Origin of the sequence: Nocardioides panzhihuensis, assembly GCF_013408335.1 — a bacterium.
GTDB classification, from domain to species: domain Bacteria; phylum Actinomycetota; class Actinomycetes; order Propionibacteriales; family Nocardioidaceae; genus Nocardioides; species Nocardioides panzhihuensis.
In genome coordinates this window covers 3,727,094-3,784,764 of sequence record NZ_JACBZR010000001.1, presented here as the reverse complement: position 1 = coordinate 3,784,764, position 57,671 = coordinate 3,727,094, and the positions used below count along the sequence as shown (strand labels likewise).

Genomic DNA, 57,671 nt, shown 5'->3' with positions numbered 1-57,671 from the left:
CGGGGGAGCGCCCGAGCCAGGTCTGGAAGGCCTGCCCGGCAAGCGCCGTGTCGGGGTGATGGGCGGCACCTTCGATCCCATCCATCACGGCCACCTGGTGGCCGCCTCCGAGGTGCAGTCGTTCTTCGACCTCGACGAGGTCGTCTTCGTGCCCACCGGCGACCCGTGGCAGAAGGCCGACCGGGACGTCTCCCCGGCCGAGCACCGCTACCTGATGACGGTCATCGCGACCGCCGCCAACCCGCGCTTCACCGTCAGCCGGGTCGACATCGAACGCGCCGGTCGGACCTTCACCATCGACACGCTGCGCGATCTCGCCAAGGTGCTGCCCGAGGCCGATCTCTACTTCATCACCGGGGCCGACGCGCTCGCCGAGATCTTCACCTGGCGCGACACCGACGAGCTCTTCGAGCTCGCTCAGTTCGTGGGGTGCACACGCCCTGGCTACACGATGGATCCCGAGGTCATCTCGAAGATCCCCGCGGACCGCATCACCATGCTCGAGATCCCGGCACTGGCGATCTCCTCGTCCGACTGCCGCGAGCGGCGTCACCGGGGCGAGCCGGTCTGGTATCTCGTCCCCGACGGCGTGGTGCAGTACATCGGCAAGCACGACCTCTACCGACCCAAGACACCCCACCTCAAGACTTCCCATTACAAGGATGGCCCATGACCGCGACCGAGCACGCTCTCGAGCTCACCATCACGGCCGCCCGCGCGGCCTCGGAGAAGAAGGCCGGACACATCCTCGCCTTCGACGTCAGCGACCAGCTGGCGATCACCGACACCTTCCTGCTGGCCTCCGCCCCCAACGAGCGGCAGGTGCAGTCGATCGTCGACGAGGTCGAGCTCAAGCTTCGCGACCTCGGCTCGAAGCCGCTGCGGCGCGAGGGTCACAAGGAGGGGCGCTGGGTGCTGCTCGACTACGGCGAGATCGTCGTGCACGTCCAGCACGAGGAAGAGCGCCAGTTCTACGCCCTCGAGCGACTCTGGCGCGACTGCCCCGCCATCTCGCTGCCCGCCGACGTCCTCTCCGAGGACTGAGGGTCCGGTGAGCGGGGCCACTTCGTTCAGACCCGCCGGGCATCTGGAGCCCCGTCGTCTCATCCTGCTCCGCCACGGCGTCACCGGCTGGAACGCCGACGGTCGCTACCAGGGCCAGACCGACATCGAGCTGGCCGAGACCGGCCATCAGCAGGCCAAGGCCGCCGCTCGTACGCTCGCGACGACGTACGCCGTGACCCGACTCGTCTCCTCCGACCTGATGCGGGCGCGCCAGACCGCGGGCTACGTCGCCGAGGAGACCGGTCGGGAGGCTGCGTACGACCCTCGTTTGCGTGAGGTCTGCGCGGGGGAGGCCGAGGGGATGAACCGGGCCCAGATCCACGAGCGCTTCGGTGAGATGCCGGCCAGCTGGGAGCCCTACGGCGGGGAGTCGTGGCCCACCGTGGCGGCGCGCTTCAGTGCCGCGCTCCACGACGTGGCCGAGACCGTCGAGCCCGGCGAGACCGTCGTGGTCGTCGCCCACGGCGGCGCCATCCGCCAGGGTCTGGCCGCGTTCCTCGGCTGGGATCCGTCCGTCGTCACCACCCTCGCCCCGCTGACGAACTGCGCCTGGATCGAGCTCACCGCCCGAGAGTCCACTCATGGACTCATCCCGTCAGCGCCATGGCGACTCGCGACGTACGGAATGGGGACCCCGATTTCGTGATCGAGAAGCGATTCCGCTAATGTTCTTCTCGTTGCCCGGGGTGATCGACCGGGACAACGCCACGGGGGTGTGGCGCAGCTGGTAGCGCATCTGCATGGCATGCAGAGGGTCAGGGGTTCGAGTCCCCTCACCTCCACCAAAACACCTGGTCACAGGCCATGTTCGAGTCCTAGCAATAGGAGCCGAACATGGCCTGTAGCCATTTAGTGGCCATAAAGTCGGGAGCGTACGCTGCCCGCGGATCGAGTCTCAGCGCGTGTCTCGACACGTCTCGATCCGCTCTGGTTGGGCTCGCGCACCTGACTGGCATGAACACTCACGCCAACACCACCTCCATCGCTGCCGCGACCGTCCAGACGAGCCCGGTCGAGACGACGACCGGCTCGATCGAGCCGGTCCTGACGCTGACCCAGATCGCCGAGCACCTCGGCGTCTCCGTCCAGGCGCTCTACGACCTGCGCAACAAGGGCCGCGGCCCGCGCGGGTTCAAGGTCGGCCGATGCCTGCACTTCCGGGTCAGCGAGGTCGACGCCTGGCTGCGGCAGCTGGAGTCCGAGGACTCCAACCCGGCCGCCGCCGACTCTGCGTCAGCATCCGCCGCTGCACCGCCGGCACTCTCGCCCGTCCTGCGGGCGGTTGAGGTGCCGCCCGAGTCTGCTGGCGGCGCGACGTCGCGGCGGGGACCAGCGGACGATCCGGTCCCGGGCTCGTCGACGGATGACCAGCCGAGCCAAGAGCTCGCCGGCGATCAGTGGGCGCTGCTGCTCGACCTGCCCTATCCCGAGGGGCGCGGTGGGTCGGGGAGGCGGTCGTGATGGGCTTCGGGCGTCCGCGGACACCGATCGGAACGTTCGGGCGGATCCACACCAAGCCGATGGGCACGGGCCGATTCCGCGCCCGCACCCGGGTCCGCGATCTCGACGGCCAGCTGCGCCGCGTGGTCGCTACCGGTGACTCCACTCGCGCGGCCGAGGCCGAGCTCAAGCTCCGTATCGCCAACCGGACCGGCTATGGGGCCGGCGGACTGCTGTCGGCCTCCAGCCCGTTCCCGGATCTGTGCGAGCTGTGGCTGGCCGACCTGGAGCTGCGCGACATCGTGGACAACACCAAGGACAACTACCGCGACGACCTGCGCCTGCATGTGCGCCCGTTCTTCGAGAACTACACCCTCGGAGAGATCACCACCGGCCGAGTCGAGTTCTTCCTCAAGTCCGAACGGACGGTCTCCTACTCCCGCGCCAAGCACTCCCGTACGTTGCTCAATCAGCTCTTCGGGTTCGCGCTGCGCCATGACGCGATCAGCCGCAACCCGGTCGACGGCACTTCACCGTTGACCAAGCCGAAGAGCCAGATCCAGGCGCTGACCCTGGAGCAGGTCCAGGCGCTGCGCGCGGCCGCGGCCCGGTGGCGTACCGGCCCTGAGGTGAAGGGGCCCAAGCCTGACGACCAGGTCAAGGATCTCCTCGAGGTGCTGCTCGGCACCTCGATGCGCCCTGGCGAGGCGCTCGCGCTGCGGCCGGTCGACATCACCGAGACGAGACGCGGCATGGTCGCCCACGTCTGCGGCACGATCACCACGGTGAAGGGCAAGGGCACCTTCCGGCAGGACCACCCCAAGACCCATGCGTCATTCCGGGACCTGCCGGTGCCCGACTTCGCAGCCGAGGTGCTCCGGAACCGGCTGATGTACATGACTCCCGCCCAGGCCGAGGTCACGATCTTCCGTACGCGCACCAACAAGCCGCTGCGGCTGCACAATGTGCGGCGTACCTTCCGCGAGTTCAAGATCCTCGCCGGTCTGGAGGACACCGAGATCTCGCCGCGCTGGTATCGCCGCACCGGCGCCACCGTCCTCGCCCGCGGTCTCGGGGTCGACGTCGCCGCGACCCACCTCGGCCACACCTCCAAGGCGATCACCGAGGGCTACTACATCGAGCCCGACCAGAGCATCGACTTCGGCACCGCCAGCCTCCTCGAGCGCTCGCTGCGTCCGCAGGATCCCGACGGCACCCTGCTGGCTCAGCCCGGATCGGCCTACGAGGACGACATCCTCGACGAGATCGACGGCCCCGACGACGAGGACGAAGCCGCTGCCGGCGGCAGCGACGCAGCCTGACCAGGTCTCGGGCTGCCCTGGCGCCGTGCCGACGCCCGGGCTGGGGTGACGGTTGTCGACGAACGCTGACGGTCATGAACGGGCCTGGATCTGATCGTTGACAAACCTGTCGAGGAGGCGCATCGTCGAAGGTATGTTCGATCTCCGCGTGGCTCCGGTCCGTGGGTCACGCACGTCTGTGTGGGCCTCGACGGCAACGGTGAAGCGGGATCCGGTGGTGTTGATTCAACACGACCGCACGGTGACGGGAACTGACCTGCACCGTGGCGATGTCGGGCGAAGCTTCGATGCTGATGATTCATCAGCACCGGGGGAGACCCTGGCGGTGATGAATCATCCCCACCGCAGGCGCCGCCGCATTCCGGAGGCGGAGACGGTTCCGGTGACTCAACGGAACCTTGGAGGAAATGCACGGTGCCGATGAGTCATCGGCACCGTGAGCGAATTTTCTGAGGAGATGGCGGTTCCGATGGTCCATCGGAACCGCCACCGCGCTCGACGCGGGTCAGTGACGTGACCTGCCCGCCAGCCGCTGGGCCCGCATGAACCGGCGTACGTCGCCGACCGTGCTCATCACCCGCCGCCCCATCCGGAACGTCTTCGGCCCGGTGTGCTGCTGACGCCACCAGCGCAGCGTGTTCGGCGAGACCTTCAAGATCTCCGCGACCTCGATGAGTGTCAGCAACTCGTCCTCGTCGCGCTCGGAGAACCCAACCTGGTCGATCCTCATGACTTCCTCCTGCCCGTCGGTATCGGCCGCTCGCCACGGCAAGGTTCGTCTTGGCTCGTTGACGGCAACCGTTGGTTTCAACAGGTAGGTGTGCGGGTGGCGCCAAACGGGCTCGGCTCGGCGACGACATGTACATCCTGCGTGGCGCCGGCCACGACGCCGCCTGACCGCCAGCCCTCGCACAGTCACAGGCCGAGACCCCGATCCGGCTCGGACGACGGCGCGGTCCTTGCGATCAGCGGGTCAGGCAGACTGTGTACCGATACGCGGCGGCGTTCCTGTCGCGGCTCCCGGCGGATGCCGATATAGCGCGGGGCGCCGTTCGGACCGTACCGATCGATGTCCTCGGCCGCGCGCAAGGCAGCGTGCCCCGGGCCGAGGTCAGCCCGGTCGCGGCTGAAGATCTCGACCCACTGGTGCCGGGCATCGTCGAGGTCGTCGGCGACCAGATGCGCGATGTTGCGGCGTCGTCCACGGGTCATCCCGACATACGCCGCCGCGGCGTTGATGCGCTCGCCGATGAGGAGGTGGGCTTCGTCGACGGTCTCGCCTTGGGCGCCGTGGATGGTACTGGCGTAGGCGAGTTCGACGTGCTCGGCCACGTAGCTGGAGGGGAGACGTCGCCTCCCGGGAGTGCCTTTGACTCGGAGCCCGCCGTCGATGCTGACCTGAGTGACGGTCCAGGTGTCGCGGTTGACCACATCCAGGTCCGGGTCGTTGCGGCGGGTGGTGATCCGGTCCCCGACGCCGATCCGATCCCCGGCGTCGGTCACCACCGACCGCATGACGGTTGCCTCTGGTGCCGTGTGTGTCGTGGCCCGATGGTGTCGTACCTCGGCGTTCAGCGCGGTGACCTGGTCGCGGGTGTCCGCGGTGATCAGCGGCGGCCGATCCGCGGCCCCGAGCGAGGCCAGTGCCTGGAGACGTTCGGCCTCGCTGGGATGGATGATGATCTCGCCTCGGGCGAGGAGCCGGTCGAAGACGTCCTCGGTGTCGCGACCCTCGCGTAGTTTCAGGGTCAGGTCGGCGTAGTCGGGATCGGTGAAGCGGTGCAGCACGTCGAGGGTCAGGTGAGTGCCTTCGTCGGTCCAACGGGTGGCCAGGTCGAGGACGCCACCGCGGCCGACGGCGGGGAGCTGGTGTCGGTCACCGACGAACGCGACCCGGGCGCCCGCCTCGTCGGCGATGATCAAGAGCGCGAGGGCGAGGTCTTGGTCGAGCATCCCGGCCTCGTCGACGACCAGCAGGTCACCGGGCCGCAGCCGAGCTCGTCGGTTCACCGGGCCGGCGTCCTGGGGCTGGTTGGGTCGGATGCGTCCCCACTGGCCGTCGTGGTCCCAGCGGAACCCGTGCTGGTAGGCCAGCCACGCGGCGGAGGATGCGGCGCCGCCGACTTCGCGGGCGGCGACCTTGGCTGCCTTCTTGGTCGGGGTTACCACGATCATCCGCGTACGTTGGCGCAGCAGCGCGGCTGCCGCGGTGGCGAGGGTCTTGGTCTTGCCCGCCCCAGCGGCGCCCTCGATCACCAGCAGCCGGGCCTCTCCAAGCATCGCTTTGACCACCTTCCGTTGCGCTCGATCAAGGTCTGGGACCTTGCCGAGAAGACCCGGGACGGGATCAGCCTCGGCACGGAGGGCGAGGCGGGCGTTGAGGTCGGCCTCGACCTCGAGGACCCGCTGGGAGGTGAGCGCACGTACGTGCTCGGGCACATCGTTGCGGTCCAGCAGCGGCACGCACTGACGGATCGCCCGGGCGGTTAGGTCCTCGGCGACCTCGCGGTGGATCGCTGATTCGGTGACGATGCCAGTCTCGGCAATCAGTTGCTCGGCGCCGCCACGAATATCTGCGGAGTTCCACGCCGATGCCTTCATCCCGAGACGGTCCAGGATGAGACCAGCGGCGAGATCCCGGTCGAGCCGCCCGATCGCGGTCACCGGCAGCCGCGCCGGCCCCTCGGGAGCCCGGTGGCCAAGCGCGTGGAGTTCTTCGATCCAATGCCGGGCAATCTCAGCCCCGTCGGTCGGCGGGACCTTGTCGGGCCGGGCATCCGCCCATGCCCGTCGATCCCAGACTTGCCGGAGTCGGGGTCCGGGTTCCTCGCCCGGGTGCTCCCGGCGCCATCGCGCCGCGTACCGGTCCATGTTGGAGCGGATCTGCTCGGCTCGTGCGGAGAACTCACCAACGTATTCGCGGAGTTCGGTGATCTCTCCGGAGACTAGGTCCATCGTGTACCCGTGCGCAGCCAGCACGCGACGGAACTCGAGGTCGGCCATCACGGCTGCGTGCCCGATCCCGTTGATCGCTGCAATAGCGTCCCGTGTCCCGACGGTGTGCAGGCCCCGCCACCGGCCCTGCGCGTAGACGCGGGCGTTGATCTGCAGATGCAGATGCCGGTGCGGGTCACCGGCCCGGGAGGTGTAGTGCCGGATCACCGCCGCCTCGATCTCCTCGACCGGCACCTGGACCTGCCGGTCCCGTGGCCCCACCCGGGTGGTGGAGTGCTGGGCGACCCAGCCGATGATCTCCCGGGCGGCCCGGTCTTGAGCGTGGTCATAGGCGGCGCCGATCTCGGGATGGAGAGCGGCGGCCAGTGACCAAGTCTTGGGGCCGTTGACGATGACCTCGACGAACCGGACCGGTGGCCGTTTCCCGCCGTCCTTGAGCAGCCGGCCCTTCGCCAGCCCGGTGTCGACGTCGTAGCCGGCGACCCACCGCTCATAGGTATTGCCGTCCATCGGCCCGCGAGCAACGACACCACTCGAGGTGCCGGCGAAGCGCTCGGCCAGGCAGGCGCCGTCGGTCAGGTAGTAGTCATCTGCACGGGAGTGGTCCTTCTCCAAGTAGCTCCTGGCAGCTCCCGCCGCACTGCTGTAGAACTTCACCCCGCCATGCACCACGTACCCCCTTGCTCCCCTGCATGGGGTACTCAAGAAGGCGGCCGTCGATGTCCGTCGACAACCGTCACGTACCCTCAAAATGCAGGTCGGCCGCCCGAAGGCGGCCGTGTTGCTCCCTACCTTCGTAGCATGCGTGTCAGTGAATGATGGCGGTGCCGCACCTAGCGGTGGTTGGATCCATCAACGTTCGTCACCTGGCTCCTAGCATGCGTGTCCCCGTGGCTTTGTTCGGGTGGCTTTGTTCGGGTTCTGCCGGTGGCGGATGTTGATGGACCGGTCGGCATGACTTGATAGGAGCGTGGCGTCGCCCCAACTGAGAAGTGTCTACCGACCGGCCCAGCCGTCAGTCACTCTCTTGGTGAAGGAGGCAGCCTCCATGGTTGTCATTGGTGCCGATGTCCACAAGTGGAACCACACGTTTGTCGCCGTCGATGAAGTCGGCCGCGAGCTCGGGAGCAAGACCGTTGCCGCAACCACAGCGGGCCACCAGGCCGCGATCGCGTGGGCTCGGGAGCAGTTCAGCCAGGATCGGCGGTGGGCGATCGAGGACTGCCGCCACCTGTCGACTCGGTTGGAACGAGACTTGCTGGGGGCGGGCCAGGCAGTGGTGCGTGTGCCGCCCTACATGATGGCCGAGCAGCGTCGTACGGCACGAACGGTCGGCAAGTCGGACCCCATCGACGCGCTTGCGGTTGCTCGTGCCGCGATGCGTGACCCCGATCTTCCCGTCGCGACCCACGATGAGACCTCCCGCGAGCTGAAGCTGCTCACCGATCGTCGCGATGACCTGCTGCAACAGCGCATCGCGACCAGCAACCGTCTGCTGTGGAGACTGCACGAGATCGACCCAGACCTCGCGCCCCCGAAAGCGTCGCTGGACCGTCAGGTCAAGCAACGTGAGCTCGCCGCACGCCTGGCCGACATCCCTGGGATCGTTGCCGAGCTGGCCCGCGAGGAGCTGGCCGACATCGTGGAACTCACCCGCAAGATCAACGAGCTCAAGCGGCGCATCAGCCCGCTCGTCGAGGCGGTCGCGCCCTCGTTGTTGGCTCTGCCCGGAGTTGGCCCGTTGAGCGCTGCCAAGATCGTCGGGGAGACTGCCGGCATCGCCCGGTTCAAGTCCGAGGCCGCCTTTGCCCGACATGGCGGCATCGCCCCGATCCCGGTCTGGTCGGGCAACAGCGCCGGCCGGGTCCGGCTGACCAGATCCGGGAACCGGCAGCTCAACGCCGCCATCCATCGCGTCGCGATCACCCAGCTGCGGATCCCGGGACCGGGCAAGACCTACTACGCGAAGAAGAAGGCCGAAGGGAAGTCGAATCCCGAGGCTCTGCGCTGTCTGAAACGCCAGCTAGCCCGCATCGTCTACAGGAGACTCCTCGCCGACCAGACAACCATGAAAGACACCCAAACCGCCTGCACGCATGCTACCGAGGTCCGTGCCGCGGCCTAGTTGACATAGGAGCCAAGCCGACGGTTGGGATGTGTGTCGTGGGTGGTCAAGGTGGGTTTCTGGGAAGCCGTTGCCAGCCGTCGACAGCCGTCGAGGCCATAGAGCTGGCATCTCGACTGCTGTCGTCAGCCGGAGCTCTCAAGCCCTTCGAGAGTTCCATGGTGCGGGTTCTGGACGTTGTGACCGATGACCGCGCCCTACGTGGATCGTGCCACCGTCTTCTCCTTCAACGGGCTGGCTGAAGGGCTTGCCGTACTGGCGGCTTGACGGCTTCCGCACGGTAACGCGCGTCGCCGTGCGTCCCTACAGCGAAGTCGCCTGTTGGGCGGCGGGGTTGCCCGTGGCGGGTCGGTGAGGGCACAGGCCGGTCATCGCCCCATTCGGGCCGCTGCGCCCAGCCTTTCGGTGGACGGCGGCGTCGACGCCTGACCCTTGACTTTCGGCCGACGTCGCGCGGCGTCGGTCCAACAGAGTCTCGTGAGGGTCGCGAGCGATATAGGTCGAGAAGACGATCCCGGACCACATGAACGCCCGAGCGGCGACGGCGAGCGGCCAGGGCGCGGGTTTGATGTCGTGTGCCCTGCGCACGTGTGGCGAGAGGAACGTCGTGATGAGTGCCCTGCCGAACGGTCGAAGAGGACGCGGGAACCATGTGCAGGCGAAGTTCTCGATGGCCGAGATGGTCGACTCGTGCCCCGCCGCGTGGACGGGCCATGGGCGTTCCTGGTAGCTCTCGACCAGCTCGACCATGGCGTCGAAGTCTGTTGGGAATCCGCTGAGGTCGCTGGCCTTCTCGCCGGTGGTGCCGAGGGTGAAGTGGTCGGCCAGTTGGGACCAGAATATCCAGGCCGCGCGTTTCTGCTTGGCCGTGAAGCCCGGGAGCCGCAGTTGCAGTGCAGCGGTGTGGAAGAGGGTCGCGTTGAGGCAGAGGATGTAGATGTAGTCGTCGGACTGGGCGAACCCCTCGGGATAGGTACGCGCGAAGTGGGCGTGGTACTTGTTGACTGTGTCGACCGACGCAATGGTCACGGCATCGCTGGGCCCGTGTTCGAACCACATCATGAGGTGGTCGACGGAGTCGTCGCGGCGGCGATTCGGCTCTGTGTTGTAGGTCCCTTTGCCTTCGCGCCACACGGAGTCGATGACCGCTGGCGCGATGCCCGCGGCGGGAGTGCCTACCGCGTAGAACCAGGCCAGCTGGAGGTCGTTGACCCGATAGAGGGTGCTGAGGCGGACGATCTCCGCGTAGTCGGTCTCGGGGTTCAGTTCGCTCATCCGATGGTCGATCCACTTGCGTCGGCGGCGATTCGCACCACGGCTGGCGGCTGGCTTCGTCATCTGTCGTCCCTTCCTGAGGCAGACGAGGTCTGGATGTGTTGGCGGTGTCGGAGGTGATGGTGAGTCCGAGGTGACAACGGGTCTGGGGCTTCGGGCCCAGGATGGGTTGAGCGCCTGAACGTTGCGATGGTCTGTCCGGGGCACAGCTGCGAGCGACCGAGCTCTGCCCCGGACGTTTGGGGCCACCGTCAGTCGAAGCGGTAGACCGACTTCAGTGCCTGGTACGCGGCGAGGCCCTCTGGTCCGAACTCCCTGCCGATACCACTGGCCTTGACGCCACCGAACGGCCCCTGGGGGTCGGGAAGGTAGCCGTTGATGCCGATGGTGCCGGTCTGGACGGCGTTCGCGACGGTTGTCGCCCGCTCCGGATCGGTGGACCACACGCTGCCGCCCAGGCCGTAGTCGGAGTCGTTGGCGATCGCGATGGCCTCCGCGTCGTTGCCGTAGGGGATGACCGAGAGCACGGGTCCGAAGATCTCCTCCCGGGCGACCGCGGCGTTGTTGTCGAGGTCGGCGAACAGGGTCGGGCGGACGAACCATCCGCGGTCCAGACCGTCGGGCCGCCCGGTGCCACCGACGACCACGCGGGCGCCGTCGGCAGCTCCGCGCTCGATGTAGCCGTGTACCCGGTCGCGCTGAACGCTGCTGGCCATCGGGCCGATGAGCGTGGACTCGTCGAGGCTGTCGCCGACTAGGGCTCCGCTCATGAGAGCAGCGAACGCGTCGACGACCTCCTCGTACCGGTTTCGGGGTGCCAGCACGCGGGTGCCGAGGAAGCACACCTGTCCGTTGTTGGCCAAGGTCGCGGCGAACAGCGACTGCCCGACCTTCGCCAGATCGAGGTCGGCGTCGTCGAGGACGATCGCTGCGGACTTGCCGCCGAGCTCGAGGGAAACCGGCCGGAGCAGGCTTGCGCATGCCTGAGCGACGGCGCGGCCGCCGGCGGTCGAGCCGGTGAAGGCGACCTTGTCGATGCCGGGGTGGGAGACCAGGTAGGCCCCCAGTTCACGTCCGCCGGGAATGATGCTGATGACGCCCTCGGGAACGCCCGCCGCGACAGCGGCGTCCGCGAGCAGGTAGGCGTCCAGGACCGTTTCCGGGGACGGCTTGATCACGATGGTGCAGCCAGCCGCGAGGCCTGGGCCTACCTTGGTGGCGGTCAAGGTCTGGGGCACGTTCCACGGGATGATCGCGGCGACGACACCGATGGGGCTGCGGCGGACGGTGACGGTGCTGGCCAGGATCCCGTCGCGCACTTCTTCGACCTGCTGCTTGCGGATCAGGTCGGCGTAATAGCGGAAGAGCAGCGGGGGGAAGCTCTCGAGCTGACGTGCGATGGCGATCGGCATGCCGTTCTGGGCCGAGACGGCGGCGTAGATCTGTTCGGCGCGCTTCTCGTACTCCTCCGCGAGGCGGTCTAGGACCTCAGCACGCCGTGCCGGGTCCCAGGTCGACCAGCCGTTGGGGTCATCGAAAGCGCGGCGAGCCGAGGCCACGGCAGCGTCCACATCGGTCGTCGAGGCCTCCGGGACCGACCCGATGATCTCTTCGGTCGATGCAGACCGGACGGTGATGCGGTTGTTGGTGGCCGGGGCGGTCCAGCCGCCGCCGATGAGGAGCTGAGTGTGATCTGTGGTCATGTCGGTCTTCCTTGGCAGTGGTGTGTGGTGATGTTGGCGAGGTTGAGCGGTTGGTGTGACCTGAGAGCCTGCGTCCGGTTGAGTGCCGTGCCTGCAGCGGGAGATGCGCCGGTCGGCGCTAGGAGGCGCCTACCTCTCTCAGGGTGCGGTCCGCCTCGTCCACCGCTGTGGTGGCGGAGGTCTCGCCCTGAGCAGATGCCGAGGTGTCGACGGCATGGACAGGGCACGCGGAGATATCGGCGTGAGCGCGCGTCTTCTTCTCCCGCCACGTGAGCGGGCGCACGCGGCCCGTCTCCTCTTTGCGCTGCCGGTGGATCTCCGGGAGGGAGAGCTCAGGGTCCGGCGCGATCTTCTCGCTCATGACGAGGCCGAACTTGAACCCGGCTCGGACCAGGCGTTGGATGATCGGGTTCGGTCGCTTGATTCCGTGAGCAGCGAACACGAAGTCCGGGTAGAGCGAGGTGACCATCTGCTTGGCGAGCGGGTGCAGGAGTGTTGGGAAGTACCGCTCCGCGAAGGGACGCAGGACGACGTCGGCGACCTGTGCCCCCATCGGGTTGGATGGCCAGTTCTCGTTCTCGTACCAGTCCATGTAGGCATTGATGCCGGCGAAGTCAGCCGGAAAGCCCTCCAGGGGCTTGTTCTCTTCGCCGCCGGCGTTCTCGAACAGAGCCGCCATTCGGGACCAGAACTCCCAGGACGCGACCTGCAGGCGCTCATCGAATCCTTTCATCCCGATGCTGAGCCGGAGGCGATGCATCATCGCGGCCTCGTAGCACAGGGTGTAGACGTAGTCCTCGTTGAACGTGAAGCGCCCCGGGTACTGCCGCGCCCAGTAGCTGTGGAGGTTGTTGAGCGACTTCACCGAGCGCTGGGTCGCTGGGTCATCGGGGCCCTTCTCCCACCACACGAGCATGTGACGCGAGGTGTCGTCCATGCGCTTGTTCGGGTCGGTGTAGATCTTGCCCGTCCCGTCGCGGAGAACCGCCTGTGCCCCGCGCAGCGGAGCGATGAACCGGGGGAAGGTGATGGCGTATACCCAGTCCAGCAGGAAGTCGTTGACGTAGTAGATACTCGACAACGCCCAGATCCTGGCGTAGTCGGTACGCGGATCGAGGCTCGCCATCTCGTCGGCGATCCACTTGCGCGGCTTGGTTCTCTTCCCCATCGCGGACTCCTTGCATGCTTGGGCTTAGGTTTGCGAACGTTCTTCGAGCGACCCATCACGGGTCGACGACGGTGCTTCGAGGTCGTTCAGCGCTGCCGGACGGCGGTGACCTCGGCGGGTGGCTTCGGACCCCGGTTTGCCCCGAGGGTGGGGCACTTGACGGCGTCCTGGGCGCTCACCGTGGCCTCGAGGCGGCCGATGCTGGTGATCTCAACGGCGATGCTGTCGCCGTCACCGACTTGGCCGACCCCTGCCGGAGTTCCGGTCGTGACGATGTCGCCGGCGTTCAGGGTCATGACAGAGCTGACGTACTCGAGGAGAGCCGGGACTCCCCAGATCAGGTCCGAGATGTCGGCATCCTGACGCAGCTCGCCGTTGACCCAGGTCTGCAGACGGAGGTCGGAAAGGGAGCCGACCTCGTCCGGGGTGACCAGGTAGGGGCCGACGGGGCTGAACGTGTCGAAGGACTTGCGGGTGGAACGGTCCTCGCCGCCACGCATGGTCATGTCGAGAAGGCAGGTGTATCCGGCGATGTAGGAGGCGGCGTCGTCAGCGGAGATGTTGCGGGCCGTTCTTCCGATGACGAATGCGAGCTCACCTTCTTGGTCGAAACGTCGGTCGACGTACGGCAGTTTGACCGTCTGACCTGTCGCGATCACCGAAGACGGCGCCTTGAGGAACACCCCGAGCGCATCGATGTGGGCGTCCTCGTTCATCTCGGCCTTGTGGTCGAAGTAGTTGACCGGAGCAGCGACGACCTTGGTCGGATCGGTGACGACCGGCAGCAGCTCGACTTCACTCACAGGGAACCCCGGCAGGCCGAGGAGGTCGTCGGCTGCTCCCGGCAGGTTCCCGTCGTGCTCGAGCAGGAGTCGACGGAGGGCGCTCAGGCCCGAGGTATCGCCCGGCAGGCGGGTGCCGAGGTCCATGACACGGTCACCGACAAGGGCGCCGACGGACTCGTTGCCGGCTCGGGTGCGGAAGCTGAGGTACTTCATGTTCGTCCTTCTGGGTCGATCGGTGGAGGGCGGTTCGTCGTGTTTGGGATCGCCGGGCGCTAGGAGGCCGCGACCGCTGCCGCGCGACTTGGAGGGCTCTCCAGCAGGGTGGAGTCGCGTTCGGCGTAGAGCCAGTCGAGGTCGTCGTAGTCGTCGGCGTCGCGCATGCGGAACACTCGATTGCGCAGCGCGAGAAGGGTGGGGTCCTCGGTGTGCCAGAGGGCGCCCCACGGCCGGGCCACGGTCTGGCACTGGGATGCCACGGGCCGGCGGACCTGTTCGTAACTCTTGAACGCGAGCGTGTGGTCGTGGGGGTGCTGCTGGAGGGCAGCGCCGAGCTCGAGGGCGTCTTCGAGGGCTTGGCAGGCGCCTTGGCCGAGGTATTGAAGCATCGCGTGAGCGGCGTCGCCGATCAGGACTGAGCGATCTGTGCTCCAGTTCGCTAGCGGAGCTCGGTCGCATACGGGCCAGCCGCGGGAGGTGTCGATGAGGGCCACGGACCTCTTGACCTCATCGCATGCGCGCGTGAAGGCTGCCTCGAGCTCGTCTTGGTCACCGACAGGCTCGGTGCGGCCCGCCGGCCGCTCGTAGACGGCGACCTGGTTGTACATCGTGCCGCTGCGCACCGGGTATTGCATGAGGTGCATCCCGGGCCCGATCCACAGCAGCACCTCGTCGCTGGAAACTTCTCCAGGTACGTCCTCGATCGAGATCGCCCCGCGGTAGGCGACATGACCACTGAAAGTCGGGTCGCTGTCATCGATCAGGTGCCGTACCCGCGAGCGAATGCCATCCGCACCAACCAGCAGGTTCGCGCGGTAGGTCTCCCCGTCGGCGAATTCGACCTCAGCCGCGTCAGACGTCTCCCGTGCAGCGATGACGGTGCGATTGTTCTCCAGCACGATCCTCGGCTCGGCGTGGCACGCTGCCAGGAGAGCATCGAGGACGTCGCGTCGGTGCGCGACGACGTAGGGGTAGCCGTAGCGTTGCCGGAAGGTCTCGCCGAAGTCGAGCACGGTAAGGGTTGACCCGTCGACAGCGTCTCGGAACACCCCGCGCGACGGGAAGACTGCTGACTGGGCTACCGCGTCGTACACGCCCAGCCGGTCGAAGGCGCGCATGGCGTTGGGTCCGAGCTGGAGACCCGCGCCGATCTCGCCGAACTCGGGTGCCTGCTCGACGAGGCGAACCTGTCGCCCGGCGCGCGCGGCCGAGAGGGCGGTTGCGAGTCCTCCAATACCTCCTCCGACGACCAGGATGTCGGCCGCCGGGATCGAGAGTCCCTTACTCATCTCAGGCTACCTTCCGGCGGAAGAGCCCGAGCGCTTCGAGAACGGGCGCGTCGCTGGTCGTGAAGATGTCGAGGGTGCTGGTCGCTTCCAACTGGTGCTCGCACCAGGAAGGCACGACAAAGACGTCCCCCGGGGCCAGCGACAGCTCCTGTCCGCCGAGCTGAACGGTTCCGGTGCCATCAAGTACTGCGCACACGCGAGTTCCGGTTTGCTGGTCGGTCGCGGTCGTGTGCCCTCCGACAACGCGACGCATTTCGCACCGCAACGTGGGCATGACATCTCGGTCGCGGGTGGGGTCGCGGTATCGCAACTCAGCCTGTTGGCCGTCACCGAACTCCAGGAGCGAGTTCAAGGTGGCGTCGGTCTCAGCCCAGCGGTACACAGTCAGCGGCGAGTGCGGGCGATCGTGGACAGCAGCACTCACCCCGGTAGGAACGAGGCCCGGTCCCTGGCCGAAACGTCGCTCCGCCGCCGACCGTGGCGAGACGGACTGGTCGGCTTCCTCGGACGGTCCCTCCTCGAAGAACACCGCGTCCAGCGCGGCGACCATCGGTAGGTCCAGGACATCGAGCCACATCATCGGAGCGCTGCTCGGGTTGTGGTGCTCGTGGTAGACCCAGGACGGGGTCAGAATGAGGTCACCGCGGCTCATGGCAACAGGATCACCATCAAGCAACGTGTACACACCATCTCCGTCGAGCACGAAGCGAAGCGCCCCGGGAGTGTGCCGATGCGCCGGTGCGACCTCGGCGGCCTGGAGGAACTGCACCGCCGCCCACAGGGTGCCCGAGATGAAGGGCGCTCCACCTAGGCCGGGATTGCTCATGGCCAGGACCCGACGGTCCCCGCCGCGGTCGATGGGTACGAGTTCGCCGGCACGCGCAGCTAGTTTCTGCAGGTTATCGGCGCTCCAGCGGTATGGGACGGCCTTGACGACCGGGGTGGGTGTCAGTAGACCACTCATCTCCCAGAGAGGCTGAAGGTGGGCCTGCTCGATGTCGCCGTAGTAGGCATCGAGGTCGGGTTCGGCGGCGCGATAACGCAACTGCTTCCTCGCTTTCGGTGTAGGTGCCCAGCATCCCGATGTGGCGGACATCACGGACAATAGTACGTGTACGGACTATATGCAATGAGTTGCCGGAATTCCAACGCTGCCGGTCGACGCGACTGATACGAGGCGGACGCGGAGGCCGACGCGCTCTCCGCTCGCTCGCTCGGACTAGCTCGGGTTGTTGGTAAGCGAAGCTTGCGGCGCGATGTCCGGCGTTGCATCAGACGGACCGGCGGTGGAGGTCGCGGCTTTCAACGCTGCGGTTGGCGTATCGACGCTGGCAACCAGACGCATCCACGCGATGAAGCGATCCTGGTCGCCGGGGGCGAGAGGGCCCAGGACATGGCGCTGAACGTCGCGGACAGGCTCCCGCAGGAGCCGGACCGCCGTTGTCGCTGGTGCGGTCACTCGAACTGGCCGGCTACGGCGATCCTTGGCGTTCTCGACCGGCTCCAACCACCCCTTGTCGATGAGTCGGCCGACGATCTCGCGCGTACTTGAAGAGTCCAACGAGGCCCAGCTACCGATCTCCGCTTGGGTGGCCACGCCTGCGGCGAGCACCGCGGCCAGGACGGCGTACTGCGGGCCGGTGACGTCACGGACCTGCGCGTTCCAGTACGCGGTGTGGAGCTGCTGTGCCCGTCGGATGAGGTAGCCCGGGGTTCGGGCCATCACGAGGGCGCGCTCTTCGATGCGCTGCTCTCCGATGTCAGACTCGTCAAGTCGAGCCACCCGACCGAGAACATCAAGGAAGTCGTCGCGTTCCTGCTCGGGCAGTGGTGACAGCAGTTCGTCCTGGACACGGCGCGCTCCTATGGTGAGACTGGGAAGTTCTCGCCGGCCCTTCGCTGTCAACTCGAGCAATCGTCGGCGTCGGTCTCCGGGGTCGCGCACGCGCTCGAGCCACCCCCCGGAGACCAGCCGTGTCACGATGGCCGCTGCGGTCGATTTGTCCAATGACGCGAGCTCCCCGGCCCGCTTCTGGTCCAGCCCCTCCCAGCCGGCCACGGTCACCAGCACCGCGTACTGCGGCCCGGTCACCTCGGCGACGATCCGGCTCCATGCCTCTGTGTGGACCTGCTGGGCGCGGCGCAACAGGTGCCCAGGAGAGCTCAAGCGGTCAACGAGACCGGGCTCGTTCATCTGTCTGCACCTCCTGCATGCCCATCGCCGTGTTCGACTCGAAGGAACCACACCTTAGCGGCGACCGCCGACGGTACTCGTGTTCGTATCGCCGCGGCGCCACCTACCCGATAGTCCGGGTCGGCTCCTCGCGCAAGAACAGCAACGCGCCAAAGCTGATGGCGCCCAGGCCTGCCATGTACAACGCGATCGGCCACGACTCGTGGTAGGCCGCGAACAAGGAGGTGGCGATCGATGGCGCGAACGCGCCTCCGAGCACAGACCCAACCTGGTAGGCCAGCGATGCACCGCTGTAGCGCACCTGGACGGGGAACAGGTCCGCCACGAGTGCTGCCTGGGGCCCGGCCATCGTTGCGACGGCGACGGCGGCGACCGTCATGGCAAGCAGCATCGCCGCGACGTTCCCGGAGTCGACGAGCGCGAAGAACGGGAATGCCCACGCCGCAACCAGGAGGGCGCCTGCCAGGAACACTCGCTTGCGTCCGAACCTTTCTGCAGCGACGGCGGAGAGGCCGACCGCGATCAGCCACGCAACGCTGGCGCCGACGATGACCCAGAGCACCGTTCGGGGCGCGTGTCCCAAGACGCCGGAGCCGTAGGAGAGCATGTAGACCAGGATCAGATACCCGAGCGCCGGAGCGGCTACCGAGGCTGCGCTGGCGAGCATGAGATTCCAGGGGTGCGACCGCACCACCTCGACCATCGGCGCCCTCTCTACCTCGCTCCGACTCTGCACGCCGGCGAACTCGGGGCTCTCCTCGATCTTCAGTCGCAGGACCAGGCCGACGATGATGAGAATGGCGCTGAGCAGGAACGGCACCCGCCATCCCCATTGCGCGAACTCCTCGGGAGCGAGCTGCTGTGCCGCTACGATGAACGCCAGGTTTGCCAAGATGACTCCTGCGGGCAGGCCCATCTGGGGCAGCGCGCCGAAGATCGCTCGGCGCTTTCGCGGTGCGTACTCAACGGCCATCAACACCGCGCCTCCCCACTCGCCGCCCACGCCGAAGCCTTGAACGAGACGCAGGATGACCAGAAGTACCGGTGCGGCGATGCCGATGGCGTCATAGGTCGGCAGAAGACCGATGAGGACCGTCGCGACGCCCATCATCATCATCGACGTCACGAGCATCGACTTTCGTCCGACACGGTCGCCGAAGTGTCCCATCACGATGCCGCCGATCGGGCGCGCGATGAAACCGACCGCGAACGTGGCGAACGACGCGAGGGTCCCGGTCAGGGGGTCGACCTGGGGAAAGAACAGGGGGCCGAACACCAGCGCAGCTGCGCTACCGAAGATGAAGTAGTCGTACCACTCGATGGTGGTGCCGATCAGACTTGCCGCACCGACACGGCGCCGCTGGGCAGCGGTTGGGATCCGAGCTCCGGCATGCTCATGCGCGTCCGGGGCGGCGGGTGGTTCGGGATGATCGAGGTGACTCATGGGTTCCTCCGAGTTCTAGAAGATACGTGTACGGAGGACCATAGATAAGACGCATGTGACGCACAACACGCCGTTCTCAGATCTGTACTCGGGTACGAGGGTCGCAGGCGAGTGGCGGGCGTCGACTCCCTTAGCAGGGCGGGTGTGAGGCGAGCTCGTCCAGAGCGCCGACCCCGAGTACCTCCATGACTCTCAGGGCGCACACGAGATCGACCTCCGCCCCGTCCAGGGGGACGGGAAGGCGCTCCGTTAGCCGGTGCAGTCGATATACGACCGTGTTGCGATGGACGTGCTGTTGCTCTGCGACGTGGCGCAGACTTCGACCTGCCGTCAGATACGCCGCGAGCGTCTGTCGGTCTTGTGATGCAGCTGCCGAGTCCTCGGCCAACGGCCCCAGAACTGCGTGGACGAACGACCTGGCGCGCGCCGGATCTTGGGCGAGCGAGGAGACCAAGGCGGCTATACGCCAACTGTCTGCCCGCGTCGCGGCCTGCCCTGCGAGCCATCCGGCGACCAGCACCGAGATCCGAAGGCCCTGGTGTCCTGGCAGGGCTGGCCCGGCTCCCAACGCCGCTCCACCCGCCGAGACCGATCGGGCTACGTCACCCCACAGGCGCGTCTCCGCGTCTCCGGATGTGCGTCCCAGGTCAATCGCGAGAGCCGTCTGACTTGCGGTCGCGCCCAGCCGGCAGATGTGCGCCTCTTCTCCCTGTCGTGAGAGCCACGACCTCAAGACGTCCTCGCAGGCGCCGCTCCGGTCGCCCACTACCGCGATGTAGTGATGGTCGGGATGCACTGCGAATGCGCGGCAAATCGCAGAGAGCGAACGAAGCCACTCGGACTGACAGAGAGTCGCCGCGACCATGCCCGCTCCTCAATTTCCAGCAGATCGTCCGCTCAAACATTGACTATGTGAGCATGATCACGCCATGCTAGTACGTGTACGGAGCAAATGGGAAGGATTACGCATGACTGTCCGCAGCACCGACCACGGGCCCAAGCCCGAGGCCGACCTCGACGCGCTCACCGACATCGCGGCGAGCGAATGGCCAATGGACGCCTGGTACGCAGCGGCGTACGACACCGAAGTCGGTCGACAGTTGGCCCCGTTCAAGGTGGCCGGCTTGCCCGTGGTGCTCTACCGCACCCTTGCGGGTGTGCCGGTCGCCCTCGCAGATGCGTGCTGGCACCGCCTCGTTCCGCTGTCGATGGGCAAGCTCTGCGGCGACGACGTCGAGTGCGGCTATCACGGTATCCGCTACGACACCGAGGGCGGATGCACCTTCATGCCGGCGCAGAAGACCATTAACCCAAGTGCCGGCGTGCAGTCCTACCCGACCGTGGAGCGGCACCGCTTCGTGTGGGTATGGCCCGGAAATCCAAGCAAGGCTGACCCCGACCTGATCCCGGACATCCACTGGAACGACGATCCAGAGTGGGCCGCGGATGGCAAGGTCATCGAGGTCGACGCCGGGTATCAGCTCATCCTGGACAACCTGATGGACCTGACCCACGAAGAGTTCATCCACACCTCCAGCATCGGCAACGACGCGCTCAGCAACGCCGAGTTCGACACCGTCCACGACAAGGAGACCCGTCAGGTCACCGTCACCAGATGGATGCGAGACATCGAGCCGCCGCCGCTGTGGAAGAACCTGCTCAAGGTCAAGTACCCCGAGTACGACGGCCGCGTCGACCGGTGGCAGATCATCCGGTACCAGGCACCGGCCACCATCTGCATCGACGTCGGTGTCGCCATCGCAGGCACTGGCGCGCCCGAAGGCGACCGCAGCCAGGGCGTCAACGGGTACGTGCTCAACACCATGTGCCCCACCGGCCCAAAGACCGCTCGGTACCTGTGGGCTATCGCTCGCAACTTCGCCATCGACCGGCAGCGAGTGACCAACGAACTGCGCGAGGGCGTCAGCAAGGTGTTCTTCGAGGACGAGACGATGCTGAATGCGCAACAGCAGGCGATCGACACCAACCCCGGCTACGACTTCTACAACCTCAACATCGACGCGGGTGGCATGTGGGTGCGCCGGATGATCAAGGAGATGCTTGCGGCCGAGTCCGACCTGCCGCCCGCGAGCTCACAGGAGGCGGGACGGGAGTGAGCGCAACAAACCAGAAGCGTTGGTCGTGGGCAACTGTCGTCGACGTTCGCGACGAAGCCAAGGGAGTCCGGGCGATAACCCTGCGCTACGAGTCGCTGGTCCCTCGGCCCGATCCGGGCAGCCACATCGACGTCCGCGTGCCGATTCGAGAACGCATCGACACCCGCAGTTACTCGGTCGTGAGGCGCTCTGATCGTCACCCAGCAACGCTCACCATCGCCGTCCAACTCGCCGACAGGTCGCGAGGCGGTTCGGCATACATGCACACGCTGGAGACGGGCGCACGCCTGGCTATCACCCAGCCCCTCAACAACTTCAGCTACGCCGGGAGCCGGCGGCCCGTGCGTCTGCTCGCCGGTGGCATTGGAATCACGGCCCTCTTCGCGATGGCCCGCCAAGCAGCGATGGAGAACGCGGACTACACATTGACCTACGTCGGTCGGGAACCTGCACGGCTGGCATTCCTCGAGGAACTCGAGACCCTTCACGGGCACCGGTTCCAGGACCATCTGGACGACCGCGACGGGCGTTTCGACGTAGAGGCATGGGTGAGTGCTTGTCCAGCGGATGCAATGGCGTACATGTGTGGGCCGTTGCGCCTGATGGAAGCAGTGCGGGCATCCTGGGCAACTCAAGGACGGGACTCCCGCGATCTCCGGTTCGAGACGTTCGGTGCAAGCGGTCGCCACCCGAGTCAGTCCTTCACCGTCAAGCTCCCAACGCAGGGAGTCGAGATTGAGGTGCCGGCGGACCAGTCGATCCTTGACACCTTGGAATCCGCGGGCTTCGACATGATGTACGACTGCCGTAAGGGCGAGTGCGGCTTGTGCCAGGTCAAGGTTCTCGATCAGCGCGGCGGCCTGGATCACCGCGATGTCTTCTTCAGCGCTGAACAGCACACCGAAGGCCGCCTCTTGTGTACCTGTGTCACGCGCGCCTTCGGAGAAGGCGCGAGCGTCACGCTCGAGCTTCCCTGACGGCGAGCGACGTCTCCGCAGCGGCCGTCCCCGCCGAGTTGTGCCGCGCGACCCGAACCCGCCGGACCAGCTCGCTCCGGTCCGGTGTCTATCTGGTGCCTGTTCCGAGCGGAGCGAGCACGTCTGTGAGATAGCGCGCTCAACGGAATGTCAGCCCCATTCCGATCGCAAGCCCACTCTTTATGGCCCCCGCTGGGCGCCGCCATACCGAGGCGGCGTGTCAACGCCGGCCACCATCTCGAAAGGAAGCAAATGCCCCACACCGTACGAGCTGTTGTCGCCCGTGGGAAAGGTCAGCCCGTTGAGGTCGTCTCCATCAACGTCCCGGATCCGGGTCCGGGTGAGGCGCTGGTGAAGGTCCAGGCCTGCGGTGTCTGCCACACCGACCTGCACTATCGAGAGGGTGGCATCAACGACGACTTCCCATTCCTACTGGGACACGAGGCCTCTGGCGTTGTCGAGGCCGTGGGCGAGGGCGTTACCGGGGTCGCACCGGGTGACTTCGTGGTCCTCAACTGGCGCGCGGTCTGCGGCGAGTGCAGGGCCTGCAAGCGCGGCGACCTCCAGTACTGCTTCAACACCCACAACGCCACCCAGAAGATGACCTTGGCCGAGGGACCGGATTCCGGGGTCGAGCTGTCCCCGGCGCTCGGCATCGGCGCCTTCGCGGAGAAGACCTTGGTCGCGGCCGGACAGTGCACCAAGGTCGATCCAGACGCCCGACCAGCCGCCGTTGGGCTGCTCGGCTGCGGTGTCATGGCCGGCATCGGCTCGGCGATCAACACCGGTGCCGTGAGCCGCGGCAAGTCGGTCGCCGTCATCGGCTGCGGCGGCGTCGGCGTCGCTGCGATCGCCGGCTCCGCGTTGGTCGGCGCAAGCCCGATCATCGCTGTCGACATCGACCCCGAGAAGCTCAAAACGGCGAAGAAGATGGGCGCCACCCACACAATCGACTCGAGCCAGGCCGACGCCGTCGGGGAGATCAAACGAATCAGCGGCGAGTACTTCGACGGCGCCGACGGCGCCGACGTCGTCATCGACGCGGTCGGTCGCCCAGAGACCTGGAAGCAAGCGTTCTATGCCCGCGACCTCGCCGGCACCGTCGTTCTGGTCGGTGTTCCCACGCCGGACATGAAGATCCCCGACCTCCCTCTCATCGACGTCTTCGGCCGCGGGGGCGCACTCAAGTCCAGCTGGTACGGCGATTGCCTACCCAACCGTGATTTCCCGCTGCTTGTCGACCTCTACCGCCAGGGCCGCCTCGACCTCGACACGTTCGTCACCGAGGAGATCGGCATCGGCAACATCGAGGCAGCATTCGAGCACATGCACCACGGCGACGTGCTTCGCTCGGTGGTGGTGTTCTGATGACGGACCCCACTCGGGCCCGAGTGGACCACGGCGTCAGCAGCGGCACCTTCAGCCTCGACGGCCAGACCTTCGACGTCGACAACAACATCTGGGTAGTTGGCGACGACCGGGAGTGCATCGTGATTGACGCGCCCCACAATGTCGCCGACATCCTGGCTGTCGTCGGCCACCGCGAGGTCAAAGCGATCGTCTGCACCCACGCCCACGACGACCACGTGCGGGTCGCGCCGGCGCTGCGCGACGAGGTCGGCGCGCCGATCATGCTGCACCCCGACGACAAGCCGCTGTGGGAGCTCACACACCCCGAACGCCCCTGGGACGAGAGCTTGGTCGACGAGCAGCTGATCGAGGTCGGAGATACGACCCTGCAGGTACTGCACACACCTGGTCACGCACCGGGGGCGGTTTGCCTCTACGCACCCGACCTCGGGTGCATCTTCACCGGTGACACGCTCTTCAACGGTGGTCCCGGCGCTACCGGGCGGTCCTATTCCGACGAGAACCTCATCAAGGAGTCGATCCGAATGCGGCTCTTCGCGCTGCCCGACGACACTGTCGTGCACACCGGACACGGCGATGACACCACCATCGGTGCAGAGTCCAGGCGGCTGGGGCGCTTCCGGCGGCCGCGCCGTCTTCCAGGTGAAGAGGTAGCCCCGTAGCCTTTGGGATACCACGATGCCCCAGTTCGCTGGGTCTTGTGGTCACCGGTTCGAGTTGAAGCGCCCCGGTTTGATCCGGTAGCCAGAAGGTGGCCATAAAGTCGGCACGAGATCAGTCGAGAGGGCTCTGGCGGGGTCGAGGCGGGATGGTAACGTTGTGGACGTCAATGCCATCGACTCGACACATCGCTGCAGGTCAGGATGGTGTTGAGGCGAGAAGGATCGAACCAATTCGAACTGGCGAGCGTGGCCGAGGACGCTCCAGAGGGTCAGGGGTTCGAGTCCCCTCACCTCCACCGAAACACCAGGTCAGGGCCGTGTTCTGAATCCTAACTGAAGGATTTGAACATGGCCCTGACCCGTATTTGTCGCGTTTATCGTTCCGGTTTCGGAACCTCTGCGCGCTGTCTCGGACGGCTGCGAATCAGCTCGGAGACGGGCGTGCACCTCTGGTGCATGAAGACCTCCAGAGCTCTCACCACGACCGATGCTGGGCACGACGACGTCCGTGACAGTGAGGTCGACAACGTCGTCCATGGCGCCTTCGAGGCGTCCTATTCGATCAAGGATCTGGCCGCGGAGCTCGGGGTGCGTGTCCAGACGCTCTACGACCTGCGCACGCAGGGCCGCGGACCGGTCGGATTCCGGATCGGTCGCTGTCTACGATTCCGGCGCTCCGAGATCGACGCCTGGCTGGCCAGGCTCGAGGAAGAGGACGCCGATCGACACCGGGGCGATGCGTGATGGCCGGCCGCCCACGCATGGCGATCGGCACTCACGGTGACATCCACGTCAAGCGATTGGCGCCGCGGCGCTACCGTGCTCGATGCCGGGTCCGTGACGCTGACGGAAAGGTTCGCGAGGCCAAGGCCACCTCGCGTTCGCGCAACCAGGCAAAGGCGGTGCACCGGGAGCGGTTGAAGGAGCGCCTTGGATTCGGGGCGAGCGGCTTGCTCTCGCTGTCCAGCCCCTTCCCGGACCTGGCCAATCTGTGGCTCCAGGAGCTCGCCGGGCGTGATATCGCGAACAACACCAAGGAGAACTACCGCGATGACCTGCGGGTGCACGTGATGCCGTTCTTCGAGGCGTACACGCTCGGGGAGATCACAACCGGGCGGGTGGAGACGTTCCTGCAGCAGCAGTACGCAGTGTCGTACTCCATGGCCAAGCACTCGCGCACCTTGCTCAACCAGCTGTTCAAGTTCGCGATCCGAAACGACGGGATGGTGCGGAACCCGGTCGAGGCGACCCCGCCGCTGGCCAAGCCGAAGGGGAAGCCGCAGGCGCTCACGCCGGAGCAGATCGTGGCGATCCGGAAGGCGGCCAACGAGTGGCGTACGGGGCCAGGGGTGAAGGGCCCAAGCCCGATGGCAACGTGCGCGACGCGCTGGAGGTGATGCTCGGCACCGGGATGCGGCCGGGTGAGGCGCTGGCGTTCCGGCCGGTCGATGTGAGGGACGGGAAGAGCGGCATGGTTATCGAGATCTGCGGGACGCTGGTTTACGAGCAGGGCAAGGGCACCTTCCGGCAGGACCATCCCAAGACCCATGCGTCTCGCCGGCGGATCCCGGTGGCTGGGTTCGCCGCCGAGGTGATTCGGCGCCGACTCGAGGAGATGGGGCCGGGCGACCAGGAGAACACGGTCTTCCACAACCGCCGGGGCGGGGTGCTGAGCATGTACAACTTCAGGTGTACGTTCCGCGCTTTCCTCGAGCTCGCCGATCTGCAGGACTCTGGGATCTCACCGCGGTGGTATCGCCGCACCGTCGCGACCATCATCGCTCGGGAGCACGGTCTCGATGCGGCCGCCACCCACCTGGGTCACACCTCCAGCGCGATCACCGAGGGGTTCTACGTCGAGCCAGACGTAACCGTGCGGCACGAGGTCATGCTGGCGGTCCAGGCAACGGGTCGGGCAGAGGCACCAGACTTCTCGGTGCTTTTGCAGGGTCTGGACGAGGAGCAGGAGGACGTGCTTGACCGACTCGAGGAGGACGAGCCAAAAGATGGAAGCACCGCCGAGGCCGACGCGGCATGAGCGGCGTGGTGAGGAAAGCATCGAACAGAGCATCGGTACCACTGCTTACGCGGCTACGGAATGACGCACCACCGCAGCAGATTCGGACGTTTCGGTTCCAGGCTCCGACGGGAGGCCTGAACACGTCAGCCATCCCTACTTTTACTATCACCGAAGAGTGCTTCCAACAAACCTCTTTGCTGGGGGCAAACCCATGTCGAGAAGTGCTCCTCGACATGGGTGGCGCGGGTGAAGGCTGAGTTGGCCGCGGCGGAGGCGAAGTTGGCCAGTACCGACTCACCCTAGGGGTCGGTCCGGTAGCAGCCGTCCCCAGGCCAGTTTGTCGCGGTCGTCAGATGGGTGATGTCGTCGAACTCGAATTGATCCACGTGGCTTCAGTCGTGTCGGGATCCGCGGGCGGCCAGCGGGGTTGGCATACGTATCCTCGCCGCGCACGGAATCCGGAGCCGAGTCGTCCGGAGCCGGGACATTCATGCGGGACATTCATGGACGGGCTATCGGGAAGCTGGGTGAACAGCTCAATGATGGTGGTTGAGAGGCCTTGACGAGCCCGGGTACATACGTATACATTCGACGCCACTGAAGCTACGGGAGGATGTTGAGTGATCATCGAGGGATCAGAGCTTGCTCGTCGGACGATCCGGCGCGCGGACTACGTCAGCTGCAACCAGGCGTTCATCGACTGCAAGACGCCAGGGAGCGACACGAAGGAGAACTACTCGATCATCGGGCCGGGCGTGACCCAGAGCGCCGAACAGGTTGTGAACCTCAGGGAGCCCCACGGATTCAACATCGGCGCGGCCGCGATGCCGGACGGCGTCGTCAACAACCTGCACCTCCACTTCACTGCCGAGGTGTTCCTCAACTGGCAGGGCAGCTGGCGCGTGCGATGGGGTGCGGACGGTTCGGACGGTGAGTTCCTGTGCGAAGAGGGCGACATCGTCAGCGTCCCGACGTGGATCTTCAGAGGATTCACCAACGTGGGCGGAGACTACGGTTGGTTGTTCACCATCCTCGGACTCGACAACACCGGTGGCATCATCTGGGGCCCCTCCGTGCTTCGTGAAGCGGCGGAGCACGGTCTCTACCTGACGGTCGACAACCAGCTCGTCGACACCGATGCGGGTGACCCGCGGCCGGACGATGCGGAGCTGGTCCCGCCGATGCCTCAGGCCGAGATCGACCGGCTGCGCCGTTGGACCGCCGAGCAGATGGAGGAGCGGGTCGTCAGGCAGCGGGATCTGTCGTGGAGCCAACGACCGTTCCTGTGCAGCGACCTCCCCGGAGGTGGCGCCGAGCTGGCGACGGTCATCGGATATGGCATGACCGAGGACCGCGACCAGATCCCGCCGATCCACTACCCGCACAGCTTCAACGCGGCCTGGCTTCGTGCGACGACAGGCGAGGGCATGCTGCGCCATCGACATGAGGAGACGCAGGTCCTCATGGGATACCGCGGTCGGTGGCAGATCGTGCTCAACGAGGGCGGCGACGAGATCGAGATCGAGCTCGAGCCCTACGACACCGTGTCGGTGCCGAGCGGTGCCTGGCGGCGTTTCGTCGCTCTGGACGACGAGGCGCAGATGCTCATCGTGAACAGCGGTGACGGACGGGTCCGACTGGAGTGGCCGGCTGAGGCGGCACGGCATGCTCTGGACAAGGGATACGCCCCCGACGCCGCGGGGTACGTTGCCCCTTGGGACGTCGTTCGCTACTCCACGCTCGACGACTGAGCTGTTCATGGACGACGGCTCGGACGGCATGACCTGGCTGCGCCTGCCAGGCATGCTCTGCACCTCTGAGGTGTTCACGGCGATGGACCCTTGGCTCGAGGTGGGGGAGTGTCGCGACCTGGACCTGTCCGGCCGCTCGTTGGCCGATGCCGCCCGGGACCTGCTGCTGGAAGTGGAGTGGGTCCCGGGGCCGGTGGGCGTGATCGGCCTCTCGCTCGGTGCCATCGTCACGATGGCCGCGGCAGCGCAGGAGCCGGACGCGCTTGCGGCCATGGTGCTGGTCTCGACGAACGCCCGCTCCTCGCGGGCCGACCAGCGCGCTGCCTGGGACGCCTCCGCGCAGCGGGTGCGCGAAGGACGTTTCGACCAGGTCGTCAAGGACCACGCCATCACCATGTGGGCTCCCGAGGGGGCTACGGTCCCTCGGGTCGACCGGGCCGTCGCCATGGCTGAGGCGGTCGGAGCGGACCGCTATCTCGACCAGCTCGCCGTCCAGCACAGTCGAGGCGACGTCCGGCCGGCGCTCGAGGTCGTGCCGACGCCCACCCTCGTCGTGGCGGGGGAGCGAGACCTCCTCTGCCAGGTCGAGCGGCACGAGGAGATTGCGGCGGCGTTGCCGTCGTCCACCCTTCGAGTTCTGCCCGGACTCGGCCATCTCCTCACCATCGAGGACCCCATCGGTGCGGCCACGACGATCAATGCGTGGTGGCACGAGACAGCACCCGTCGCAGCCTCACCATCACTGACGACCCCTGCCCCAACCACACGGAGAGCCCGAAATGACTGAAGTCCTGAAGTCCGCGAACCCGACCATCCACGCCGGAACCAGCACCGTCGAGGTGCGGAAGGCCGTCGAGTCGATCATCAGCGACATCCGCGAGCGCGGTGACGACGCGGTGCGCGACTACTCCGAGAAGTTCGACAGCTGGACGCCCTCGTCGTTCCGGCTCAGCGAGTCGCAGATCGAGAAGATCGTGGCCGGTGTACCCGCCCAGGTCATCGACGACATCCGCTTCGTCCAGGAGCAGGTGCGCACCTTCGCCACCGCTCAGCGCGAGTCGATGCGCGACGTCGAGATCACCACGCTTCCCGGCGTGACCCTCGGCCACCGCCATGTGCCGGTAGCCGCCGCGGGCGCGTACATCCCAGGTGGCCGGTATCCGCTGACCGCCTCCGCCCACATGACCATCATCACCGCGAAGGTCGCCGGCGTGGAGCGGGTGGTCGCCTGCACGCCGCCGATCCGCGGCGAGATCCCGGCGGCGACCGTCGCAGCTGCCCACCTCGCGGGTGCCGACGAGATCTACCTGCTCGGTGGCGTCCAGGCAGTGACCGCCATGGCGGTCGGCACGCCGAGCATGAAGCGCGTCGACCTGATCGCCGGCCCCGGCAACGCGTACGTCGCCGAGGCCAAGCGTCAGCTGTTCGGGGAGGTCGGCATCGACCTGTTCGCCGGTCCGACGGAGATCCTGGTGATCGCCGACGATGACGCCGACCCGTTCGTGGTCGCTGTCGACCTGCTCAGCCAGGCCGAGCACGGCCCCGACTCCCCGGCGGTGCTGATCACGACCAGCGAGCGCGTCGCGCGCGAGGCGATGGACCACATCGACCGGCTGCTCCCGGAGATGCCGACCCGCGACTTCGCCGAGCCGGCCTGGCGCGACCACGGTGAGGTCCACGTGGTGGGTTCCCTGGAGGAGGCGTACGCCCTCGCGGACACCTTCGCCTCCGAGCATGTCGAGGTGCTGACCGCCGAGCCGAGGAAGGCGCTGGACCTGATGCGCGACTACGGCGCACTGTTCCTGGGCGAGGGCACCTGCGTCTCCTACGGCGACAAGGTGATCGGCACCAACCACGTGCTGCCCACGAAGGGAGCCGCACGCTACACCGGCGGCCTGTGGGTCGGTAAGTACCTCAAGACCGTCACCTACCAGGAGGTCAGCGACCCCGCGTCCTCGGCGTTGCTCGGCGAGGTCTGTGGACGCGCCAGCCGCGTGGAGCTCTTCGAGGGCCACGCCAGGTCCGGCGACGTCCGCGCCGCGAAGTACGGCGAGGGCTCGTTGCCCTGGGCGCCCGAACGATGAGCGGGACGTTCGCGGGGCGCACCGCGCTGGTCTCCGGTGCGGGGAACGGCCTCGGCCAGGCGATGGCGCGGCGACTGTACGCAGCAGGAGCTCGGCTGATCCTGGTCGGCCGCGACCTGAGCAAGCTCGAGGCGGCACGCCAACAGATCGAGGCCCCGGCGGACCGGTGCCGGATCGAGACATGTGACGTCGCCGATCCGGGGTCAGTGGCGGAGCTCGCCGAGACGCTCCACGACGAGCAGATCAGCATCCTGGTCAACAATGCCGGTGTTCCCGGGCCGGTGGCGGATCTGGTCGACATCGATCCCGACGACTGGGACGCGGTCTTCGCGACCAACGTGCGTGGGGTGTTCCTGATGTGTCAGGCGTTCCTGCCGCCGATGATCGCGGCGGGTGCTGGCGACATCGTCAACGTGGCGTCGGTCAGTGGCAAGCGCCCGCTGGCGCGGCGTACGCCGTACTGCGCTTCGAAGATGGCCGTGATCGGCCTGACCACGACCCTGGCGGCGGAGACCGGGCCGTTCGGGGTGCGGGTGAACACCCTCTCGCCGGGGCCGGTGAAGGGTCCGCGCATGGAGCGCAACTTCCGTCTGGAGGCCGAGCGCACCGGTGTCAGCCGCGACGAGGCCGAGCAGGCGTTCGTCGGCCGCTCGGCGCTCGGGCGGATGGTGGAGGAGGACGAGGTCGGCCAGGCGCTCGTCGCCATGCTGCAGATGCCGGGCCTGACGGCCGCGGACATCGACCTGTCGGCGGGGATGGTGGCCCGATGAACCGCGAGGAGAACGTGCCGCTCAAGCAGCGGATGGCTCGCGGCGAGCGGCTGCTCGGCATCTTGGTGCGCACGCCGGCGACGATGCTGATCGACATGGCCGGTCACAACGGCTACGACTTCGTCCTTCTCGACACCGAGCACGGATTCGCCGACCAGCAGGTGCTGGCCGACCATGTTGTCGCCGCCCGCGCGGTCGGTCTGCCGACCATCGTCCGGATCGGTGGTGGCGAGGCCGCGCTGGCGCTGCGGGTCCTCGATGCAGGCGCTGAAGGAATCGTCGTTCCGCATGTCCAGTCGGCTGAGCAAGCCGTCGATGCGGTCCGTGCGGCCCACTACCCCCCGCTGGGGGATCGCGGGTTCGCGACCTATACGCCGGCAGGTCGGTGGGGGAAGGCCGCGGGGTCGGAGCACGCAGCCGACGCGGCTCGGCGCACCGTGGTGGTCGCCATGGTCGAGGACGCCCAAGGCGTCGAGAACGCCGGGGCCATCGCGGGCACCGAAGGGGTCGATGCGCTCTGGGTTGGCCTCAGTGACCTGGGGGCCACCCTCGGGTACGACGCCGGCGCCGCTGACGTGGCGTGTCGTCAGGTGTGGGCGGCCGCGCAGGAGGCCGGCGCGCCGGTTCTCGCGCTGGCATCGGATGCGAAGGGCGTCGGCGCCGCGTTCGACAGCGGTGCTCAGCTGGTCGTGCTCAACGCCCAGGCCGCGATCGACCGCTGCCTCGGCGACTGGGCGCAGGCGGGCGCCACATACATTTCCCACCCGAACGAGTCCCACCCGAACGAGTCCCACCCGAACGAGTCCCACCCGAACGAGTCCCACCCGAACGAGTCCCACCCGAACGAGTCCCACCCGAACGAGTCCCACCGAACGAGTCCCACCCGAACGAGAGCTAGGAATGTCAATGGCTGAAACACACGCGACCACCTCGATGGCGGGCTACCCCTACGTGGACATCGTCGACTTCGTCGAGCGGACGACCTACCAGATCTGGAACGACAAGCAGCCCGAGCTGGTGCCCAACTGGTACCTGCCCGGCACGATCATCTGGACCGACGGCGGTGACATGGTCGGAGAGGCCGTCGTCACCCGGGACACGATCGACCGCCGTCGTGGATTCTCCGACTACTACGGAATCATCGACGACACCATCTGGACCGGCGACGACGAGCGGGGCTACCGCACCTCGATGCGGTGGATCGCACGTGGGACGCACGACGGTGTCAGCAGCCTGGGGGAGCCGACCGGGCGCAAGCTCGTGAACAGCTCGATCTCGAACTGCATCGTCGTCGGGGACCAGTACGTCGAGGAGTGGGCCGCCGGCAACGGGAAGGCCTTCGTGGAGCAGCTCGGGTTCTCGCTCGAGGAATCGGTGGCCAACAACCGCCGGTCCAAGATGCCTCTCGGAGACGAGGCCGCCGCCACGACCAAGAGCTTCGGAGCGACGGTTCCCGCGATGCCTGGGGTGATCGACGGCGCCGGCGCGGTGGTGCGGGAGGTGCTCGATGGTCTCTACAACCGTCGCGACCTCACGGTCGCGGACCGCCACTACGCGCCGGGCGCGCCGTACTCCTTCGGCACGACCCGTCTCGGCTTCGGGCCGGAGGGCGCGAAGGCGGAGGTGCAGCGCTGGCTGGACCTGCTGCCCGATCTGCGTCTGGAGCTCGACGAGCTCTACTGGAACGACGACAGCCCGCAGCGTTCGAGGGTGGCGGTCCGCTACCGCGTGACCGGGACCGCGACGAACGCTGCCGGAGAGGAGCGTCCGGTGTCGGTCATGTGCCTGCACCACATCCATGTCCGAGGCGATCTGGTCACGGCCGAGTGGGTTGAGTACAACGAGGTCGCTCTGCTCGCGCAGGTCGGTGCTCGTTGACGTCGCCCATAGCGCTCGAGGAGCGACACGGCGCCCACAACTACCATCCGCTCGACGTGGTGCTCTCCCACGGTGAAGGTGCGTGGGTCACCGACGCGGACGGACGGCGCTACCTCGACTGCCTCGCCGGCTACTCATCGCTCAACTTCGGACATCGTCACCCCGCGCTCGTCGCGGCCACCCAGGCTCAGCTGGAGCGGATCACCCTGACCAGCAGGGCGTTCCACCACGACCAGCTGGGGCACTTCTGTGCGGAGCTGGCCGAGATGGCGGGCAAGGACATGGTGCTGCCGATGAACACCGGTGCCGAGGCTGTCGAGAGCGCGATCAAGGTGGCGCGGAAGTGGGGCTACGAGGTCAAGGGCGTCCCCGTCGACCGGGCCACGATCGTCGTCGCCGACGGCAACTTCCACGGCCGCACCACGACCATCGTCGGGTTCTCCACCGACCCGCAGGCGAAGTCCGGGTTCGGCCCCTTCGCCGGCGGGTTTCGCCAGGTGGCGTTCGGTGATTCCGACGCGATGGCCGCCGCGATCGACGAGACCACAGTGGCCGTCCTGATCGAACCGATCCAGGGCGAGGCCGGTGTGGTGGTCCCGCCGGAGGGCTACCTGGCCGACGTACGCCGCCTCTGCGACGAGCACGGCGCCCTGCTGATCGCCGATGAGATCCAGTCGGGCCTCGGCCGTACCGGAGCGACCTTTGCCTGCGACCTGTGGGACGTGTCGCCTGACGTCTATCTGCTCGGCAAGGCGTTGGGCGGTGGGATCATGCCCGTCGCGGCAGTCATCGCGGACGCGTCCGTGCTCGCGGTGCTGCGGCCGGGGGACCACGGCAGCACCTTCGGCGGCAACCCGCTGGCCTGTGCGGTCGGCCGGGCCGTCATCGAGCTGCTCGCCGACGGCACCTACCAACAACGCGCTGCGAGCGTCGGCGCCCACCTGCACCGCCGGCTGGCGGGTCTGGTTGGCTCCGGAGTGATCGCCACCCGGGGCGTCGGCTTGTGGGCCGGCGTCGACATTGATCCCGCGGTCGCCACCGGCAGGCAGGTCTGTGAGGACCTGGCCGCGCTCGGCGTACTGGCGAAGGACACCCACGGCAGCACCATCCGGCTCGCGCCGCCACTCACCGTCACCGAGACCGAGATCGACTTCGTCGTCGACAGTCTCGCGGACGTGGTGGCGCGTCGAGCATCAACCGAAGTGGAGGCACACGCATGAGCTCGCACGAAGAAGACAAGCAGCTGGTCACCCGCATGCTGCACGCACTCGCGGCCGCCGCGCCGGGCGCGAGCCGAGCGGTGCTCGCGGAGCACTGCCACCCGGAGGCCACCTTCGAGGTCTTCCATCCGTTCAACACCTTGAACGGAGTGGACGAAGCCGCTGAAGGGTTCTTCGAACCCCTGCGTGCCTCGTTCCCCGACTACGAGCAGCGGATCGGGATCGCGATCGCCGACACGTACGAGGGCCGCGATGTCGTCTCGACGCTCGGTCACGTGCTCGGCACGCTGGCCGCGCCGTGGTGCGGGATCCCGGCGACGCACGGCCTGACGTACCTCCGGTTCGGTACGAACGCGGTTGTCGTCGACGGTCGGATCGCCAAGCTCTACATCCTCCTCGACGTCGTCGACGTGATGCGCCAGGCCGGCTACTACCCGTTCCGCCAGATGCCCGGCAGCGCCGAGCAGTGGCCTCTTCCCCCGATCGACACCGGTGCAACTGGTGCGACCGTCGACAACGTACGTGGTGCGACGACGATGCTGATCGTGCGGGAGATGCAGGACGGCCTGGGCGACGGTGAGGACCTCGCCGAGCACGTCGCCACGGTCGAGCACAGCCCGCACTGGCACTGCAACATGAATTGGTACGGCCCGGCGGGCATCGGGTCGACCCGAGGTCAACGAGGATTCGACGACTATCACGGGGCCCTGTTCATCCAAGCGTTCCCCGACAGGACCGGATTCGAGCGGGTCGAGGGCGGCGCCGAGGATGCGCCGGGTCATTACATCCAGGCGGGCGACGGGCTGTTCGGGGTCACCGGCGGCTGGCCTTCGCTGCACGGCCACCACACCGGCGGCCAGTGGCTGGGTCTGCCTCCCACCGGGCGGCGCATCGAGATGCGGGTCGCTGACTGGTATCGCCTCGACGACCAGAACAAGATCATCGACAACTGGGTCATGATCGACACCCTGCACATTGCGCAGCAGATGGGGTACGACGTCCTCGACGATCTGACCTACTTGGTCGACCGGGCGAAGCCCCGCTGGGTCGTCTGAGAGCAGCGACGGTCGCTGCAGACGACTCGTCCACCGCTACCGATCTCCGGCGCCGACGGCCACCTCCTGGTGACCGACGGCGCCGGAGATCGGCGTCTCAGCCCGGATCCGGTCAGGTCAGGAACCGGCAGTGGTCGACCGCAGGCGGCCCTGCTCGATCTGGATGGCGAGCGCGAGCTCGTCGTACACCCGGAACTCGCGGACGATCCTGCCGTGCTCGAGGACGAGCTGTGAAGCGCCGAGCAGCTGGATCGGCAGTCCCGTCGCCGGCCCGAAGACGTCGTAGCCGGAGTAGGTCCCCTCGAGCAGCCACACCACGGCGGCTCGCTGCCCCCGCTGCGGGTGGTCGTCGATGCAGACATCGAGGATCCGCTGCTGCGCGTCAGGGAAGGCGGCCAGCATGTCGAGAGTCTCGGTCGAGACCTGTCGCAGTCCCTGCAACGTGCGACCGCGCGAGGTGTGGAGCACGACGTCGCGGTCGTAGAAGTCACTGATCCGGTCGAGCCGGCGGGCGTTCCACATCTGGTCGAACATCTCGACGATGCGTTGACCTTCGGCAGGGGCGGTCTCGGAGTCGCGTACGCCGGAGACCCCGGTCCGGATCGGATCCTCGGGAAGGTCACCGAGCTCGAGCGGCTGCCAGTCGCCACGCTCAGCGAACCGGCGGGCAACCTCATGTGGGTCGTGGCCGAGATCCGTCACGAGTCGATGTTCGTCGCGAACCACCCACTCCTCGATGATCTTGCCGTCCTTCACCAGGCAATGAGCCAGAGCTCGCTTCTCGAAGTGACGGCCGGAGGGAGGGCCATAGCTGGTCCATCCGGTGTTCGTGCCCGTGCTGTAGACGCGGTGGGAGGAGATGAACGACTGTGACCCACGCGGCTCCCAGACCACGTCTTCGCCGAACCCCACCTCGTCGGGGTAGGACGCGATGCTCTGGGTGGTCCCCGCGAGCACGGGCGCCAGGCCAACGGAGGTGCCGAACGCGCCGTGGATGCGTACCTCGGGGTCGTAGTAGGCGGTGTCGATCAGGCCGACGCCGCGATCGACCCAGATCTCGTCGGTGCACCGCAGGATGTATTCCTCGACGCTGGCGAACGGGCGGTGAGCGGACGGGTCCAGAGTGGGCTCGGGGGCCCCTACGTGTGGCATGATCGGATAATCATACGTATGCACTCGACTGTCAAGAGGGTGAGCTTCGTCCTGTCGCTTGACGCCTTCATCGGCGCTCATGAGACACGCGAAGGATCGCTGTTCGGGACGCAACGTGTCTGGCACACGTATTCTCATCGCCGAGACTGCCGATCGCGACAGTCCGTGCGAAGGACCGAAACCGGTAGGAGTGGACGATGGCCGTCACAAGTCATGACGTCGCCAGGCTCGCGGGCGTTTCTCAGGCGACCGTATCGAGGGCGTTGCGGAATGACCATCGTGTCTCGGCGGCGACCAGGGCGAAGGTGGCCGAGGCCGCCCGCACGCTCGGCTATGTACGCAGCGAGGTCGGGCGCAGTCTTTCGACGCGATCGACCCATCAGATCGCGATGGTCGCGGACCTTGACAACGCGCTGTACCCCCGCCTGGTGGCCCCGGTGCACGACGCATTGATGGATCTGGGCTACCGGATGGTGGTGTTCGCCGAGCGGGGCGACGAGATGTCGGCGTACGAGCGGCTGCTCGACGGTTCGGTCGACGGGGCGATCCTCACCACGTCCGAGCTCCATTCCTCACTTCCCCACATGCTCCATGGGAAAGGGTTCCCGTTCGTCCAGATGAACCGTGTCAGCGCGCTGATCGATGCCGACAGCGTGACCGCGGACAACAGTGGTGGCGGGGCCGCGGTCGGGCGTCTGTTGCACGAATGCGGCCATCGACGTATCGGCGCGATCCTGGGGCCGGAACAGGCGAGCAGCTCGAGGGATCGAGAGGCTGGCTTCCGGGCCGCGCTCGACGAGTTCGGGCTCGACCTTCCGCCCCGCAGGGTCTCGCGCGGACGATTCGCCTATGAGGACGGAAGTGCCGGATTTCGGCGGATCATGACGCAGGCCGACCCGCCCACGGCCGTCTTCTGCGTCACCGACATCCTGGCCGTCGGGGCGCTCAACGAAGCCCGTCAGATGGGGCTCGAAGTGCCTGGCGATGTCGACATCGTAGGGTTCGATGACCTCGACGTGGCCGGATGGCCTTGCTTTCAGCTGACCACTGTCCGCGTCGACTTCGTGCTGATGGCGCGACTCGCCGCCCAGCGCATCGTCCAGAGGCTGTCGGGAGGCCCGTCGGTGGAAGCCGTTCACGAGACGGTGCCCACCGAGCTGGTGCGTCGGGCGACGCACGCTGCATCGAGCTGAACCGGACGTTCGATCCGCAATGAATACGGATGCAGTTTTGCGTTCTTTTCTATTGACAATTAGGTGACGAAGGCTAAGTATACGGATGCATAACCCAGACCTTGGAGGTCGAATCGTCATGGCAATCATCCGTTCGTTCAAACCCGCGGCCATCCTGTCCGTGGTTGCCCTCGTCTCCGTGGCCACTGCCTGCAGTGCCGGATCGCAGTCGGCCGGAAGCGACATCAAAGCGGTCGACTGCGACGTGTCGGGCGCCGGTAACGTCAAGGTCAGTCTCCTCTCCTACAACTCCTCGGCGACCGACCCCTTCTCGAACGCACTGGTGAAGAGCTGCTCCAAGGACGGCGTCGAGGTCAAGCACGCCCCGATCGACTTCGCCGGTCAGTATCAGAAGACCGCGACCACGCTCGCGGGCGGGCAGGGCACCTACGACATCATCGGGATGTACTCCGGCGCGGTGCCCGGCTATGCCAGCACCGAGAAGCTGATGCCGCTCGGTGACCTGTTCGACAAGTACGCCGACGAGTACGGTCTCGACGAGCTCGACCCGATCATGCTCGAGGGGATGTCGTACGACGGCGAGCTCTACGCCCTGCCGACGATGTCCAACGTCATGACGCTGGTCTACCGGGAGGACGTCTTCGAGGAGCTCGACCTCGAGCCGCCGACGACCTATGACGAGATGGTCACGGCGGCGGAGAAGATCCAGGACGCGGGCGAGATCAAGAGCCCGCTCGCGCTTCCGCTCGCCGACAACTCCTCCACCATGTTCGAGCAGCTGCTACGGGCCCAAGGTGGGGGATACCTCGACCCGAAGACCAAGAAGCCGGCGCTCGACACGCCTGAGGCGAAGACCGCCCTGCAGACCCTGGCGGACCTGCGTCCGTTGATGGATCCCGAGGTCGCCGCGTTCGACCAACCCCGTGTCCAGCAGCAGCTGATGAACGGCAAGGCCGCGATGGCGATCATGTACTCGGGGCGGATGGCGGATCTGAGCAACCCCAAGCTCACGCCCTATGCCGAGAACTTCGCCTTCGCCGCTCCGCCGGCGCTCGAGAAGGGCGGCCCGATCGCGTCCACGGTTTCGGTCGACGGATGGTCGATCCCGGCGAACACCGACATCGATGCGGACCTGCTGTTCCGCATGATGGCGGCATCCGTCAGTGCCGAGGCGTCGAGCCAGGCCGTGCCCGCAGCCTTCCCCGCCCGTGAGGGCATCGCTACCGAAGAGAACACGCGGTACGCAGCGGCTGTCCAGGAGGCACTGGCCGGTGGTGCGGCGACTCCGCCGATGGAGACTTGGCTCGGCAACATGCAGAACGCGACCTCGCCGCTGCTGCTGCAGGCCATCATCGGACAGACCTCCGTCGACGAGGCGCTCGCTGCGAGCACGGCGTCGGCCGAGAAGGCACTCACCGACTGATCGTCGGCGTCGATCCCTGTTCACAGATAGGAGGCACGGATGAAACGCAGGGACTTTGCGATCGGGGTCACCCCGAGCTTGATCATGATGGTGGCGCTGCTGGCGGTGCCGTTGGTCTACTCGATCGTCTGGAGCTTCCAGAGCGTCCAGTACGGGACGCCCGGGGAATGGATCGGGTTCGACAACTACCAGCGGGTGCTCACCGACTCGACCTTCCACACCGCGGTGTTCTTCACCGTGGGGTTCGCGGTGGTGCACACGGTGCTCGCGCTGGCCCTGGGGTACGGTCTCGCGCTGCTCATGCACCGTGCTCGGCGCGGGAAGTCGCTCTTCCTCGGGATCCTGCTGACGCCGTACGTGATCCCGGCGGTGATCGGTGCGACCGCGTTCTCGTGGCTCTTCGACGACAGCTTCGGGGGTCTCGTCAACCTCGGCATCGAGAGCCTCACCGGCCAGACCGTTCAGTGGTTCACGAGCACGTGGCCCAACCGTACGCTCGTGCTGATGGCGGCGACCTGGGCATCGCTGCCGTTCATGATGCTGGTGTTCCTCGGTGCCCTGAAGGGGGTCCCCGAGGAGCAGCTCGAGGCCGCGACCATCGACGGAGCCAACTGGTGGCAGCGACAGTGGCACGTCGTCATCCCCATGCTCGGCCCGATGGTCAGGTTCCTCACGCTCACCTCGATCATGGGCGGACTGGGGCTCTTCGACGCGCTCATTCCGCTCGCTCCGAACGCTCAGGCGGTCGGTAGCCAGTCGGTCAACCTCTATGTGTTCCAGAACGCGTTCGCTCGCGACCAGCAGAATCTCGGTCTCGGCAGTGCGGTAAACATCTTGATGTTGCTGGTCATGTTCGTCCTGATCGCGCCCTTCGTGCGGCAGGTCTACCGCGAAGTCAAGGAGGGGTCATGAGCAGCCAGATGACTGCGACGGACGACCTGATCGAATCGACGACTCCCGTGGTGGGGCCGCCGCGCAACCGTGGGCGGGACCGGCGTGAACGGCGAACCACGGTGCTGGTGACCGGGGCACTGGTCATCGTCACGCTGGCGATGGTGTTCCCGCTGATCTGGACCTTCATGTCGGCGACAAAGCCGCTGATCGACGCGTTCGCGTCCCGCCCAAGGTGTTTTACACCCCGACGCTCGACGCGTTCCGCAGCCTGTGGCTGGAGACCGACTTCTACAGGTTCGTCATGAACTCGGTTGTCGTCGGGGCGATCTCGGTCGTGGTCACGCTGCTGGTCGGCGCGCCGGCGGCGTACGCGTTGAGCCGGTTCGGAGGCGTGACCAGTGCCCTCATCCTCGCGGTCGCGCTGCTGTTCCGTGCGATCCCGGGGTTTGCCGTCATGCTGCCCTTCTACGACCTGATCACGCGGTTCGGGCTCTACGACACCCGCATCGGTCTGTCGATCGCCTTCATCGCCCTCGACATGCCGTTCACGATCTGGTTGTTGCGGAACTTCTTCGCCGCGATCCCCAACGAGCTCGACGAGGCGGCAATGATCGACGGTTGCACCAGGTGGGGCGCGTTCCGCAGGATCATCCTGCCTGTCATGGGCCCGGGCCTGGTGACCGCAAGCATCCTCACCTTTTTGATGGCCTTCCAGTCCTACATGCTGCCGGCCGTGCTCACCGACGTGGATGCCCAGACCGCACCGGTCTTCCTCGCCGCGCAGGTCGGCCAGTCGCTGCCGCAGTTGCAACAGGCGGCGGCCGGGATCGTGATCCTGACCATCCCGATCGTGTTCCTGGCACTCGCCGCTCAGCGGTACCTCGTCGCGGGTCTGACCAGCGGCTCCGTGAAGAGCTGACTCACCGGGAGGCCGGATACCGGTCGACGACGTTCGGCTCGCCGATGCGAGCTGAGCGTCGTCACCGCGTTCTGCTCGACTCCCCGGGCGGTAACGGCGGCGTCCGCGAGATCACGGTGGCCAGCGTCTTGGCGCCGGCCACGACGAGATCGGGGCGGCGGTCGCACAGGGCGGTGATCACCTCGTCGGCGCAGGGGATGTCGGCCGTGGTGGGGATCGCGAGCACGACGGCGGCGAGATCGGGATCGTCGACGACGCCGAGCCAGTCGTCGAGGGGAAGGTCGGCACCCAGGTAGTCGGTGTCCATGCCGCGGCGTCGGGCGGCGACGGCGAAGGCGAAGAGCCCGATCTCGTGCCGGGTGTGGGGAGCCAGCCCGAGGGTGATACGAGGGCCGTGACCATGGGTGGCCGCCGCCTCGTAGGCGACGGCGAGACGCCGCATCACCGCGTTCGACGCGAGATGCTCGCCGGCGACGCTGACCCGGCCGTCGGCCCAGGTGTCCCCGAGCTCTTCCAGGGGCGGGGGGAAGGGTGTCGGCGGCATCTGGCCGACCCGACCCGACCCGTCTCGGTGACCCCCGTTTCGTGAGGATGCTGGCGCAGGCGGCCGGCTTCCGCCGACGCGCCCGCCGGCTGCTCGCGACCGAAAGCGGCCCGGCCTGGGGACAGTTCCTGACGGACGGTGGCTTCACTGACGACGTCGTCAACCAGTTCGCGGTGCCGTTGGTCTCGTGCGTCATCGACGAGGTTGGTGGACGCCGCCAGGCGTTCGCGGTCGGCGGCGATCTCGTTTCGTATTCGCTGCCACGGCGGCCTGGCTGAGCCTGGCTGAGCACGGAGCCGATCCCGTGGCCAGTGCAGTTTGTCCAGATGGGTGCGCGGACGTCCTCTGTCTTTCGCGGCACGCAATTTCTTCCCGTCGCCCGCGATGATCAATCGGTCGCTGAACTGCGAGGATCGCGACCATAACCAGGCGGCGAGGACCTGCCGAGGTGATCGGGGATCGATCCGGGAGAACGTGGATCGGATCGTGAACGCCTCCGCAGGTGGATGGGTTCAGCGACCACCTCGGGGGGCCCGAATTTGCCCAAAATCTCTATGAGGCCATTGACTTTTCAGACAATGCATACGTATAAAGGACTGGATCCGATTCGGCAGTACTAACGACGACAGCGTCGCTATATGGCTGAGCGCATCATTGGATCGGCCTCGTGGGCTGAACGTGTGATGCGCTCAGTGGATATGTCGCGACAGGCGGGAGAGGGACCGGCCTCAGAAAGTTGCCCGGGCCCCGGAGTCATTGGCATCAAGTCGAGTGATTGCCGGTTCCAAGGTCAAACATGGATGGCCGTTCCGGAGAGGACTTCCAAGTGAGCATGCGTATGACCAACCCTGCTCTAGAGGCGAGAAGGCCGGTAAGATCGGTCCTCCGGAAGCAGCGCCCGATGAGCGTCCAGACGTCACGATCGAGCCAAGGAGGCTCCCAATGAACAGATGCTCCAAATACTCTGTACCGATCGCGACGGCCGCATCGCTCGTGCTGACGATGAGCGCATGTGGGGCAGGGTCCAAAGTGGCGGGTAGCAACGTGACATGCGTGGTCGACGCACCACAAGAGGCGACTACGACGGATCTGCTCGCGTATGGATCCCCGCCCATGGACCCCTTCATCGGCGCGATGGAGAACGGTTGCTCGAAGGTGGAGAACCTCACCGTGAAGCACAGCCCGGTGGACTTCAACGCCCAACTGGAGAAGGCGCAGCTCTCCCTGAGTCAAGACGAGGGAACCTACGACATCGTCGAGGTCTACAGCGGAACTCTCTCCCAGTACGCAGGCGAGGACTGGTTGTATCCCCTCGATGAGTTCTACGCAGAACACGGAGCGGAGTACGACCTTGATGACATCGATCCTGCGCTGCTCGAGTTCGCGCGGTACGAGGGCAAGATATATGTGCTCCCGATGATGGCTAACGTCCACGTCCTGACATATCGCAAGGACATCTTCGACGAGCTCGGTATCGAGCCTCCCGAGACCCTGGACGAGATGGCCCGAGCCGCGAAGACAATTCGGGATTCCGGAAAGATGGAACACCCGCTTGCGCTGACCTTCTCTGCGGACGCTGACATCACAACGGCCTACAACAACTCCCTGGCTTCTCTCGGTGGTGAATGGCTTGATGCCGACTCCGACAAGCCGCTCCTGACGTCGTCGGAATCGGTCGCTGCAGTGCAGTCTCTGCAGAAACTGGTGCCTTATCTGCCGCCAGACGCCATGAGTGCCAACTCGGTTGGTGTCTCAACGCAGATGCAGACTGGAGATGCGGCGATGACGATCATGTACACCGGTAGCACGGCTGAGATCGACAGCCCCGAGAAGTCGGAGTTCGCGGGTAAGTTCGGTTTTGCGGCGGCACCCTCTGTGGAGCCCGGGGGTGGCCCTTGGGCCACGCTAAACCTAGATGGCTTCTCAATTGCCAAGAATTCGCCGGTGGATCATGAGTTGCTGGCCCAAATTGGTGCAGCTGGCACTAGCGCTGACGCTGCCAAAGACGCCGGCCGACTCGCCTTTCCAGCTCGGGAGTCGGTGCGCGAGGATCCCGAGCTGAGGGCAGAGGCCCCCCACTGGGAAGCGGCTGAGGCAACGATCGAAGCCGGCGCGCATCCGTATCCGGCTAAGCCATACTTCGTGCCGCTTCAGGTCGCGGTGCGACCGTTCATCGCCGATGCTGTCAGCGGCCGGCTTCCGGTGAACGAAGCCCTGGAGCAGGCGCAGCGGGCTGCGGAGAAGACCATCGCCCAGTATCGGTAGTGCGTCCGTACTTCGGCGGACCGTGACGGCCCGCCTGCCGATCGCCTTCAGAAAGGGGCCACGGTGACGAGAAGAGAGTTCGCCTGGTTCGTCGGGCCGAGCGTCGCATTGATGTCCGGTCTCTTGGTGTTGCCCCTGGTCTTGACAGTGCTGTGGAGCTTCCAGGATGTCGGATACGGCGAGTTTGGGCGCTGGATCGGTCTTTCCAACTATTCTGAGGCTCTGTCTTCGTCGCGATTCCGTGCATCAGTTGTGGTGACGGTCGGCTTCACAATCGTGGTGGTCGCCGGTCAGATTGTCGTCGGATACATTCTTGCCCTCATGCTCAATCGGGTCCGCAGGGGACGGTCGCTGTTGCTGGGCATGCTGCTGGTGTCATTCGTTGTTCCTCAAGTCGTAGGCGCGTTGGTCTTCTCGTGGCTCTTCAACGACACCTTCGGCGGGTTGGTCAACTGGGCGATTTCTGAACTCGGTTGGCAGGTGAACTGGTTGACCTCTCCATGGGCGGCACGAAGTCTTGTCGTGACGCACGCGATGTGGCACGCCGTGGCGTTTCCCGTCCTGATCTTCCTCGCGGGTCTGCAGACCGTTCCTGTTGAGTACGAAGAGGCAGCCGATCTCGATGGTGCAAAATGGTGGCAGAAACAGTTCTTCGTCGTCATCCCGACCTTGTCGCGGTTCTTCACGTTCGTGGCGCTGATTGCGGTGATGGACGGACTCAGGATCTTCGATTCCATCCGCATGATCACCCCGAACGCACGTAACGTCGGAACCGAGACGGTGATGGTCTACGTCTACGAAGTGGCGCTTGGAGAATCTCAGAGGCTCGGCCTTGGAAGTGCGATCAGTGTCCTCACCGTTGTGGCCACGGTGGTCGTGCTCATGCCCTTCATTCGTCAGACCTACAAGGATGTGAGCCAGGGATGACGCTAGCGGACGAAGTGGCGAAGGCATCGCCGCAGTCAACGCAGACGCCTGCTCGGGGGAGACGACCGCATCGGTCGCGTCAGAGGTTCAATCCGTCGACCCCGATTCTGGTCCTGATAATACTTGCGAGTCTGGTTCCGTTTATCTGGGCGTTTCTGACCGCCATCAAGCCGTTCACCGCCGCGTTCACCTCGCCACCGACGTGGACCTTCGATCCCACGGTCAAGGCCTTCAGTGATCTCTATTACGGCACAGAGTTCGTCGCGGTCTTCATCAACACAATGATCGTCGCGGCTGCGGCCGTCATCGTTTCGCTGGCGATCGCTGCGCCTGCTGCGTACGGCCTGGCGCGATATGTCGGAAGCATCGGGGTCTGGCTGCTCGTCCTGGCGCTGGTGTTCCGTGCACTTCCACGGTTCGCGGTTGTGCTCCCGTTCTACGATGCGGCCCGGGCGCTCGGTCTGTATGACACCCGGACGATGCTGGTGATCGCGCTGGTGGCGATCAATCAGCCCTTCACCCTGTGGATGTTGCGCAACTTCTTCGCGGCCATCCCCAAAGAGCTTGACGAGTCCGCGATGGTTGACGGCTGCAACCGCTTTAAGGGCTTCGTATACGTCATCTTGCCCACAGCGACTCCGGGCCTGATGACAGCCGGAATCTTCACCTTCCTTCTTGCATACCAGGAGTATCTTGTGGCAGTAGCGCTAACTCAGACGGATGCGGTAACGCTCCCGGTGTTCGTCGCGTCGTTCGGCACGACCGAGGACGCCGGTCTCTACCAGGTGATCGCTGCCAGCAGCATTGCCCTGGCTGTCCCGATCGTGCTTCTTTCGCTCTTCGCGCAGCGCTATCTGGTTGCCGGTCTGACCGGAGGGGCGGTCAAGGGCTGATGAATGGTTTCACAGACGCCTGCGATTACATCGAGAAGGTCACGTACGCGATCTGGAACGGGCCGGAGCGCGACCCCGAGCTGGTGAGGCGCTACTACGGAGCTCAGACCCCGATCCACGCGGATGGAGGTGATCTGGTTGGAGCCGACCGCGTCTTGCAGAACACCGTCGCTCGGCTGAGGACCTTTCCCGACTTCGACGGGGTCATCGATGACACGATCTGGACCGGCGACGAGCACGACGGGTACCGAACATCGATGCGGTGGACGTGGACCGGCACCAACACCGGCGAGTCGGTCTTCGGCCCTCCCACGGGGAAGCGCGTGCGCTTCAGTGCGATCGCCAACTGCGTCGTACGCGGGGATCAGATCGTCGAGGAGTGGCTGAGCAGCAATCCGCTATCGCTCGCGCGGCAGCTCGGCGTCAGTGCTGATGTAGCTGGCATGCGGTGGAGCGATGCCAACCCGTCGACGGGCGCCGGGGCACGTCCGACCTGGGAGCCGAAGCTCGACGGCGCGGGTCTCACGGTCGCAGAGACACTCGTCGGCATCTTCAACGAGCGCGATGCCGAGATGGTTGCGAGGAATTACCGCGAGGATGCCGTCCAGCATCTCGGCACCGACCGGTCGAACTCGTCGGTTGCGGCCATTGCCCGTTGGTTCCAGCGGTGGCTGGACCGGTGCCCTGATCTCGTCTGCACCATCGACGACAGCTATTGGCGCCCCGAAGACGGCACCAATCCGGACCGAGTGGCAACGCAGTGGACGCTGCGGGGAGAGCACCGAGGGACACCGTTTCGGATCGCCTGCGTAAGCCACCACCACCTCCGCGATGGCCGGATCGTGGCTGAGTGGACCGAGTACGACGAGCTCGCGCTGCTCAGGCAGTGCGGGGACCTGATCCAGACCGAGCCCAACTGATGGTAACGCAGGTCGACCTGGGCCCCGACGTCCTCGAGGGCTTCGAGCTGCGCACCACTATCGAAAAGAGGAACTCAGCGTGAGCGACCACCAGGCCAACAAGAAACTCATGGCTCGCCTTCTGCACGACCTCGCCTGCGCTGCGCCGGGCGAGAGCCGATCGGTGCTGGCGGCCCATTGCCGTCCCGACACGATCTTCGAGGTCTTCCATCCGTTCAACACCCTCCACAGTGTCGACGAGGCCGCCGAGGTGTTCTTCGAGCCGCTCCGTGTTGCCTTCCCAGACCAGGAACACCGGATCGGCGTCGCGATCGCCGGCAGCTTCGAAGGCCGCGATGTCGTCTCGACGCTCGGGCACGTCTACGGCACGTTTGCCCTACCGTGGGTCGGGATCCCGGCCACGCACGGACTGACGTACTTGCGGTTCGGGACCCATGCCGTGGTCTCTGACGGCAAGATCTCGAAGATGTACATCATGCTCGACGTCCCTGACGTGATGCGGCAAGCGGGCTACTACCCCTTCCGGGTCATGCCTGGCAGCGCCGAGCAGTGGCCGTTGCCTCCGATCGACACCGACGCCACGGTCGGGCAGGTAGACCCGGTGGCGGGGGCGAAGACCATGCAGATCGTCACCGAGATGCAGAATGGGCTCGGGCCTGGCGCCGATTTCGCCGAGCACGTGGCGACCTCCGTCCACAGCCCGCACTGGCACGAGCACATGAACTGGTTCGGCCCGGCCGGCATCGGATCGACCCGCGGTCAGCGCGGGTTCAACGACTTTCACAAGGCCCTCTTCATCCAAGGCTTTCCCGACCGCGGCGGATACGAGCGCGTCGTGGGAGGCCCCGAGGATGCTCCGGGACACTTCATCGAGACGGGCGACGGGCGATATGCGGTCACGGGCGGATGGCCGTCCCTGCACGGAACTCACGAGGGCGGTCAGTGGCTCGGACTACCTCCGACCGGTCGTCAGGTGGAGATGCGGGTCGCAGACTGGTACCGACTCGACGACGACCACAAAATCATCGACAACTGGGTCATGATCGACATCCTGCACATCCTTCAGCAGATGGGATACGACGTGCTCGATGACCTCACTTACATCAGTGACCCGGCCAAGCCGCGATGGACCGTGCAGTCCTGATCTGCCTGCGTCGCCCCCGGTCCGTGGTTGGCCGCATCTCTCGCCGCTTCGTTAACGTGCCGCGCGTCGCCTAGATGATTGATGCACGGCGCGATCTGGAGCTTTGGTGGTCGTAGGCGGTCAGAGACCGTAGGACTGGGGCTCCAATGCGGTCGTTGTGCCAGATCGCGGTCCTCTGCGGGCTCTTCACATTTGTCGTCTGTGGTCGGCTGTTCATCGCGGAGTCGAGCACTTTCGAAAGTTGGTTTCCAACTTTCGATCCGCGAGTCGGGAACTATTGACGGGCGCCTGGCCGAAACCGTAGGTTGGCGTCGGCACGACGTGATGCACGTCACAGTCTCGGGTCATGTGTGGCTTCACTTCCCGAAGGAGCATTGATGCGCAACCGTCCCATCTCCGCCGTGAACCACGAGGTTCCGGCTATCGCACGCAAGCTCGGGCTCAACCGCCGGCAGCTGCTGGCTGCCACAACAGGCATGGCCGCGGCGGGAATCACCCTCGGAGGTCTCCCACTCGCCGGGTCCGCTGCCGCCGGCAACGCGCTGCTGATCCCGCGGCCGCGGCGCGGCATCATCCTCTACACGGTGCGCGACGCCATCAGTCGCGACCCGTCCACCAACCCCTACGCCTCGGGGTTCAAGGCGGTCTTCGAGGAGCTGTCGAAGATCGGCTACCGGCAGATCGAGTTCGCGGGCTACAACCAGAACGCCAACGCGCCCGGCGGCAACGTCAACAACATCGAGGGCGCACGCATGCTGCGGATGTGGCTCGATGACAACGGTCTCGAGGCCGAGGGGAACCACGGGTCGGTGCCCTCCACGATCACCGATGCGTCTCTGGCCGCGTTCGACGCCGCGTGCGAGATCGCGAACATCCTGGGGATGAGACACATCGGGACCGGAGGCGACCCCACCGGGTCGGCCTACCTGGCCGACTGGCAGGCCGCAGCCGATCGCTGGAACGTCCTCGGCGAGCGCGCAGCCCGACACGGGCTCAAGCTCTACACGCACAACCACGACGTCGCGTACAGCTTCCTCCTGGACAGCGGACCCAACGACGCGCTGGGCCGCCCGACCCGGTCTTCCGGCGTGCGCCGGCTGGAGTGGTTCCTGGCGAACACGGACCCCCGCCACGTGTGGCTGGAGATGGACATCTACTGGGCGCACGTCGCCCAGCACAAGCACCACACCTACACCGCCTCCGACGGCAGTCTCGTCGAGGACCGCTTCGACCCGCTCGAGGTCGTCAAGTCTGCGCCGATGCGCTTCCCGCTGTTCCACGCCAAGGACGGCAAGAAGGACGAGACGCAGGCCAACGGCTATGTGATGGCGCCGTTCGGGGAGGGCGACATCGACTACCAGGCCTTCTTCGGTGACATGCCGGCGCGTGGCTACCACAACCCGATGTGGGAGCAGGACACCGCGCCCGGCGGTGCGATGAACCCAGGCCAGTCCCTGGCTCTGGCCAAGCTGAGCTACCAGAACATGGACGAGCTCCGCGGCTGACCGGCCGCGACCTCTCCCTCCGCGAAGAGCCGGAGCGCGCCCTTGCCAGGTCGCGCTCCGGCCACCGGCGTACTCGCACGCCCTCCTCCGGCTCTCTCCCGCCCTCGCTCTTCAAGGAACCGTCATGCCCATACACAGCTCAGTCGGTGGGGTATCCCGCCGACGTGCCCGGCGATCACTCCTCGCGGTGACCTCCGGGCTCGCACTCGCTCTCACCTCCGTGCTCGCGCTCGCGACGCCCGGTGCCGCCCACGACGGCGTCGACCATGGCGCCGAGCCCGGGGCCGGTCTCGCCCTCGACTGGTCGAACTACGAGAAGGTCACGCTCACCAAGGACACCGGCGAGCCGATCGACATGGCCGTCCTGCCGGACCGGCGCGTGCTCACCACTGCGCGCAACGGCGACATCCGGCTCGTCGACCCCGACGCCGGTACGACTCGTGTGGTCAACACGATCGCGACGTACAACAACTCCGAGGACGGCCTGCAGACGGTCACCCTCGCGCCCGACTTCGACGAGTCGGGCTGGGTCTACCTCTACTACGCGCCGCGCACCATGACCGGCCCCTACCCGACGACCACGCCGTCGGGCTCGGCGCCCAACACGCTGCCCGCCGGTCAGACCGAGGCCTACTGGGACCAGTGGAAGGGCTACAACCAGCTCACCCGGGTGAAGTGGGACGAGGCCGCCGACAAGCTGGATCTCGCTACCGAGCAGGTGATCCTCAAGGTCGAGGTGCAACGCGGTCAGTGCTGCCACGTCGCCGGCGACGTCGACTTCGACGACCAGGGCAACCTCTACCTGGCCACGGGCGACAACACCCCGGCAGGGACTCCGGGCGCGAACGGGTTCGCGCCCAACAACGACGCCCCCGGGTTCAACCCCGGCTTCGACTCCCGCCGCGGCGCGGGCAACACGAACGACCTGCGTGGCAAGGTCCTGCGGGTCGCGGTCCAGGAGGACGGCTCCTACACCATCCCCGAGGGCAACCTCTTCGCCCCCGGCACGGAGGGGACGAGACCGGAGATCTTCGCGATGGGACTGCGCAACCCGTTCCGGATGGATGTCGACCCCGCCACCGGCTCGGTGAGCTGGGGCGACTACGGCCCGGACGCCGGGGCGCCGAACCCGCAGCGTGGCCCGATGGGGTACGTCGAGTGGGAGACGACCGCGATCGACGAGCCGGTCAACGGCGGCTGGCCCTACTGCACCGGCGACCACTTCAACTACAACGAGTGGGACTTCGAGACGGCGACGCCGGGGGAGTTCTTCGACTGCGCCGCTGGTGCGGAGAACAACTCGCGGTGGAACACAGGACTCTCGAAGGTTCCGCCGGCCACGGCCGCGACCCTCTACTACGGCGACAACAACACCCACCAGCCGTGGCCGGAGCTGACCGACTTCGGACCGGCCGGTGGCCAGGGACCCATGGGCGGTCCGGTGTACCACTACGACGCGGACAACCCCTCGCCGACGAAGTTCCCGGAGTACTGGGACGGCAAGGCGTTCTTCGCCGAGTTCTCCCAGGACTACCTGGCGGCGTTCACCGTCGACTGGCCCAGTGGTCCGGTCTCGCACATCGAGCACTTCCTGCCCAACACCGATCTCGAGACGAACCGACAGCCGATCACCGACAGCCCGATCGACATCGAGTTCGGGCCGGACGGGTCGCTCTACGTCCTCGACTACGGTGACGGCTTCTTCCGCGCCAACCCGGATGCCGGTCTCTATCGGATCGACTACAGCGTCGGCAACAAGGCACCGCGCGCGGACATCGTCGCCGACCCCATCTCCAGCAGCTCGGCACCGCTGACCGTCGACTTCGACGGGTCGGGCTCGGTCGACCCCGAAGGCGGTGCGCTCACCTACGAGTGGGACTTCGACGGCAACGGCACCTTCGACGCCAGCGGGGCCACCACGTCGTACACCTACGACGAGCTCGGCCGCTACACCGCCCGGCTCCGGGTCACCGACGCCGAGGGGCGTCGCGGCATCACGTCGACCTCGATCAGCGTGGGCAACGTGGCGCCGACGATCGACGTGGCCACGCCGGCCGAGGGCGGCTTCTTCGACTGGGGTCAGGCGGTGCCGTTCCAGGTGGCGACCGACGACGCCGAGGACGGGAGCGCGACGGTGTGCTCACGGGTGACCTGGACGTTCGGCCTCGGGCACGACGCCCACGCCCACCCGCTCAGCCAGGGGACCGGTTGCCGATTCGCGATCCCGACCCCCGCTGACGCGACCGAGCACGGCGAGACGGAGAACATCTACGGAGTCGTCGTCATCGGCTACACCGACAACGGCGCCAACGGAGTGCCGGCGGCCCGGTCTGAGGTCTCGATGATCCTCAACCCGAAGTCGCAGGAGGCTGAGTGGGCCGACGGCTCCGAGGGCATCGCGATCGCCCCCGACGACACGGCGAGCGGCCTGCGGAAGGTCACCTCGCTCGACGCGGGCGACTGGCTCTCCTGGAAACCGGTGAACCTCGCCGGCATCACCTCGGCGAAGCTGCGCGCCAGCGGCACCGGCAGCGTGGAGCTGCGATGGGGGTCTGCCGACGCGACGCCGTTCGCCTCGTTCGACGTCGCCAGCGAGGACTGGTCGGAGGCGACGTCCGACCTGACCGGAGCACCGTCGGGCAGCGGCGAGCTGTTCGTGACCTCCACCGGCGGCGTGACCCTGGATCGGATCAGGTTCGTCGGGGACGGGTTCGCCGACGTCACGCCTCCCACGGTCTCCGCGACGCTCAGTCCGGCGCAGCCGACCGGGCAGAACGGCTGGTGGACGGGGAACGTGTCGGTGGCGGTCGCCGCGACCGACGACGGCACCGTCGCCTCACGGCAGCGCTCGACCAACGGCGGCCAGACCTGGGAGAACGCGAACAACCCGCTCACCGTGTCCGCGGAAGGTGTCACGACCGTTCACTATCGTGCGACGGACAACGGCGGAAACGTCTCCGAGGTCGGACAGGTCGTGGTGCGGATCGACAAGACCGCGCCGCAGGTCGCGGTCGACGGTGTCGCCGACGGCGCCACGGTCGGCAACTCCGGGGATGCATCCTGGTCGGCCACCGACGCCACCTCCGGTGTCGGGTCCGTGACCGCGACCCTGGACGGTGCCGCGGTCGCCGGCGACGCGCTCGCCCTGTGGCGACTCTCGCTCGGGTCACACACCCTCGAGATCACCGCGACCGACAAGGCGGGACACGCGACGAAGAGGACGGTGACGTTCACGACCACCACCTCGTTGGCCGAGCTCACCGTCCTGACCGAGCGGCTCGCCCGCTCCGGTGAGATCACGCCGGCCGGGGAGAGCGTCCTCGAGAAGCGGCTGAGTCAGGCCGCAAAGCACGCCGAGGCCGGACGACGCACCTCTGCGCGATCGCAGCTGCAGGAGTACGTCGACCTGGCGGCCAGCTCGCTGAACGTCGCCGACTCCGACGCTCGTGCCGCGCTGCAGCGGGACGCCAAGGCGGTGATCAGCCGGCTCTGAGGGTGGCATGTCGGTGCGGGTCCGAGGGCATCCCCTCGGACCCGCACTAGCCGTTCCGGGCTCCGTCGGGAGGCGGGGTGGGTGAGTCTCAGATGACGCCGAGGGCAAGCATCGCGTCGGCGACCTGGGTGAAGCCGGCGATGTTCGCACCCGTGATGTAGTTGCCCGGGGCGCCGTACTCCTCGGCCGTGACCAGGCAGCGGTCGTGGATGTCGACCATGATGTTGCGCAGCCTCTCCTCGGTGTAGTCGAAGCTCCACGAGTCGCGAGAGGCGTTCTGCTGCATCTCCAACGCGCTCGTCGCAACCCCGCCGGCGTTCGCGGCCTTGCCGGGGGCGAAGGCGACCCCGGCGTCGGTGAAGACCTTGACAGCCTCCGGGGTGCAGGGCATGTTCGCGCCCTCGGCGACGACGGTGCAGCCGTTGCGTACCAGCGTGAGGGCGTGGGTGGCGTCGAGCTCGTTCTGGGTCGCACAGGGGAGCGCGATGTCGCACGGGACGTCCCACACGGAGCCGCCCGTGACCAGCCGTGCCGAGCCGCTTCGCTCGTCGACGTAGGCGGAGATGCGGGCGCGGCGTACCTCCTTGACGTCCTTGAGGAGATCGAGGTCGATCCCCTTCTCGTCGACGAGGTAGCCGCTCGAGTCGGAGCAGGCGACGACGGTCGCGCCGAGCGCCGTCGCCTTCTCGGCGGCGTAGATCGCGACGTTGCCGGAGCCGGACACCACGACCGTCTTGCCCTCGAACGAGCTGTTGCGTGCCTTGAGCATCTCGTTGGCGAAGTAGGCGGTGCCGTAACCGGTCGCCTCGGTGCGAGCCAGCGAGCCGCCCCAGCCGATGCCCTTGCCGGTCAGCACACCGGACTCGTAGCGGTTGGTGATCCGCTTGTACTGCCCGAACAGATAGCCGATCTCGCGGCCGCCCACTCCGATGTCGCCGGCAGGAACGTCCGTGTACTCCCCGATGTGCCGGTAGAGCTCGGTCATGAACGACTGGCAGAACCGCATGATCTCGGCATCGCTGCGGCCCTTGGGGTCGAAGTCCGAACCGCCCTTTCCGCCGCCGATCGGCATGCCGGTCAGGGCGTTCTTGAAGATCTGCTCGAAGCCGAGGAACTTCACGATGCCGAGGTATACCGACGGATGGAAGCGAAGGCCGCCCTTGTAAGGGCCGAGCGCGGAGTTGAACTCGACGCGGAAGCCGCGGTTGAGATGGACCTGACCGGCGTCGTCGACCCACGGTACGCGGAAGATGATCTGCCGCTCCGGTTCGCACACGCGGCGGATGATCGCCGCCTCGGCGTACTCCGGGTGGCGGGCAACGACCGAGTCGAGGCTGTCGAGCAGCTCCCGGGCAGCCTGATGGAACTCGGTCTCGCCGGGATTCCGGGTCAGGATCTCGTCGTAGATCGGCTGCAGGGTGCTGTTCAGGGAAGTCATGTGGCGGGCTCCTTCGTCGATTCCTGCGTACTGCCCCGACGACGTCGGCGGGCTCAGAACGCCGACGCCTACGTTCTCACGTGTGCAGGCTCCTGCCGGTCGGCGGCAAAGAAATGAGAACGGCAGGAGGTCCAGACCCTTGACGGCGATCTGAGAGCCGTTCTATGGTCGTTCTGATATATGAGTTGTGTATCATTACCGGCAACCAGGAGCCCAGCATGACCATCAGCCCGCCCAGCTCGACCGCTGTTGCGCCCGTGGCGACCGCCTCCACCGCGACGACCAACGTGCTCACGCTCTCGTGCCAGGAGCGCCCGGGGATCATGCAGGCGGTCACCAGCTTCCTGTACGAGCGTGGGTTCGACATCCTCGAGCACCAGCAGCACGACGACCGGATGGGGGAGCTGTTCTTCCTCCGGACCGAGTTCGCCGCTGTCGACGGAGCCGGCGTCGATGAGCTCACCGCCGCGTTCGGGCCGATCGCGGATCGGTTCGGCATGTCGTTCACCTTCCACGACGAGCGCAAGCCGCGGCTGCTGGTGATGGTCTCCAAGTTCGGCCACTGTCTCAACGACCTCATCTTCCGGTGGCGTGGTGGGACGCTGGGCGCCGAGATCGCGGTCGTCGCCTCCAACCACGAAGATCTCCGCCCGATGGCGGAGGCGGCCGGCCTGGAGTTCATCCACATCCCGGTCACGCCGGAGACCAAGCCGCAGGCCGAGCAGCGCATGCTCGATCTGGTCGAGGCGTACGACATCGACCTGGTGGTGCTCGCCCGCTACATGCAGATCCTCACGGACGGCCTGTGCCGCCAGCTCGAGGGGCGCGCGATCAACATCCACCACTCGTTCCTGCCCGGCTTCAAGGGGGCCAAGCCCTACCACCAGGCGCACGCGCGTGGTGTGAAGCTCGTCGGCGCCACCGCTCACTACGTCACCGCCGACCTCGATGAGGGGCCCATCATCGAGCAGGAGGTCAACCGGGTCGACCACAGCTACACCCCGCAGGCGCTGGCCAACGTCGGGCAGGACGCCGAGTGCCTCGCGCTCTCGCGTGCTGTCCGCTGGCACTGCGAGCACCGCGTCCTCATGCACGGCTCCAGCACCGTCGTGTTCCGCTGACCACCCACCCCGATCCACCCCGAACCACGGAGAAGCTCATGCCATCGTCCCGCAGCACCGTCTCGCCCCGCACAGTCATCATCGGCGCCGGCATCGTCGGCACGAACCTCGCAGACGAACTCGTGTCACGCGGGTGGTCCGACATCACGGTCATCGAGCAGGGCCCGCTCAGCCTGCCCGGCGGCTCGACCTCACATGCTCCCGGTCTCGTCTTCCAGATCAACCCGTCGAAGACGATGACCCTGTTCGCGAAGTACACGGTCGAGAAGTTCCTCTCCCTGGAGAGGGACGGGGTGAGCTGCTTCAACCAGGTCGGTGGCCTCGAGGTGGCGACCACCGAGGCCCGCGTCGCCGAGCTCTACCGCAAGCTGGGCTATGCGAAGTCCTGGGGGATCGACGCCCGGGTCATCGGCCCCGCCGAGTGCAAGCGCCTCTACCCGCACCTCGACGAGTCGCAGGTCCTCGCCGGCCTGCACATCCCGACCGACGGTCTCGCCCGGGCGGCTCAGGCCGTCGACCTGCTCATCGAGCGTACGCGGGAGGCCGGTGTCACCTACCTGGAGCACACGGCGGTGACCGGCGTCCTCCAGGAGGGCGGCCGCGTCACCGGCGTGGAGACCACCGGTGGTGTCGTCGAGGCGGACATCGTCGTCTCGTGTGCCGGGTTCTGGGGCGTCGAGGTGGGTGCGATGGCGGGCACCAAGGTGCCGCTCCTCCCGCTCGCCCACCAGTTCGTCAAGACCACGCCTGTCCCGGTGCTGAGCGGCAAGCACAAGCAGGCCGACGGTGCGACCCTGCCGATCCTGCGCCACCAGGACCAGGACCTCTACTTCCGGGAGTGGGGAGAGGCGTACGGCATCGGCTCGTACGCGCACAAGCCGATGCCGTACGTCGCCTCCGACCTCGGTCCGACCCCGGAGCACGTCGACCACGACAACATGCCGTCCCGGCTCGACTTCACGCCCGAGGACTTCGATGGCCCGTGGGACGAGTGCCGCAAGCTGCTCCCGTGCCTGCAGGAGGCGGAGATCGCGGAGTCGTCGTTCAACGGCATCTTCTCGTTCACCCCGGACGGTGGTTCGCTCGTCGGTGAGTCCCGCGACGTCGACGGCTTCTGGGTGGCCGAGGCCGTCTGGGTCACCCACTCCGCCGGCGTCGCGCGGGCGGTGGCCGAGGTGCTGACGACCGGACGCTCGCAGTACGACCTCGCCGACTGCGAGCTCAACCGCTTCGAGGAGACCCAGCTGGCCCCGGCGTACGTCAGCGAGACCTCGCAGCAGAACTTCGTCGAGATCTACGACATCCTCCACCCGCTGCAGCCCAAGGACTCGCCCCGTGACATCCGGGTCAGCCCGTTCCACGCCCGTCAGGTCGAGCTCGGCGCCTTCTTCCTCGAGGCGGGCACGTGGGAGCGGCCGCACTGGTACGAGGCCAACGCGGCCCTGCTGGACCAGCTGCCGGAGGAGTGGAAGTCGCCGACGCGCGACGACTGGTCGGCGCGCTACCACTCGCCGATCGCGGCCGTCGAGGCGTGGAAGACCCGCACCGCGGTCGCCATGTACGACATGACGCCGCTGCGCCGCCTCGAGGTCTCCGGTCCCGGCGCCGAAACGCTGCTGCAGCGGCTCACCACCGGTGACGTGAGCAAGAAGCCCGGTGCGGTGACCTACACCCTGTTCCTCGACGAGCAGGGTGGGATCAAGAGCGACATCACCGTCGCCCGTCTCGAGGACGAGCTCTACCAGGTCGGTGCCAACGGGACGGTCGACCTGGCGTACCTCCGCCGGGAGGCCCGCAAGCTGCGGGCCGAGGACCCCGCCCTCGCCGCTCATGTCCGGGACACCACCGGCGGCACGTGCTGCATCGGTCTGTGGGGGCCGCTGGCCAGGGATCTGATCGCGAAGGTCAGCGCCGACGACTTCACCAACGACGGTCTGAAGTACTTCCGCGGCAAGCGGGCCACCATCGGCGGGATCCCCGTCACGGCCCTGCGCCTGTCCTACGTCGGTGAGCTCGGCTGGGAGATCTACGCCTCCGCCGAGAACGGCCAGAAGCTGTGGGACGTCCTGTGGAACGCCGGTCAGGAGCACGGCGTCGTCGCCGCCGGCCGGGCCGCCTTCGGCGCGCTCCGGCTGGAGAAGGGCTACCGGTCCTGGGGTGCCGACATGACCACCGAGCACGACCCGTACGAGGCTGGCGTCGGGTTCGCGGTGAAGACCGCCAAGGAGGACTTCGTCGGCAAGACGGCGCTCGAGGGCCGCTCGGTGGAGACCTCGGCTCGTCGGCTCCGCTGCCTCACCGTCGACGACGGCAAGTCCATGGTGCTCGGCAAGGAGCCCGTGCTGTCGGGCGAGACCGCCGTCGGGTACGTCACGAGCGCGGCGTACGGGTTCACGATCGGCAAGCCGATCGCCTATGCCTACCTGCCGGCCGAGATCGGCGAGGGCGACCAGGTCGAGATCGAGTACTTCGGTCAGCGGATCCCGGCGACGGTCACACCCGAGCCGCTCTTCGACCCCGGGATGAGCCGTCTTCGGGGCTGACCGCCCCGGTCGGGATCGGGTGGGGAGGCCGTTGACAGGCCTCTTCACCAGCAAGCATACTGTTGATCAGCAACTGATATATCAATCGTACTTCAAGAGTTTGGGAGTTCACCGTGGTTGACGTCTTGACCGCCTCGCTCGCGACCCTCGACCCCGAGGTCAGCGAGCAGATCGACGCTGAGCTGAGCCGCCAGCAGACGACGCTGGAGATGATCGCCTCGGAGAACTTCGCTCCCGCCGCCGTCATGGAGGCTCAGGGGTCGGTCCTCACCAACAAGTACGCCGAGGGCTATCCCGGTCGGCGCTACTACGGCGGCTGCGAGCACGTCGACGTGATCGAGCAGCTCGCCATCGACCGTCTCAAGGCGCTCTTCTCCGCGGAGTACGCCAACGTGCAGCCGCACTCGGGCG

General features: G+C 66.7%; 50 protein-coding genes, 1 tRNA gene and 1 pseudogene (2 of these 52 running past the window's edge). 38 read left to right on the top strand and 14 right to left on the bottom strand.

Annotated elements, in window-relative coordinates; genetic code table 11:
- From nadD to BJ988_RS17885, 6 genes are all read left to right on the top strand, one after another.
- A protein-coding gene (gene nadD / locus BJ988_RS17910) for a nicotinate-nucleotide adenylyltransferase (RefSeq protein ID WP_179659252.1) crosses the window boundary here: on the top strand, positions 1 to 673 show its 3' portion. 8 nt of this gene lie to the left of the window's left edge; only the last 673 of its 681 coding nucleotides appear in the window; its start codon lies beyond the left edge, outside the window; it ends in the stop codon at positions 671 to 673.
- The gene (gene rsfS, locus BJ988_RS17905) at positions 670 to 1,044 is read left to right on the top strand and encodes a ribosome silencing factor (RefSeq protein ID WP_179659250.1); all 375 of its coding nucleotides are present in this window, start codon (positions 670 to 672) and stop codon (positions 1,042 to 1,044) included. Before nadD ends, rsfS begins: the two co-directional genes overlap by 4 nt.
- 7 nt (positions 1,045 to 1,051) lie before the next feature.
- Entirely contained in the window at positions 1,052 to 1,711 is a 660-nt protein-coding gene (locus tag BJ988_RS17900; RefSeq protein ID WP_179659249.1) for a histidine phosphatase family protein, read from the top strand.
- A 63-nt stretch (positions 1,712 to 1,774) separates the two neighbouring features.
- Positions 1,775 to 1,850 (top strand) — tRNA-Ala (locus tag BJ988_RS17895).
- A 169-nt stretch (positions 1,851 to 2,019) separates the two neighbouring features.
- Entirely contained in the window at positions 2,020 to 2,526 is a 507-nt protein-coding gene (locus BJ988_RS17890) for a helix-turn-helix transcriptional regulator (protein ID WP_179659247.1), read from the top strand.
- The gene (locus BJ988_RS17885; RefSeq protein ID WP_179659245.1) at positions 2,526 to 3,827 is read left to right on the top strand and encodes a tyrosine-type recombinase/integrase; all 1,302 of its coding nucleotides are present in this window, start codon (positions 2,526 to 2,528) and stop codon (positions 3,825 to 3,827) included. Before BJ988_RS17890 ends, BJ988_RS17885 begins: the two co-directional genes overlap by 1 nt.
- A gap of 505 nt (positions 3,828 to 4,332) precedes the next feature.
- Here BJ988_RS17885 and BJ988_RS17880 read toward each other — a convergent pair.
- Together BJ988_RS17880 and mobF are read right to left on the bottom strand one after the other, a co-directional pair.
- Positions 4,333 to 4,557 (bottom strand): helix-turn-helix domain-containing protein, encoded by a 225-nt coding sequence (locus BJ988_RS17880; RefSeq protein WP_179659244.1) that lies wholly within the window; start codon positions 4,555 to 4,557, stop codon positions 4,333 to 4,335.
- Positions 4,558 to 4,742: 185 nt separating this feature from the next.
- Positions 4,743 to 7,439, bottom strand: coding sequence for a MobF family relaxase (gene mobF / locus BJ988_RS17875; RefSeq protein ID WP_179659243.1), 2,697 nt, complete (start codon positions 7,437 to 7,439; stop codon positions 4,743 to 4,745).
- A gap of 373 nt (positions 7,440 to 7,812) precedes the next feature.
- On the opposite strand from mobF, the pseudogene BJ988_RS17870 reads away from it, so the two are divergent.
- A pseudogene (locus BJ988_RS17870) lies at positions 7,813 to 8,897 on the top strand (IS110 family RNA-guided transposase); the annotation flags it as partial.
- 313 nt (positions 8,898 to 9,210) lie between these two features.
- Here BJ988_RS17870 and BJ988_RS17865 read toward each other — a convergent pair.
- The 9 genes from BJ988_RS17865 to BJ988_RS31590 form a co-directional block, all read right to left on the bottom strand.
- Positions 9,211 to 10,182, bottom strand: coding sequence for a DUF2236 domain-containing protein (locus BJ988_RS17865; protein WP_179659240.1), 972 nt, complete (start codon positions 10,180 to 10,182; stop codon positions 9,211 to 9,213).
- 251 nt (positions 10,183 to 10,433) lie between these two features.
- Entirely contained in the window at positions 10,434 to 11,885 is a 1,452-nt protein-coding gene (locus BJ988_RS17860) for an aldehyde dehydrogenase (protein ID WP_179659238.1), read from the bottom strand.
- A 118-nt stretch (positions 11,886 to 12,003) separates the two neighbouring features.
- The gene (locus BJ988_RS17855; protein WP_179659237.1) at positions 12,004 to 13,053 is read right to left on the bottom strand and encodes a hypothetical protein; all 1,050 of its coding nucleotides are present in this window, start codon (positions 13,051 to 13,053) and stop codon (positions 12,004 to 12,006) included.
- 86 nt (positions 13,054 to 13,139) lie between these two features.
- Complete coding sequence (locus BJ988_RS17850; RefSeq protein WP_179659235.1) at positions 13,140 to 14,051, bottom strand: fumarylacetoacetate hydrolase family protein; 912 nt, start codon at positions 14,049 to 14,051, stop codon at positions 13,140 to 13,142.
- Between the two features lie 59 nt (positions 14,052 to 14,110).
- Positions 14,111 to 15,343, bottom strand: coding sequence for an FAD-dependent oxidoreductase (locus BJ988_RS17845; protein ID WP_179659234.1), 1,233 nt, complete (start codon positions 15,341 to 15,343; stop codon positions 14,111 to 14,113).
- 1 nt (position 15,344) lies between these two features.
- Positions 15,345 to 16,439, bottom strand: a complete 1,095-nt coding sequence (locus BJ988_RS17840; RefSeq protein ID WP_179659233.1) for a cupin domain-containing protein — start codon at positions 16,437 to 16,439, stop codon at positions 15,345 to 15,347.
- Positions 16,440 to 16,562: 123 nt separating this feature from the next.
- Positions 16,563 to 17,537 (bottom strand): MarR family winged helix-turn-helix transcriptional regulator, encoded by a 975-nt coding sequence (locus BJ988_RS17835; RefSeq protein WP_179659232.1) that lies wholly within the window; start codon positions 17,535 to 17,537, stop codon positions 16,563 to 16,565.
- Between the two features lie 103 nt (positions 17,538 to 17,640).
- On the bottom strand, positions 17,641 to 18,981 hold the full coding sequence (locus BJ988_RS17830) for an MFS transporter (protein WP_179659231.1): 1,341 nt from the start codon (positions 18,979 to 18,981) through the stop codon (positions 17,641 to 17,643).
- A 130-nt stretch (positions 18,982 to 19,111) separates the two neighbouring features.
- Positions 19,112 to 19,846: a helix-turn-helix domain-containing protein gene (locus BJ988_RS31590; RefSeq protein ID WP_179659230.1), complete on the bottom strand. Its 735-nt coding sequence runs from the start codon at positions 19,844 to 19,846 to the stop codon at positions 19,112 to 19,114.
- A 103-nt stretch (positions 19,847 to 19,949) separates the two neighbouring features.
- Between BJ988_RS31590 and BJ988_RS17820 the strand changes: the two genes are divergently transcribed.
- The 15 genes from BJ988_RS17820 to BJ988_RS17750 all read left to right on the top strand — a co-directional run bounded on the left by BJ988_RS17820 (position 19,950) and on the right by BJ988_RS17750 (position 34,886).
- Complete coding sequence (locus tag BJ988_RS17820; protein ID WP_179659229.1) at positions 19,950 to 21,098, top strand: aromatic ring-hydroxylating dioxygenase subunit alpha; 1,149 nt, start codon at positions 19,950 to 19,952, stop codon at positions 21,096 to 21,098.
- Complete coding sequence (locus BJ988_RS30560) at positions 21,095 to 22,075, top strand: 2Fe-2S iron-sulfur cluster-binding protein (protein WP_179659228.1); 981 nt, start codon at positions 21,095 to 21,097, stop codon at positions 22,073 to 22,075. The genes BJ988_RS17820 and BJ988_RS30560 overlap by 4 nt, the downstream gene beginning before the upstream one ends.
- Before the next feature lie 252 nt (positions 22,076 to 22,327).
- Complete coding sequence (locus BJ988_RS17810) at positions 22,328 to 23,443, top strand: S-(hydroxymethyl)mycothiol dehydrogenase (RefSeq protein ID WP_179659227.1); 1,116 nt, start codon at positions 22,328 to 22,330, stop codon at positions 23,441 to 23,443.
- The gene (locus BJ988_RS17805) at positions 23,443 to 24,108 is read left to right on the top strand and encodes an MBL fold metallo-hydrolase (protein WP_179659225.1); all 666 of its coding nucleotides are present in this window, start codon (positions 23,443 to 23,445) and stop codon (positions 24,106 to 24,108) included. Before BJ988_RS17810 ends, BJ988_RS17805 begins: the two co-directional genes overlap by 1 nt.
- Before the next feature lie 456 nt (positions 24,109 to 24,564).
- Positions 24,565 to 24,852 (top strand): helix-turn-helix transcriptional regulator, encoded by a 288-nt coding sequence (locus tag BJ988_RS17800; protein ID WP_179659224.1) that lies wholly within the window; start codon positions 24,565 to 24,567, stop codon positions 24,850 to 24,852.
- Complete coding sequence (locus BJ988_RS17795) at positions 24,852 to 25,505, top strand: tyrosine-type recombinase/integrase (protein ID WP_179659222.1); 654 nt, start codon at positions 24,852 to 24,854, stop codon at positions 25,503 to 25,505. The genes BJ988_RS17800 and BJ988_RS17795 overlap by 1 nt, the downstream gene beginning before the upstream one ends.
- Positions 25,484 to 26,146: a tyrosine-type recombinase/integrase gene (locus BJ988_RS17790; RefSeq protein WP_179659221.1), complete on the top strand. Its 663-nt coding sequence runs from the start codon at positions 25,484 to 25,486 to the stop codon at positions 26,144 to 26,146. Before BJ988_RS17795 ends, BJ988_RS17790 begins: the two co-directional genes overlap by 22 nt.
- Before the next feature lie 602 nt (positions 26,147 to 26,748).
- Positions 26,749 to 27,879: a cupin domain-containing protein gene (locus BJ988_RS17785; protein ID WP_179659219.1), complete on the top strand. Its 1,131-nt coding sequence runs from the start codon at positions 26,749 to 26,751 to the stop codon at positions 27,877 to 27,879.
- A 7-nt stretch (positions 27,880 to 27,886) separates the two neighbouring features.
- Positions 27,887 to 28,666 carry an alpha/beta fold hydrolase gene (locus BJ988_RS17780; protein ID WP_179659218.1) on the top strand — a complete coding sequence of 260 codons (780 nt, stop codon included), beginning with the start codon at positions 27,887 to 27,889 and terminating at the stop codon, positions 28,664 to 28,666.
- A complete protein-coding gene (gene hisD / locus BJ988_RS17775; RefSeq protein WP_179659216.1) occupies positions 28,659 to 29,963 on the top strand; it encodes a histidinol dehydrogenase in 1,305 nt (434 codons plus the stop codon). The genes BJ988_RS17780 and hisD overlap by 8 nt, the downstream gene beginning before the upstream one ends.
- The gene (locus tag BJ988_RS17770) at positions 29,960 to 30,733 is read left to right on the top strand and encodes an SDR family NAD(P)-dependent oxidoreductase (RefSeq protein ID WP_179659214.1); all 774 of its coding nucleotides are present in this window, start codon (positions 29,960 to 29,962) and stop codon (positions 30,731 to 30,733) included. Before hisD ends, BJ988_RS17770 begins: the two co-directional genes overlap by 4 nt.
- The gene (locus BJ988_RS17765) at positions 30,730 to 31,647 is read left to right on the top strand and encodes an HpcH/HpaI aldolase family protein (RefSeq protein WP_179659212.1); all 918 of its coding nucleotides are present in this window, start codon (positions 30,730 to 30,732) and stop codon (positions 31,645 to 31,647) included. The genes BJ988_RS17770 and BJ988_RS17765 overlap by 4 nt, the downstream gene beginning before the upstream one ends.
- Positions 31,640 to 32,611 (top strand): nuclear transport factor 2 family protein, encoded by a 972-nt coding sequence (locus tag BJ988_RS17760; protein WP_179659211.1) that lies wholly within the window; start codon positions 31,640 to 31,642, stop codon positions 32,609 to 32,611. Before BJ988_RS17765 ends, BJ988_RS17760 begins: the two co-directional genes overlap by 8 nt.
- On the top strand, positions 32,608 to 33,831 hold the full coding sequence (gene rocD / locus BJ988_RS17755; protein WP_179659209.1) for an ornithine--oxo-acid transaminase: 1,224 nt from the start codon (positions 32,608 to 32,610) through the stop codon (positions 33,829 to 33,831). Before BJ988_RS17760 ends, rocD begins: the two co-directional genes overlap by 4 nt.
- Positions 33,828 to 34,886, top strand: coding sequence for a nuclear transport factor 2 family protein (locus BJ988_RS17750; protein WP_179659207.1), 1,059 nt, complete (start codon positions 33,828 to 33,830; stop codon positions 34,884 to 34,886). Before rocD ends, BJ988_RS17750 begins: the two co-directional genes overlap by 4 nt.
- A gap of 117 nt (positions 34,887 to 35,003) precedes the next feature.
- On the opposite strand, the gene BJ988_RS17745 is transcribed toward BJ988_RS17750, so the two are convergent.
- The gene (locus tag BJ988_RS17745) at positions 35,004 to 36,038 is read right to left on the bottom strand and encodes an ester cyclase (RefSeq protein ID WP_179659205.1); all 1,035 of its coding nucleotides are present in this window, start codon (positions 36,036 to 36,038) and stop codon (positions 35,004 to 35,006) included.
- A gap of 197 nt (positions 36,039 to 36,235) precedes the next feature.
- Between BJ988_RS17745 and BJ988_RS17740 the strand changes: the two genes are divergently transcribed.
- From BJ988_RS17740 to BJ988_RS17720, 5 genes are all read left to right on the top strand, one after another.
- The gene (locus tag BJ988_RS17740) at positions 36,236 to 37,231 is read left to right on the top strand and encodes a LacI family DNA-binding transcriptional regulator (RefSeq protein ID WP_179659204.1); all 996 of its coding nucleotides are present in this window, start codon (positions 36,236 to 36,238) and stop codon (positions 37,229 to 37,231) included.
- A gap of 118 nt (positions 37,232 to 37,349) precedes the next feature.
- Positions 37,350 to 38,654: an ABC transporter substrate-binding protein gene (locus BJ988_RS17735; RefSeq protein ID WP_179659203.1), complete on the top strand. Its 1,305-nt coding sequence runs from the start codon at positions 37,350 to 37,352 to the stop codon at positions 38,652 to 38,654.
- A gap of 39 nt (positions 38,655 to 38,693) precedes the next feature.
- Complete coding sequence (locus BJ988_RS17730; RefSeq protein WP_179659202.1) at positions 38,694 to 39,566, top strand: carbohydrate ABC transporter permease; 873 nt, start codon at positions 38,694 to 38,696, stop codon at positions 39,564 to 39,566.
- On the top strand, positions 39,563 to 39,853 hold the full coding sequence (locus BJ988_RS17725; RefSeq protein WP_179659201.1) for a hypothetical protein: 291 nt from the start codon (positions 39,563 to 39,565) through the stop codon (positions 39,851 to 39,853). Before BJ988_RS17730 ends, BJ988_RS17725 begins: the two co-directional genes overlap by 4 nt.
- Entirely contained in the window at positions 39,850 to 40,467 is a 618-nt protein-coding gene (locus BJ988_RS17720; RefSeq protein ID WP_179659200.1) for a carbohydrate ABC transporter permease, read from the top strand. Before BJ988_RS17725 ends, BJ988_RS17720 begins: the two co-directional genes overlap by 4 nt.
- A 61-nt stretch (positions 40,468 to 40,528) precedes the next feature.
- On the opposite strand, the gene BJ988_RS17715 is transcribed toward BJ988_RS17720, so the two are convergent.
- Complete coding sequence (locus BJ988_RS17715; RefSeq protein WP_179659199.1) at positions 40,529 to 41,011, bottom strand: cobalamin B12-binding domain-containing protein; 483 nt, start codon at positions 41,009 to 41,011, stop codon at positions 40,529 to 40,531.
- 41 nt (positions 41,012 to 41,052) lie between these two features.
- Here BJ988_RS17715 and BJ988_RS17710 point away from each other — a divergent pair, with 41 nt between their 5' ends.
- From BJ988_RS17710 to BJ988_RS17675, 8 genes are all read left to right on the top strand, one after another.
- Complete coding sequence (locus BJ988_RS17710; protein ID WP_179659198.1) at positions 41,053 to 41,289, top strand: hypothetical protein; 237 nt, start codon at positions 41,053 to 41,055, stop codon at positions 41,287 to 41,289.
- Positions 41,290 to 42,124: 835 nt separating this feature from the next.
- The gene (locus BJ988_RS17705) at positions 42,125 to 43,276 is read left to right on the top strand and encodes an extracellular solute-binding protein (RefSeq protein ID WP_179659197.1); all 1,152 of its coding nucleotides are present in this window, start codon (positions 42,125 to 42,127) and stop codon (positions 43,274 to 43,276) included.
- Between the two features lie 63 nt (positions 43,277 to 43,339).
- Positions 43,340 to 44,203, top strand: a complete 864-nt coding sequence (locus BJ988_RS17700) for an ABC transporter permease subunit (protein ID WP_179659196.1) — start codon at positions 43,340 to 43,342, stop codon at positions 44,201 to 44,203.
- A complete protein-coding gene (locus BJ988_RS17695) occupies positions 44,200 to 45,096 on the top strand; it encodes a carbohydrate ABC transporter permease (protein WP_179659195.1) in 897 nt (298 codons plus the stop codon). The genes BJ988_RS17700 and BJ988_RS17695 overlap by 4 nt, the downstream gene beginning before the upstream one ends.
- A complete protein-coding gene (locus BJ988_RS17690; RefSeq protein WP_179659194.1) occupies positions 45,096 to 46,016 on the top strand; it encodes an ester cyclase in 921 nt (306 codons plus the stop codon). The genes BJ988_RS17695 and BJ988_RS17690 overlap by 1 nt, the downstream gene beginning before the upstream one ends.
- Before the next feature lie 79 nt (positions 46,017 to 46,095).
- Positions 46,096 to 47,160 (top strand): ester cyclase, encoded by a 1,065-nt coding sequence (locus tag BJ988_RS31400; protein WP_179659193.1) that lies wholly within the window; start codon positions 46,096 to 46,098, stop codon positions 47,158 to 47,160.
- 377 nt (positions 47,161 to 47,537) lie between these two features.
- A complete protein-coding gene (locus tag BJ988_RS17680; RefSeq protein ID WP_179659192.1) occupies positions 47,538 to 48,665 on the top strand; it encodes a sugar phosphate isomerase/epimerase family protein in 1,128 nt (375 codons plus the stop codon).
- A gap of 124 nt (positions 48,666 to 48,789) precedes the next feature.
- Complete coding sequence (locus tag BJ988_RS17675) at positions 48,790 to 52,158, top strand: PQQ-dependent sugar dehydrogenase (RefSeq protein ID WP_218860945.1); 3,369 nt, start codon at positions 48,790 to 48,792, stop codon at positions 52,156 to 52,158.
- Positions 52,159 to 52,246: 88 nt separating this feature from the next.
- Here BJ988_RS17675 and gdhA read toward each other — a convergent pair whose 3' ends face one another.
- Entirely contained in the window at positions 52,247 to 53,596 is a 1,350-nt protein-coding gene (gdhA, locus tag BJ988_RS17670; protein ID WP_179659191.1) for an NADP-specific glutamate dehydrogenase, read from the bottom strand.
- Between the two features lie 218 nt (positions 53,597 to 53,814).
- On the opposite strand from gdhA, the gene purU reads away from it, so the two are divergent.
- The 3 genes from purU to glyA form a co-directional block, all read left to right on the top strand.
- Positions 53,815 to 54,717: a formyltetrahydrofolate deformylase gene (gene purU, locus BJ988_RS17665; protein WP_218860943.1), complete on the top strand. Its 903-nt coding sequence runs from the start codon at positions 53,815 to 53,817 to the stop codon at positions 54,715 to 54,717.
- Positions 54,718 to 54,755: 38 nt separating this feature from the next.
- Positions 54,756 to 57,260 (top strand): GcvT family protein, encoded by a 2,505-nt coding sequence (locus BJ988_RS17660; RefSeq protein ID WP_179659190.1) that lies wholly within the window; start codon positions 54,756 to 54,758, stop codon positions 57,258 to 57,260.
- Positions 57,261 to 57,373: 113 nt separating this feature from the next.
- Positions 57,374 to 57,671 carry the 5' portion of a serine hydroxymethyltransferase gene (gene glyA / locus BJ988_RS17655; protein ID WP_343051667.1) on the top strand. Its footprint extends 1,001 nt past the window's final position, so only the first 298 of its 1,299 coding nucleotides appear in the window; the start codon lies at positions 57,374 to 57,376; its stop codon lies beyond the right edge, outside the window.

Excerpts from the sequence above, each read along its gene's own strand:
- rsfS (WP_179659250.1), top strand. The coding sequence starts at position 670 with ATGACCGCGACCGAGCACGCTCTCGAGCTCACCATCACGGCCGCCCGC.
- BJ988_RS17890 (WP_179659247.1), top strand. The coding sequence starts at position 2,020 with ATGAACACTCACGCCAACACCACCTCCATCGCTGCCGCGACCGTCCAG.
- BJ988_RS17885 (WP_179659245.1), top strand. The coding sequence starts at position 2,526 with ATGGGCTTCGGGCGTCCGCGGACACCGATCGGAACGTTCGGGCGGATC.
- BJ988_RS17880 (WP_179659244.1), bottom strand. The coding sequence starts at position 4,557 with ATGAGGATCGACCAGGTTGGGTTCTCCGAGCGCGACGAGGACGAGTTG.
- BJ988_RS17865 (WP_179659240.1), bottom strand. The coding sequence starts at position 10,182 with ATGAGCGAACTGAACCCCGAGACCGACTACGCGGAGATCGTCCGCCTC.
- BJ988_RS17860 (WP_179659238.1), bottom strand. The coding sequence starts at position 11,885 with ATGACCACAGATCACACTCAGCTCCTCATCGGCGGCGGCTGGACCGCC.
- BJ988_RS17855 (WP_179659237.1), bottom strand. The coding sequence starts at position 13,053 with ATGGGGAAGAGAACCAAGCCGCGCAAGTGGATCGCCGACGAGATGGCG.
- BJ988_RS17850 (WP_179659235.1), bottom strand. The coding sequence starts at position 14,051 with ATGAAGTACCTCAGCTTCCGCACCCGAGCCGGCAACGAGTCCGTCGGC.
- BJ988_RS17845 (WP_179659234.1), bottom strand. The coding sequence starts at position 15,343 with ATGAGTAAGGGACTCTCGATCCCGGCGGCCGACATCCTGGTCGTCGGA.
- BJ988_RS17840 (WP_179659233.1), bottom strand. The coding sequence starts at position 16,439 with ATGTCCGCCACATCGGGATGCTGGGCACCTACACCGAAAGCGAGGAAG.
- BJ988_RS17835 (WP_179659232.1), bottom strand. The coding sequence starts at position 17,537 with ATGAACGAGCCCGGTCTCGTTGACCGCTTGAGCTCTCCTGGGCACCTG.
- BJ988_RS17830 (WP_179659231.1), bottom strand. The coding sequence starts at position 18,981 with ATGAGTCACCTCGATCATCCCGAACCACCCGCCGCCCCGGACGCGCAT.
- BJ988_RS31590 (WP_179659230.1), bottom strand. The coding sequence starts at position 19,846 with ATGGTCGCGGCGACTCTCTGTCAGTCCGAGTGGCTTCGTTCGCTCTCT.
- BJ988_RS17820 (WP_179659229.1), top strand. The coding sequence starts at position 19,950 with ATGACTGTCCGCAGCACCGACCACGGGCCCAAGCCCGAGGCCGACCTC.
- BJ988_RS17810 (WP_179659227.1), top strand. The coding sequence starts at position 22,328 with ATGCCCCACACCGTACGAGCTGTTGTCGCCCGTGGGAAAGGTCAGCCC.
- BJ988_RS17805 (WP_179659225.1), top strand. The coding sequence starts at position 23,443 with ATGACGGACCCCACTCGGGCCCGAGTGGACCACGGCGTCAGCAGCGGC.
- BJ988_RS17800 (WP_179659224.1), top strand. The coding sequence starts at position 24,565 with ATGAAGACCTCCAGAGCTCTCACCACGACCGATGCTGGGCACGACGAC.
- BJ988_RS17795 (WP_179659222.1), top strand. The coding sequence starts at position 24,852 with ATGGCCGGCCGCCCACGCATGGCGATCGGCACTCACGGTGACATCCAC.
- BJ988_RS17780 (WP_179659218.1), top strand. The coding sequence starts at position 27,887 with ATGGACGACGGCTCGGACGGCATGACCTGGCTGCGCCTGCCAGGCATG.
- hisD (WP_179659216.1), top strand. The coding sequence starts at position 28,659 with ATGACTGAAGTCCTGAAGTCCGCGAACCCGACCATCCACGCCGGAACC.
- BJ988_RS17770 (WP_179659214.1), top strand. The coding sequence starts at position 29,960 with ATGAGCGGGACGTTCGCGGGGCGCACCGCGCTGGTCTCCGGTGCGGGG.
- BJ988_RS17765 (WP_179659212.1), top strand. The coding sequence starts at position 30,730 with ATGAACCGCGAGGAGAACGTGCCGCTCAAGCAGCGGATGGCTCGCGGC.
- BJ988_RS17760 (WP_179659211.1), top strand. The coding sequence starts at position 31,640 with ATGGCTGAAACACACGCGACCACCTCGATGGCGGGCTACCCCTACGTG.
- BJ988_RS17750 (WP_179659207.1), top strand. The coding sequence starts at position 33,828 with ATGAGCTCGCACGAAGAAGACAAGCAGCTGGTCACCCGCATGCTGCAC.
- BJ988_RS17745 (WP_179659205.1), bottom strand. The coding sequence starts at position 36,038 with ATGCCACACGTAGGGGCCCCCGAGCCCACTCTGGACCCGTCCGCTCAC.
- BJ988_RS17740 (WP_179659204.1), top strand. The coding sequence starts at position 36,236 with ATGGCCGTCACAAGTCATGACGTCGCCAGGCTCGCGGGCGTTTCTCAG.
- BJ988_RS17735 (WP_179659203.1), top strand. The coding sequence starts at position 37,350 with ATGGCAATCATCCGTTCGTTCAAACCCGCGGCCATCCTGTCCGTGGTT.
- BJ988_RS17730 (WP_179659202.1), top strand. The coding sequence starts at position 38,694 with ATGAAACGCAGGGACTTTGCGATCGGGGTCACCCCGAGCTTGATCATG.
- BJ988_RS17725 (WP_179659201.1), top strand. The coding sequence starts at position 39,563 with ATGAGCAGCCAGATGACTGCGACGGACGACCTGATCGAATCGACGACT.
- BJ988_RS17720 (WP_179659200.1), top strand. The coding sequence starts at position 39,850 with ATGAACTCGGTTGTCGTCGGGGCGATCTCGGTCGTGGTCACGCTGCTG.
- BJ988_RS17715 (WP_179659199.1), bottom strand. The coding sequence starts at position 41,011 with ATGCCGCCGACACCCTTCCCCCCGCCCCTGGAAGAGCTCGGGGACACC.
- BJ988_RS17705 (WP_179659197.1), top strand. The coding sequence starts at position 42,125 with ATGGACCCCTTCATCGGCGCGATGGAGAACGGTTGCTCGAAGGTGGAG.
- BJ988_RS17695 (WP_179659195.1), top strand. The coding sequence starts at position 44,200 with ATGACGCTAGCGGACGAAGTGGCGAAGGCATCGCCGCAGTCAACGCAG.
- BJ988_RS17690 (WP_179659194.1), top strand. The coding sequence starts at position 45,096 with ATGAATGGTTTCACAGACGCCTGCGATTACATCGAGAAGGTCACGTAC.
- BJ988_RS17680 (WP_179659192.1), top strand. The coding sequence starts at position 47,538 with ATGCGCAACCGTCCCATCTCCGCCGTGAACCACGAGGTTCCGGCTATC.
- BJ988_RS17675 (WP_218860945.1), top strand. The coding sequence starts at position 48,790 with ATGCCCATACACAGCTCAGTCGGTGGGGTATCCCGCCGACGTGCCCGG.
- gdhA (WP_179659191.1), bottom strand. The coding sequence starts at position 53,596 with ATGACTTCCCTGAACAGCACCCTGCAGCCGATCTACGACGAGATCCTG.
- purU (WP_218860943.1), top strand. The coding sequence starts at position 53,815 with ATGACCATCAGCCCGCCCAGCTCGACCGCTGTTGCGCCCGTGGCGACC.
- BJ988_RS17660 (WP_179659190.1), top strand. The coding sequence starts at position 54,756 with ATGCCATCGTCCCGCAGCACCGTCTCGCCCCGCACAGTCATCATCGGC.